The sequence below is a fragment of the Thalassotalea profundi genome (assembly GCF_014653195.1).
Lineage (GTDB): Bacteria > Pseudomonadota > Gammaproteobacteria > Enterobacterales > Alteromonadaceae > Thalassotalea_B > Thalassotalea_B profundi.
This window is the reverse complement of the sequence record NZ_BNAH01000003.1, coordinates 57,672-115,342: the sequence shown is the minus strand read 5'-3', so window position 1 is coordinate 115,342 and position 57,671 is coordinate 57,672. Positions and strand designations below refer to the sequence as shown.

Genomic DNA, 57,671 nt, shown 5'->3' with positions numbered 1-57,671 from the left:
AACAATACCGATGATATTTTTAAATCGGCACAAGCAGGTGTGGTTTTTAGTGATGGTGAATCTATAAAGCAATGGGCGCCTAGAATAAAAGCTCGAGTGATTGACGCCAAAGATATGCCATTTATGAATAAAACTAAAATGACAGATACAGAACGAAATACTTTAGCGCTTTGGTTAATTTCTCTAGATAACGACAAACAATAAAAATCATATACTTGTGCCATTTCTGTTACGGAGAATAGGAACGGCACATGTCAAATCAATTTATTAAATAAAGCACTTGTTAGGTAACCATTTTTTTAATATATCAATAACTTTTTGTGGATCTAAAGGCTTTGTTAAATAATCATTCATACCAGAGTCTAAACATTTTTTCCTATCGCCAATCATTGCATTAGCGGTAATAGCTATTATTGGCAGCTTAGTGTTATTGTTATCAAATGTTTTTAATCTAATTTGTTTTGTTGCTTCATAGCCGTCTAATACCGGCATTTGACAATCCATAAAAATCAAATCATAAGTATTGCCGTTTCCTAATGCACTTATGGCTTCTTTTCCATTACATGCAAGGTCAACAGTAATGCCTAAGCCAATAAGCAACCCTCTGATCACCAGTTGATTAACCCTATTATCTTCGGTTACTAAAATATGTGCGTTAAATTGTTGTTTTTTAATAGGAAGAGCATTTAGTGTTTGTGACGCTTGTCGTGTTTTAATTCCAGACACCTTTATTAGCTCATTTAATATTTCTAAATGTTTAAAAGGTTTTGTAATTTGTCCTTTGACACCTAACTCTTTAGTTTTATTATCGTCAAATCGCCGATTTTGAGATGATGAGATTATTAAATTAATTTGTTCCAATTGACTATAATTTAACTGTTTTTTGTTATTCATCTGCTTAGTTTCAAGCAGGCTATTATCTATGATAGCGATTGTGATTGGTTCATTTATATCTGAAGCTATTTTTAATTGATTTAATGCTGACTCTATTGAGTCTGCCGATTTATATTTTATCCCCCAAATCTGGTGTAATTTTTCCATAAAATTATGATTGTGCTTATTAGTATCAACAAAAATTACTTTTTCTTTTTTTAATTCATCGGGAATTGTTGTTACTTTATTTAATATTTCTGATTTTGAAAAAGGTAAAGTAAACCAAAAAGTCGAACCTTTTAAAAGTGTTTGTTCTATACCAATAGTTCCTCCCATTAGCTCAACAATTTTCTTACTAATTGATAGCCCTAATCCAGTTCCCCCATATTTTCTTGTTGTGGAGTTATCCGATTGTGAAAACTGTTCAAATAATTGACTCTGCTTTGATTGTTCAATGCCGATACCCGTATCAATAACTTCAAAATGAAAAACTTTTTTATCAGCAGTTTCTTCTATCTGTTTAACATATATTGCGATGTGTCCAGTATCAGTAAACTTAATCGCATTACCGATTAGATTGGTCAATATTTGCCTTATTCGCCCTGAGTCTCCTGTAATCCATTGATCAATCACTGGGTAGGCAGGACAGATAAGCTCTAAATGTTTATCTTGTGCTAGGAAACCCATTGTTGCACCAAGTTCTTCTAACATTTTTCCTAGATCAAAAGGCGTGAATTCGAGTGTTAATTTACCTGCATCTACTTTTGAAAAATCTAAAATGTCATTAATTATTGTTAGTAAACCAACAGCGGAGGATTTTATAATATTAGCGATTTTTAGCTGTTCAGCGTTGAGTTCATGCTCAATTAACAAATTGATCATGCCTATTACGCCATTCATTGGGGTACGTATTTCATGACTCATGTTTGCTAAAAAGTCGGCTTTAGATATATTAGCCACTTCAGCTTGCTCTTTGGCTAATGCAAGTTTAGCTATATTGTCTTTTTGCTGGGTTATATCAGTTCGAATCGATGTAAAGCCAATTACCTTTTTATCACTATCAAAATTAGGCACTATTGTGGTGTCTACCCAATAATAATGGCCATTTTTTGCTCTATTACGCACTTCATCATGCCAAACTTTACCGGAGAGTATAGTTTGATGCATTTTTTTCCAATAGGACTTAGGCTGATTATTAGAATTTAAAACATTATGCTTTTTACCTAAAAGTTCACTTTCATGATAACCACTAATATCAATAAATTTGTCATTTACATAGACAATAATGCCTTCTAAATCAGTGATTGATACAAGTGAGTGTTGGTCTAATGCAAATTTTGCGGATTCAGCTTGTTGTTTTGCAACGGAGAGATTGGTTGAATCTTTATTTTTTTTATTCATATGTTTATGCATCCGAGCCCACATATTGTATTTATTATCAAGGTAGGCTATTAGTTTAAGCAAGTATGAATACAACCAAAAATCAGCTGTATATAAAACAACCACACATAATTAGCTTAGTCTAGCTTTAGGTTATTTGATAGTTATTGTAGTAAAAGGCCTGTAAAACTTATTTAAAATAGCTATGTTCGGATATGAATAAAGAGAAACCATGTTATAAATATAAAAATAAACTAATGGATGCTATATTAATTATTCCAATTATTTATTAAGTGTTTATAGCATGAAGAATTATTTTGTTTTTTTGTTTTCTTTCGTTTTTACCTTCCAAGTTTTTGCCAACAGTTCAATTAAATATAATCAAGAGCTAGATGGATTCGCTTATCCGTTTGACGTAAAAACATTTGAACTTAGCTCTCAAAATAGAACTTTAAAAATGCGTTATATGGATGTTGGTGATACCAGTTCAGAAAAGACCATAGTGTTATTGCATGGTAAAAACTTTTCTGGCTATTACTGGGAACGAGTTGCTAACTATTTATTAAAAAACAGTTATAGGGTGATTATTCCGGATCAAATTGGGTTTGGTAAATCATCAAAACCTGATTATTACCAGTACAGTTTCGGACAACTCGCACTCAATACTAAATTATTATTAGATCACTTAGGCATAGAAAAGGCTGATATTGTAGGGCACTCTATGGGGGGAATGTTAGCAACAACTTTCACGGTTAATTACTCTAAAATTGTTAATAAATTAATTTTAATTAACCCCATTGGCCTAGAATATTACGGTAGATATACAGAATATAAAGATATTAACTTTTTTTATAACAATGAGCTCAATAAAACACTTGATAAAGCAAGAAACTATCAGAAGAAAAATTATTATGATGGCCAATGGTCTGATGAATATGAAAAACTTTTAATTCCGTTAAAAGGAATGCTTGCTGGTGATGATTGGCAAAGAGTTGCTTGGAATAATGCTTTAACTTATGGCCCCATTTTCTCTGAAAACATTGTTGATCGTTTATCACAAATTAAAAATGAGACGGTACTTATAATTGGTACGAGAGATAAAACAGGTCCTGGTAAAGGTTGGTTAAAAGAAGGGGAAACTCGGCAGTTAGGCAATTTTAAACAACTTGGAATTGATACTCAAAAACTGATAAAAGGCTCTACGTTAATAGAACTTGATGGATTAGGGCATGTACCACAATTTGAAGATTATGATGCATTCATAAAAGCATTCAAACAAGCAATAAGTCAATAAACGAGTTTAATTAAAATCTCCACAGTCAATAAGAGAGCTGAACTTATGGAACAAGGCACTATAAATAATAAAAACAAGGGTGAAAGTGTAGGCTTATTAGAGCGTTTATTTAAGCTTTCTGAACACAGAACAAACCTTAAAACTGAAATTATGGCAGGGTTCACTACCTTCGTTACCATGTCATATATTATGTTTTTAAATCCTATTATTATGTCTAATACAGGGATGCCATTTGATGGTTTATTCTTAGCTACTTGTCTTGGCGCAGCCATTGCCACTATTTTAATGGGGCTTTACGCTAATTGGCCGGTTGGACTGGCTCCAGGAATGGGGCTTAATGCTTTTTTTACTTTCTCAGTTGTAGGTTCTATGGGATATAGTTGGCAAATAGCATTAGGTACTGTTTTTCTTTCTGGGGTTTTGTTTGTATTCATGAGCGTTACAAAAATGCGTGAGTGGATGTTAGATAGTATTCCTTTAAGTTTAAGGCTTGCCATAACCGCTGGTGTAGGACTTTTTTTAGGGTTTCTAGGGCTCCGTTTTACGGGAATTGTTGTGCCTGATCCGGATAACGTGGTTGCTATTGCCGACTTAACGCATTTTGGTTTTGGAAATTATGGTGCTGAAGCGCCCGCATTGGGCTTTTTAAGTTTTTTACTAATCTCAATTTTAAGTTATAGAAAAGTTTTTGGTGCGGTAATTATTGGTATCGGTATTACCACGTTACTTGCCTTTGCTATGACTTGGGTGCTTCCAACAGAATTTTTTGTGGTAGCTGAAAGTGCTAAGTCTTTTGCACCGGCAACGGGCTTTGTTAGTTACAATGGTCTGTTAGCGGTGCCAAACTTTTCTGATCTTGAGCCTATTTTATTTAAAGCCGATATAATAGGTGCTTTTCAAGTCGCATTAATTCCAGTTATTGTAACGTTTCTATTCGTTAACATTTTCGATACTGCCGGTACTTTAATGGGAGTAGCTGAGCGTGCTAATCTTCAAGATAAAGATGGGAAAATTCGTGGCTTAAGTAAATCGTTAAAAGCCGATTCATTATCTTCTGTTATTGGTACAGCTTTTGGTTGTCCACCGGTAACGTCTTACGTAGAGTCTGCCGCAGGTGTTTCTGTAGGGGGGAGAACAGGGTTAACTGCTGTAACTATAGGCATGCTATTTATTGTGGGCGTTTTCTTTTTACCACTTGCAAAAATGCTTCCAGGCTTTGCCGTTAATGGTGCGCTAATTTATGTGGCAATGTTAATGATGAGTTCATTAAAAGGGTTAAATTGGGATGACTTAACTGAATATGCACCGGCCGTATGCACTACCGTTATGATGGCATTTACTTTTTCCATCGCTAACGGAATTGCTTTTGGCTTTATTACTTATACAGTATTAAAGGTAGGCACGAATAAAACTCAAGAAATATCGACAGGTGTTTGGGCATTAACAGTATTGTTTATCGCTAAGTTTATCTTTTTAAGTCATTAGTCAAATTTGAGAAATAACTAAAAGCAGGGCATTTATTAATAAACTAACCACTATAAATGTTCAAAATTTCAAAAGTGGTATCTTATTACTTGATACCACAGCCCTTTAAAATTATATATGTTAGCGTCTTGGCGATGTTTTCAAAGTCGGCATCAGTTAATGTATCTTTACCCATAGCCGCGGTGACTTGCGGTTCAAAATCGGCATAATGTTGGGTAGAACCCCAAATAGTAAAAAGTAAAAACAGGGGGTCTATATCATCCATTTTTCCTTGGTCGATCCACCCCTGAATAGTGCCTTTAACGTCATCTATCCACTTTTTAAAATGAGTGTTTAGATAAGATTGTAATCGAGGGGCTCCATGAATAAATTCACTAGCGAATATACGAGACGCTTCAGGATTTGTATGTGAATACATTACCTTAGCGTAGATGTAATCACCAAGTACCTTAGCAGGTTCGTTATTTGAAGTTAAAATTGACGAATCCCATAACTCGACAATTTCAGATAATATATCGGTGTAAATAGCTTCTTTATTTTTATAATAATAATGTACATTTGCCCGAGGTATACCGGCGCGTTCCGCAATACTTTTAATTGATGCCCCTTTAAAACCATAGGCTAAAAAGTCTTGGCTAGCCGCTTTTAGTATTAACGATTGGTTTTTCTTTCTTACACGACCTACAGATGTTGAAGCTTTAGTATTATTAACAGCGCTCATTATTCACTAGATATATTTACTTACATAAAGGAAATATAAGCTATTCGGCATGAAAAGTTAATACTGGTGTATAGTTACATAGGTAAATAATGAAAAGAGAAGAAGTTACTTAGTGAATATGTAACTTTACATATTGAATTTTATTAAATTAATTGATAAACACATACTTAATAGTATCGTAGATTATTAATATTTAGGTTTTTACATGGAATTTTCTATCAAAAATATTTTAATTGTCATTTTATCTCTATTTTTTGCTTTTACACTGTATTGGTTTGTTAAGTTTGGAACTATATTTTGGTTTCTTGGGTATATAAGTGAAGAAGCATCTAGAAAAAATGTTGAATATCAAAGACAAATACAACTTAAAAACGAAAACATAAAAATTCAAAAACAATTAACTGATCTAAAAAAACAAGAAGCGTATAAAAAGCGAATGTTTATTTCATCAGGTGATCATAGTAGAAAAATACCTATAAAAGAAAAACGATGTAATGAGGCTATTTTATTGGCAATGACAGACAAATCTAAAAAAGCTAAGGCAAATAAAGAAAATTTATGTAATGGTGTTTAACATTGCATATGAGAACACACTATTATTTAAGATACCTTACTAAGTCCAATACTGTTTAGTATTGGACTTAGTATTTTAGGTGTTTTATAATGCGTTATTGCTTAACTTTATGCTATTAATGAAAAATGTCATCAAATAAACCTTTTCCTTTATATCCATCATATATTGATCTACTTGAATTTGATTTTGAAGATTATCCAGAGCTTAAAACATTGTTTGCTGACAATTCACCCTGGTGGCTTGAATGTTTTCATTGGGGAAAGTTATTTCTTGAATACACAGGTAGAAATAAATCTGTTCATACTTATGATCGCTTTAGAAATGAAATTGAACGTTTTCTTCTATGGTCATTTTTAATTAAACAACAACCCATTGATCAATTACGTAAAACTGACATTTTAGAGTATGCGGATTTTTGCTGGCAACCACCAATCACTTGGATTGGTACATCTAATCAAGAACGTTTCAAATTAGCCAATGGTTATTCTTCAGCGAATGAATTTTGGTTTCCTTACAAAATTCAAGTACCTAAAAGCCAGAAAAACCAAACAATTATTGATAAGAAAAAATATCGACCATCACAACAAACATTAACGGCTATGTTTACAGCTATTGGTGTGTTTTATAATTATTTAATGTCTGAAGAATTTTGTTTAGGTAATCCTGCTTCTATTGCTAAAAAAGATTGTCGTCACTTTATTGCAGATGCTCAAGTTAAAGAAGTTAAACGCTTAACTGCTAGTCAATGGCAATACGTATTAGATACCGCAGTTAAAATGGCTGATGAAGATCCAATTTTTGAACGTAGTTTATTTATTATTGCAGCCCTTAAAACCTTATTCTTACGTATATCTGAATTATCTGAACGCACAAATTGGTCGCCTGTTATGGGACATTTTTGGCAAGATGAGGATGAAAATTGGTGGCTAAAAGTTTTCGGTAAAGGACGTAAATTAAGAGATATAACAGTCCCTCCTGATTTTTTACCCTTTTTAGAGCGTTATCGCTATTCCCGAGGGCTTTCTGGTTTACCTTTAAGTAGTGAAAATACAGTGTTGATTGAAAAAATTAGAGGTCAAGGCGGTATGACATCAAGACATTTAAGGCGCTTAGTACAACAAGTATTTGATCTAGCTTTTGAAAAAATGAGTATGACAGAAGGTAAAAATAAGGCTTTAAAACTCAAAGAAGCCTCTACTCACTGGCTTAGGCATACTGGTGCAAGTATGGAAATTGAACGCGGCCGCCCTCTTAAAGATGTATCTGAAGATTTAGGTCATGCAAGTATGGCTACCACAGATACAGTTTACGTACAGAGTGAGAACAAACAAAGAGCAGCAAGTGGACGAAAACGGAAAGTAAATTAAGGCTTTTTCTATGTATGAGTGTTGATTAGAGAGGTTAATCAACACCCTTTTAGTCACAACTTATGCCACTTAAGTTTTATTTATTCACAAGTAAACGTACATCATTACCTGTTGGTGATTCGTGCGTTCTGAGTGAAAACTCGGGTAATACAGCAAGAATATGATCAAAAATATCGGATTGTATTTCTTCATATTCTCCCCAATTAGTGGTGTTCGTAAAGGCATATATTTGCATTGGTAATCCCATATTGGTTGGTTCTAATTGTCTAACCATTAATGTCATTCCTTGATGAATGCGTGGATGTTGCTTCAATAATGCAATTAAATAATGTCTAAATGTGCCCACATTAGTTAACCGGCGACCATTTAACTTAACCGCCATATTGCTTTTCTTTGTTGAATTTTCTCTTTCAATATCAACAACTTTACTTGACAAATAGTCATGCAATAAATCAGCTTTGCTAAGTTCTTCAATTTGTTCTTTATTTAAAAAGCCAACACTACTCATTTCAAGGTAAATGCTCCTTTTTATTCTTCTACCGCCAGACTCAGACATTCCGCGCCAGTTTTTAAAGGAATCAGAGATGAGTGCATAAGTTGGTATTGTTGTAATTGTTTTATCCCAGTTTCTAACTTTTACTGTGGTTAAAGCAATATCGACTACATCACCGTCTGCACCATACTTTGGCATTTCAAGCCAATCGCCAACGGCTAGCATGTTATTAGCTGACAATTGAATACCTGCCACAAGCCCTAAAATAGGATCTTTAAATACTAATAACATAACCGCAGATAAAGCGCCTAAACCACTCAGTAATATTAGTGGAGATTTATCCATTAACAATGAAACGGCTAAGATCGTTGTTAATACACTTGCGATTAGTTTTATTGTTTGTAATAAGCCTCTTAAAGGGAAATGGCCTTGTTTAGTGCGTTTATCTGATATGGTTTGAAATATATCTAATAGTGTAAATAAAGAGAGTAATGAAAAGAGAATGATCCATTGATTGATAATTACTTCAACCAAGTGCAAAAAGATGGTGCCTTCAGCAATCCATAGTTTCGATTGAATAATAACGATCGCACCTTGTAAAACAAAAGATAAACGTTTTACAAGTTTAAATATTAAATCAGCCGTTGCTTGGCTAAATTTAATATTACGCTGTTCGAAGAAATTTTCTTTTAAAAACTTTGTTGCTACACGTCTTAAAATAAAATGTAAGACGATAGCAACTAAAGCTATCCAAGCTATCACTACCGTGTCGTACCATAAAAAAACACTTCCTGGCATATGCAGTTCAAACCATGCCAGTAAAAATTCTCTTAATTGTGCACGTACTTCACTCATTAATTTTAGTCCTTTGCATTCTAGGTAAATGTGTTCATAAGGTATTTATTTTGAAAACTTTGTTATACCTTCTACATTTTAACTGAGTAATTAGCGTATAATTTACCAAATTAATCATTACTCAACATTTAATTAAGATATTTTACATGGGCTTATTTAATATTACACGGTTAGTTCCACAATTAATGCTGGCAACATCGCTGTCTTTAACTTCAACAATTGTCAGTGCTGATCAAAAGGCACTGGAAGAATGTGTGATGGAAAAGTTTAATAATGCTGATGGCGATTTAACTTTAACTCAATTACGGACTATGTGTAGTAAAGATTTACTCTTTAAAGAAGAAATAGAGAAAATTAGTGTTGCTAATAAAAAAGATATAAAGCTTGGCGTAATTTCTCGCCGCATACTTAACGAGAAACAAACAAAATTTAAGCCTTATGTTATTACTCCTCATAAACTCAATTATATTTTACCTGCCTATACAACAAATGCGATTAATAAAAATGTATTTAGCTCTATTGAAAGCTATCAAGAAAACTTATCCGATTTAGAAACATTTTTTCAAATTAGTTTAAAAGTGCCGTTAAACCAACATAACTTATTTATTGAGGGCGACGGTTTATACCTTGGCTTTACATTACAAGCTTGGTGGCAGATTTACGCTAAAAATATATCTAAACCCTTTAGAGAAACCAATTATCAACCAGAGCTTTTTTATATAGCCCCATTTAATTGGCATCCTTTTGAAGGAAATACAGGCTTTATTTTGGGTGTTGAACATCAATCTAATGGTCGTTCAAATGAGTTTTCGAGAAGTTGGAATCGTGTATACGGTGGATTCTTATTTGAGAAAAACAACTTCGCTTTATCCTTTAAACCTTGGATACGATTATCCGAAGATGAGAAAAAATATCCTTTAGACCCTAGTGGCGATGATAATCCTGACATAAGTGATTATATGGGGCACTTTGAATTAGCAATGGCTCATAAATGGGATAATTTTGAGTTAAGCCTGATGACAAGGCAAAATTTTGATAAAAATAAAGGTGCTGCTCAATTAGGCTTTACCTTTCCGTTATGGGGGAATTTAAGGGGGTTTGCTACAATTTTTAGTGGCTACGGAGAGAGTTTAATTGATTATAATTATAAACAAACACGCTATGGTTTAGGTATTGCGCTAACGAATATATTGTAGGATTAGCATTAACCGTTTTAAGCTAGTGTTTTCCGTTAAAAATATATATAAAATTAGTTTTGAGCAAGTCCAGTGTTATTCGACTTAACAATATTATTCCACTCGGTAAGAATTTTATCGAGTGTACCATCAGCTTTTAATGAACGTATTGCCTTATTAATTTGAGGTATTAAGTTTCTATGTTGTGATTTTTTACTGACCATAATATGAATGTTATCGGCATAGATATTTAGCGAATGTTGCTCGAATTCATTATACATTTTGTATTTTTTTATAAAGGCTTGCATTGTAAATGGATCGACTAAAACACCATCTATGTGCCCTTTCATTAACAATTCAATATTTTGTTCTAAATCAATAACTTCAGTAATATGTGCTCGAAATTCTGTTGTTTTAATTAGCTGTTGGTATTCTTCTCCATAATAATAGCCTCCTTCTACTCCTATCATATAGTCACTTTCAGCCAAGTCTTTTAAGTGATTAAGCTCAATTTTTTTGTTTGTGTTATTATTCTTTTTAACAAACAATTTTACTGTTTCAAGGCGATAAGGTATTGAATATAAGGCATAGTCTCGACGTTCTTTGGTATAGGATGCTCCCATGGCAATATCCATTTCACCTGTTTTTATATAATTAAGGTGCCTTTTCCAAGGAAGTTCGGTGTAATTTACAGATAAATTCAATTTTTCTACAATGGCATTAAAAATATCAAGATCTAATCCCACAAGCTTTTGTTGCTCATTCCGATATTGATACGGATACCATAACTCCCAACCAACAGCTAACTCTTTATTAGTATCAGACAGAGCAGTTAATGGATGAAGTGTTAATAATAAACAAAAGCTAGTAATAATTTTTTTCACTAAAATATTTCCTTACTTTGTGAAAGTTTAATTAAATGGGGTTGTTTGCATAACTAACTCTGGGTCTAAACGTACGTCAAACCAGTTAACGCGCCAATCTAAATGTGGACCAGTCGCTCTTCCACTAGCCCCAACTTCAGCAATTTTGTCATGTTTTTCTACTTTATCACCAAGGTTTACATAAGACTTACTTAAATGCAAAAATGTAGAGTTAACACCATGTCCATGATCTATGATTAATGTACCACCTGAATAAAACATGTCAGGTACCCATAATGTGACTACCCCACTTGCAGGAGCTTTAACTGGCGCACCTACTTGTCCACGATAATCAACCCCAAAATGAGTGCTTTTTAATACGCCATTGAATAAGCGTTGGCTACCATAAACGCCTGTTACTTTAGTGTCTCTTGGAGCAATAAATCCTTGTGCAAAATAAGTAAAATCACTGTTATGAGTTCTAGCTTTTACCGTTTTTTTCCGATCTTCTTTAGAACGGGCAACATTAGCCGGATCTGGGTTCATTATTTTCTTAGCAATACCTTTGATATTACTCTTTTTGTATTCTCTCACTGTTGGAGTAAAAGACTTTTGTTCTATCTCACCATTTTCATCAGTGATAGTTAACGTATAATCATTCGTATCGTTCCAACTAAAACCAAAAACAAAGTCACCAGTTTCCGATACTTTAAGCGTACGCTGGTTAAGTTGTACTGTGTTACTCGGTAACGTTTTACCTATGATCATTCCACCTTGAGTAAAACTACCAGAAAGCTTTATTTCGGCATAACTATTTGCTGCCAATGAACTAGCTAAACTTAGAATTAACGCATGGATGGCTAGTTTGTTTTTAAACATTTGCTATCGCTCCTTTGGCGACTCCTTCGTAAGCAACCACACGATAATTATTACCTGGTTTTGCTTTCTTTAATTGTCGAGCAACATAATCTGCTAAAAGCTCTACCGTTGAATCACAATCAACAACTTCTAATTTATTACTAGGAACTGCAATATCGAATCGCCCTTGCGGTGCATGATAAGCAAAAAGTTGATGGTTCTTATCAAGGTTTTTCATCGCATTAGGAGATAATTCAACGGTTGCTAGGTCAACACGATCAGACTCACTTGCAATATAAATATCTTCCCAACGTTGACACCAAAAATGCTCTAGCGTTTCAGAACGCTTATCATTTTCAAATAATTTAATTTTTGATCTATGCCCATGAGCTATACGTTGGCAATTACCATCATGTAATTTTAAACCATGCGTATAATGATAATAATCACTTGGTATTGCTTCAGCGCGTAACTTTATTGTTAGTCCTTGAACATTATTTGGTAATTGGTCGAAAATAATTTTAGTAAGATGCTCAGTCACACTATTAATAGTAATTGTTTGAGCATTAATATGTGTGAATGCACATGCGGGTGAATGTAGAAAATAGTTACCTACCTTAGAGGTGATATCCACGTACTCATGCCCTGCTCTATGCGCTGATGCCGAAGAAATTACGCTGTCACTTAATATGGGTAACAGTAATTTATGGTCTACAGCTTCATCAATTATGGCTTTGATTTGTTTTTTGACGATACCAAAATCAAGCACCATACTTTGTTCATTTAAATCGCCATTTAATAAAACATCAACAATCCAGCTTTCACCAACTATTCCGCGCTTTGGGCATACATAAGAAAAATCTATAACAGTTAAATTATCTACAAAAAGTTGCATTATTTGTCCTTATACTACTTGCCAAGCAATGGTTTCATTTGCTCTTACAGGCACAACTTTGTCATTACCAAAGGCCATAGTTGCAGGTACTGGCCAAGATTTTTTAGTTAATGTGATTTTATCAACATTTATCGGTAATTGATAAAAAGTTGGGCCATTTATACTGGCAAAGGCTTCGAGCTGATCTAAGGCATCTTCCTTATCAAACACTTCTGCATATAATTCTATAGCAGCATGAGCAGTATAGGAGCCAGCGCAACCACAAGCGGATTCTTTAGCATGTTGCGGGTGTGGAGCAGAATCAGTTCCTAAAAAGAACTTACTATTACCACTTGTTGCTGCTTCGATTAGCGCTTGTTGATGAATGTTACGTTTCAAAATAGGTAAACAAAAATAGTGAGGTCGAATGCCGCCAACTAGCATATCGTTACGATTATATAATAAGTGATGAGCGGTAATAGTAGCAGCGACGTTATCCCCCGCGCTTCTTACAAAATCTACAGCTTGTTTTGTGGTGATGTGCTCTAAAACAATTTTAAGGTTTGTGAATTTTTCAACTAATGGCGCTAATATAGTTTCAATGAAAACTTGCTCTCGATCGAATATATCAATTTCTTTTGTGGTAACTTCACCATGAATTAATAAAGGCATTTCAACTTTTGCCATTGCTTCGAGAACAGGATAAATATTCTCTATTTTTGTAACACCTGAAGATGAGTTGGTTGTTGCTCCTGCTGGATATAATTTAGCCGCATAAACAACACCTGATGCTTTAGCATTTTCTATATCTTCAACTGTTGTGCTATCAGTTAAATAAATCACCATCAAAGGTTTAAAGTGAGCAGGTGGTGAATTTGCCATAATGCGTTGGTGGTATTGCTGAGCAAGTTCTGCATTGGTAACAGGGGGAACTAAATTAGGCATTACGACTACCCGACCAAAATAACGGCTGATATCGTTAACTGTAGTGGTGAGACCTTCACCATCTCTTAAATGCACATGCCAGTCGTCTGGACGAATTATGGAAATTGTTGTCATTGAAAAACCTTACTTATTTGCCGTATATAGTTATTAATTAATATTCAGTGTTATCTTGTTCATTTGATTCAAGTAGCGCTAACAATTGATCCTTTAAATTTGGTGGTACTTTATAAATTGTTAAACTATCATTTGCTTTATTATATACAATATCTTGACCAAAGTGACTGCGTTCGAAACTTATACTGATACCATTACCATAACCTGAATATTTCGTCACTTTATTAACAACAGCTTGGTCATGTGGAAATTGCTCTTCAATTGGGTAAGCTTGGTCTTGGCAAAATTGATAAAAGTCTTTGTCTTGATCACTTGATACAACATTCCCTACCTCTTTTAAAGAAACCTCCTGTGCTGATTCTTTTTGTTCTTTACAGTAATTTAACAGTTCTTTCCGCGTATGTTGTTTTTCTTGTGCATCAAATTGATTTACTGCAACAAAGTCTTCTACTGCTTGTACTAACACTTGTGTTTGAGCTTTAGAGTTTAAACCTTCTTCGCAACCTAAAAAATCTAAGAAAAAGTCTGATACTTTTCTTCCTGCTCTTCCTTTTATAAATGAAACGTAGCGGTTGCTTTGAGGGTTGTTTTGATAATCAAACAAGTCAAGGCGAACTGCTAATTGTAATTTACTTAAGTCTAAATGTTTTGCAGCTGAAATATTTAACTCTTGATCAACTGAATAATGTTCTGACACAGGAATAATTGCCACTAAAAGATAACGTCCTCCCATATATTCATAATGGGTCAGAACCAAATAGCCTGTTTCACCAAGATCATACTTAGTTAATTCACTTGCCAACCCTTTAGCTGCTTGTTGTGAGAAATCATTAAAAGAAAGCTGTTCATTTAAATAGTTTTCCATAATGTCCACAAAACGTGGGGTTTCACTCGGCTCCTCTTGTTCAGTAAAACGTCCATAGCCCTTACTTCCTTTGCTGTTATAAAGTAAGTGTAACCCATTTGTAAAATCTTCAATTTTAGGAGTAATAGCAATTGATTCAGGGCCAAATCTTAATTCAACTTCACCGGTTTCAGTTTTTTGTGATAAAAAATGTAGTGCAATATTAGAAATTATTAAGCTCATAGGTAATGGTCAGTATTATCTTGCGATGGCTTTTGGTAAACTTGCGTTTTTATTAAACCACCTATTAAAGTAAATTTATGCCTATTGTATCGAAGTATTCCAATGAACGTGTAGAAAAAATTATCCAAGAGCTATTAAATGTTCTAGTAGAGGAAAAAGTAACGCCTGATTTAGCGTTAATGTGTCTCGGAAATACTATTACCGATATTCTTAATAATGAAGTGCCAAAAGCTCAGCGTGAAACAATAGTAAACAACTTTACTAATGCATTAAAACAATCTATAAAATAGAATAAAATAATAAAAACAATAACTAATATCTTTTAATATCATGTATAACAATAGAGAATTATAATTAGCAATGGTATCTTTTAGCTCAACCTCCTATAGCAAACGACTGTTACACCTGATTAGTTGGGGGCATTGGTTTACCTTTTTCAATATCGTCGTTGCTATCATTTTATCATTAGCTTATTTAATTGCAGAGCCACTGCCTGAAACAACGTTAGGTAAATTATATTTATTTTTTACTTGGATCAGTCATATGGGCTTTTTAACCTTTGTTGGTTTCATGCTAATTATATTCCCGATCACCCTAATTTATCCAAAAACTCAAGTCATACGTGGTATATCAAGTGTTCTATTTACGACAGGCTTAGTATTTTTATTATTAGATGCTTATGTTTATAATCAGCTTGGTTATCATTTAAACGCATCTTCTAGTGCGCAAATTATCGAATTAATCAGTAACTTAATTAGTGATAATTCACGGTTGTTTTGGTTCGTTGCACTGATAACAACTATGGCACTTCTGAGTATTGAGCTTTTAGTTAGTAATTATGCTTGGAAACATTTGCGAGATTTACAAAATACAGTATTTGCTAAGTTTTTTATCTTTGTTTTAGTTTTAGGGTTCTTTTTTAGTCATATCACTCATATTTGGGCAGATGCAAATTTAGAATATGATATTTTAAGGCAGGACACTGTTTTACCTTTGTCATACCCTGCTACAGCAAAAACCTTGCTCACTAAATATGATTTATTTGACAGAGAAGATTACTTTGAACGTAAAAATAGTCCATTAACCTTTACAAAATTAGCACCTAAATACCCTGAAATGACACAACAGTGTCAGATGCAAAATAAGGAACGTTCTGTTTATATCGTATTGAATGAAGAGATGTTAACTGAACAACAAATTGCACAATTTAGCCAACGCTCACGAAAAAGCAAAGCTATTTTAGCGCACCATATTGATAACGCGTTACCGCATGATGCATTATTTAATATGGTTTACGGCTTACCAACTATATATAAAAATCAAATAGTTAACACAAAACAGCTGCCATTGTTGTTTCAAGCAGTAGAAGCTCAACAGTTCAATAGTTACCTACATGTAATTGAAGACAAAAATACACCTGCTCAACTGCCTAATTGGTTTAATGGGTTATTTAAAGAAAATGAAATTCATACCGACATCTCTACTTTTTTAAGTAATAAATCGTTTAATGATCATAATACAGGGTTGCATGTTTATTATTTTAAACAAAAAGACCGTTTTCAATTTGAGTTGTTTATTGATGCTTTATTACTTTCTCAAAAAGTAAATAACAGTGACGATATTATTTGGATTAGCTCTATCGGCAATCAGTTACCTATCAACCGTTTTGCAATTAAGCCAGCTCTTTTTATCAATCCTGAAATGAAGTCGAAAAACATTAATTATTTAACCAGCCAATTTGATGTTTCACCAACATTACTTAAAAACTGGGTGAATTGTGAATTAGATGTCAGTTCAACAATAAATGGTAACGATATCACTTCATTATCAAGTGATCGGATAATAGCGAATACGATTGATGAAGGTGTTATGGTGTTTAATAAAGATAAGTCAGTATTTATTGATCAAAATAGTAATTTTCAAAGTTACTCGAGACAACTACAGTCTCCTATTACCGTAAAACCTGATTTCCCGCTACTTATAGACGGCGTTAATTTTATTAAAAGGTTTAGTCAATACACCACAAATGATGAATAATTAGACGTTCAGTTACTTTTGGTGTTGTTTGTTATTGCAAAGTAACAATTATTCTTTATTATACTCTCGTGCTCGAAAGGGTATTAGAAAATGTCGGGATATAGCGCAGCCTGGTAGCGCGTGCGTCTGGGGGACGTGAGGTCGCAAGTTCGAATCTTGCTATTCCGACCATCTTTCTATTTTATATTTAATTAACGTTTAAGCCTTAAATTAGGGCTGTTTTTGATAAGAAATATATAATTATCTACTAATGATTCAATCATTGATTCTAAGCTGAAACTGTTATTTTCAGGTAAAAACAACCAATTGTTAATTAGCCCTGCAAAATATGCGTGCTTGATAATTGCTGCTTGCGGAACATCTAAGTCTTTAGGCAACTGCCCTTTATTAACGGCATTTTGTAAACTTCGTTCTATTCGATTTGTGCATTCAATAAATGACATTATTTGTCTTTTTTCTAAATCTTCAGCTTGTCCATTTTGTTCAAATTTATGAAATAAGATTGAAAACACGCGTTTTTTTCGAGCGTCTTGAGTAATTTCTTTTAAAAATAGAATTGAAAAACTTCTTAGCTTACCTAATGGATCAGGCTCGTTTTCATCGGCATATTCCTCTCCTAACATTTCTAATGGTAAACGAACGCGTTCAACCATAGCTTCAAATAAATCGACTTTATTTTTAAAATGCCAATAGATAGCGCCTCGAGTCATACCCACATGTTTGGCAACATCCATTAAGGTTGTTTGCGAATAACCTTTGTTAAAGAAAACAATTTCTGCCGCTTCTAACAATTGATTTCTTGTTTCAATTGCTTCTTCTTTCGTTTTTCTTACCATAACTCACTCAATATACTGCTCTATAAAATTGTACCCTATTGATTGCTTTTTAAAGTAGTAATCTAACAAGGTAAATTTCTAGGTATTTACTCAATCTAAATGCTTATAAGAGCACACAAAATGTAACTAATTAAAGGTTGATATTGTAGTTGGCATTACTTTAAAATACAAAACATTCACGAATGTATGTATATATTTTTACTTACTCGCAATGATATTTGTCTAAATATTTTATTATAAATGTAAGTACATCTAGCTTGTTTAAGCTATTAAATCAAAAGTTTGAGGTTTTGTATGAAATTAAAAATCAGCACATTAATGCTGTCATCAGCTCTTGCCATTTCATTATCGGCATGTGGGCCAAGTAATGCTGAGAAACAAGTTCCAGCACAAATAATGGCACAACAAGTTGATGTAATTACATTGAAAGAACAAAATGTATCTTTAATTGATGTATTACCTGCCCGAGCGGTAGCATCTAAAATAGCTGAAGTTCGCCCTCAAGTTACTGGTATTATTTTAGAACGCCATTTTACTGAAGGTGCTTTTGTTGAAGCAGGCCAAACCTTATACCAAGTTGATGATGTAATATATAAAGCTAATTTAGCTTCAGCTGAGGCTAAGGTGGCTCAAACTAATGCCAATTTAGTAACAGCTAAAGCCGAATTAACTCGCTATGAAAAACTCATTGCAAATAATGCAATCAGCCAACAAAACTTAGACCAAGCACGAGCACAATATAAAGCCTTACAAGCCGAATTATTAATGAATAAAGCGGCTCTTCATAAAGCACAAGTCGATTTAACTTATACTAAAGTGCTTGCCCCTATTTCAGGTCAAATTAGTAAATCAAATATTACGGAAGGTGCACTTGTTTCTGCAGGACAAAGTAATGCATTAACAACAATCACACAGCTAGATCCAATATATTTTGATATTAAGCAAGCGAGTGCGGAAATTAACAAATTACAACAACGCCTTGCTTCAGGTGAATTACAAGCAGTTGAAAATAGTGCTCAATTAACATTAGGGAATAAAACAATACAAGGAAAGTTATTGTTTAATGAAGTACAAGTTAATCCAAGTACCGATACCGTCACTATGCGAGCAGAGTTTAAAAATGTTGATAAAAACTTGATGCCAGGCATGTTTGCACGAATTGAGTTAATACAAGCACAACGTTTAAATAGCATTTTGGTTCCACAAAAAGCAGTATCATTTAATCGTAAAGGTGATAGTAGTGTTTATGTATTAACTGCCGATAATACAGTGGAAACCAAAGTAATCTCACTTGGTCGATCAATAGGACAAGATTGGCTTATACTTTCAGGCCTTAATGTTGGTGATCAAGTAATTACCTCAGGTTTGCAAAAAATTAGACCTGGAATGACGGTATCTCCTGTTCAATCAAATATAGAGGCAAAATAAAAGATGGCTAATACATTTATTGACCGCCCTATTCTCGCGTGGGTTATTGCAATAATGATAATGCTTGCAGGGGCATTATCTATTTTGCAATTGCCTATATCACAATACCCTGACGTTGCACCTCCTTCTGTATCAATATCAGCGAAGTATGCCGGTGCCTCTAGTGAAGTTGTACAAGATACAGTTGTGCAAGTTATAGAACAAAGCTTAACCGGTATTGATAATGTTCAGTACATTAATTCATCATCAGACTCTAGTGGTAATGCAAGTATTACCTTGACATTTAATGCAGGAACAAATCCAGATACGGCACAAGTACAAGTTCAAAACAAATTACAAACAGCTATGCCATTGCTACCCCAAACTGTACAGCAAAATGGTATACAGGTGGCAAAGTCGTCGTCGGGCTTTTTAATGGTTATTGCATTTTATTCACCTGATAATAGTTATAACCGAAATGATATTTCAGATTTTATTGCAGCTAATATTCGTGACCAAATAAGTCGGGTTAACGGTGTTGGTGATGTGCGCTTTTTTGGTTCTCAATATGCGATGCGAGTGTGGATAAATCCAGAAAAAATGACTCAATATAGTATTAGTAGTCAGGATATCACCGAAGCTATCTCTAATCAAAATGCACAAATTGCTGCGGGTGAATTAGGTGGTGCGCCATCAGTTCCTGGCCAGCAAATCAATGCCAGTATCATTGTTGAAACTGGTTTAAAAACCGCAGAAGAATTCGGCAATATATTAGTTAAAGTGAACAGCGATGGCTCTACGATACGCCTAAAAGATGTTGCTCGTATTGAGTTAGGTGGCGAAAATTATCAACTATTAACTGAATATAAAAACCAAACAGCTGCGGGTATGGGGATTTCTTTAGCCTCAGGAGCAAACGCACTTGATACAGCAGAAGCAATTCGCACACGTATAAACGAATTAAGTCCATTAATTCCTGAGGGTGTTGAAGTGGTGTATCCATATGATTCAACACCATTTGTTGAACTTTCAATTATGGGGGTTATTCAAACCTTAATTGAGGCCATTATATTAGTGTTTTTAGTCATGTATTTGTTCTTACAAAACTTTAGAGCAACGCTAATTCCCACTATTGCTGTTCCTGTAGTACTACTTGGTACATTTGCCATTTTATGGGCATTTGGTTTTTCTATAAATACACTGACTATGTTTGGTATGGTGCTTGCCATTGGTCTATTGGTTGATGACGCTATCGTTGTGGTTGAAAACGTTGAACGTGTGATGCACGAAGAAGGCTTATCACCTAAGGAAGCCACACGTAAATCAATGAAACAAATTACCAGTGCATTAATTGGTATTGCGTTGGTTCTGTCCGCTGTTTTTGTTCCAATGGCCTTTTTTGGTGGATCTACAGGGGTTATTTATCGTCAGTTTTCAATTACTGTTGTCTCGTCAATGGTGTTATCAGTTATTGTTGCTTTAATTCTTACCCCTGCCCTATGTGCCACTATGTTAAAGCCGGTTGAGCATAGTAAAAAACCTGAGAGTGGTTTTTTTGCATGGTTTAATCGATTAATAGACCGTTCAACCAAGCGCTATCAAACCTCTTTAGGAAAAATATTGAGTCAAACCGTTCGTTATATGCTTATTTATGGCTTGTTAGTCTTAGGGTTAATCTTTTTGTTTACACGTTTACCTACTTCATTTTTACCTGATGAAGATCAAGGTACTATGTTCACACAAATGGTTTTACCGCAAGGGGCTAGTCAAGAACGTTCAGCAGAAGTTATGAATAAAATTGAAAAGTTTTATTTAGAAGATGAGTCTGAAAATGTTGAAGCGATTTTTTCTGTAATAGGTTTTAGTTTTAGTGGGCAAGGACAAAATTCTGGTTTGGTTTTTGTCAAACTTAAAGACTGGAAAGAGCGCTCACGAGCTGATCAACATGTTAAAGCCATAGCAGGACGTGCAATGGCCCATTTTTCACAATTTAAAGAAGCCGCTGCATTTGCCTTTGTTCCCCCTGCTATTCGTGAACTAGGTAACTCTTCAGGTTTTGACTTCCAATTGCAGGACTTGTCCGGCCTTGGACATGAAGTTTTAATTAATTCACGAAATCAGCTATTAGGAATGGCTGCTCAAGATTCTCGTTTGATGGCCGTACGGCCAAATGGGCAAGAAGATACAGCCCAGTTTAAAATAGACATTGATCAACAAAAAGCGATGGCACTTGGTTTATCGCTATCTGATATTAATCAAACATTTTCTACCGCTTGGGCGTCAAACTATGTGAATGACTTTGTTGATAATGGACGTATTAAACGTGTGTATGTGCAAGCTGATGCTCCTTATCGAATGATGCCTGATGATCTTAAGTTTTGGTATGTACGAAACAATGAAGGAGAAATGGTACCATTTACTGCTTTTAGTTCTGCCCGTTGGATTTATGGGCCAGCAAAATTAGAACGTTATAATGGTGTGTCATCAGTTCAAATATTAGGCCAAGCTGCTCCTGGCTTAAGTACTGGTGATGCAATGATAGCTATGGAAGAAATTGCTTCATCACTACCACAAGGTATTGGTTTTGAATGGTCTGGTATGTCTTTACAAGAGAAGCAATCAGGCGCGCAAGCCCCAATGTTATATGCATTATCAATTTTAGTTGTATTTTTATGTTTAGCGGCACTTTATGAAAGCTGGAGTATTCCTTTTTCAGTTATGATGGTTGTACCGCTTGGTGTGTTAGGTGCTTTATCCTTTGCTTTAGCTAGAGGGTTATCTAATGATGTTTATTTTCAAGTAGGTTTATTAACAACTATTGGATTAGCGGCAAAAAATGCCATATTAATTATTGAGTTTGCTCGAACTTTATATGAAGAGAATAAAGGTGAAAAATCTTTAGTTGAGTCAACTATAGAAGCTGCACGTTTGCGTTTACGTCCAATAATTATGACATCATTAGCCTTTATGCTTGGCGTTACACCGTTAGTGCTAAGTTCAGGTGCAGGATCAGGTAGTCAAAATGCAATAGGTACAGGTGTTTTTGGTGGTATGTTTTCCGCAACGGTACTTGCAATTTTCTTTGTTCCATTATTCTTTGTTGTGGTTTATAAGATCTCTGAAAAGCTGACTAAAAAATCTCAGAAGCCCGTTTAATAATAGTATTGAAAAAACTAGTAAAAGCTCAGCAAATAATTGCTGAGCTTTTTTTATATGTTTTAACGTATATTCCTACCTATCTTTTATCAGTATTTATTTTCCTAACTTAAGTTATTTTAAACGCTCATACCTCTCTAATTAAGTTCACTAGACAAGAGCTTAAGAGTAAACCTAATTAATTTCGAAAGATAAATGCAACTCTAACAACTCTAGTAATTATAACTTGCGTTATTAATATTAATTTTATAACAGAATGTAAATTTTTACTTTTTATGCGTTTTCTCAAAATACCAAGACTGATTTTTAAGACCTCAAATCTATAGTGAACAATCACACACAAAGACAAAGGGTTATCAGGGTTGCTTTTATTTTTTTCTAACGGAGTTACTGGGGTTGTACATTGGTTTTTGTGTGGAGTTATCGGGGTTGTGTTTATATTGCTTTCAAGGGTTACTAGAGGTATAGTGTTATTCTTATTTTAAGAAGGAATATTTATGAAATATCCAGTAAAAATTATTAAAAAGAATCATGATGATCTTTATGAGTTGACGGTACCTGACCTACCAGGGTGTCAGCTAAAAGGAAAATCAATTGAAGTGGTAATGAATGGAATTACAGAGGTGATTGCAAATCATTTAAGTATTCTTGCTGAGTATGGAGAAAGCATTCCACATGCGTCTTTAATAGATGAATTAATTGCTAATCAACCAAATGTTATTTGGGCTGTTGTTGATTTTGATATCATTCCCTATTTAGGAAAAAGCCATAAAATAAATGTTACTCTACCTGAATTATTAATAACTAGAATTGATGATCGGGTAAATAAAAGCGAGGAGCACAAAACGCGTTCTGGTTTTATCGCGGCAGCGTGTATTGAATTACTTAACAAAAATAAAAGTAATTAGGTAAAATGTACTTTCCAAATAAAAATAAATGAATGGTTTCATATGACATCAAAGAAAGAACTATTACTCTTAAGTAGCTCGCGTGTTGGAAGTACAGATTACTTAGCACACGCTCTACCCATGATTAAATCACATTTAGCTGATATAGATACAGTTTTATTTATTCCTTATGCTGGCGTTACCATTAATAATGATCAATACACACAAATGGTCGAAAATGCCCTTTCTTCAATTAATGTAGCTGTTGAAGGTATTCATCAATATGATGATCAAGTTAATGCTATTGAGACGGCCCAAGCAATTATTATTGGTGGCGGAAATACATTTAGGTTGTTAGAGCAACTTTATAATCATGACCTTATACGTACTATTAAAGCAAAGGTAGAACAAGGCACGCCTTATATTGGTTGGAGTGCCGGTTCAAACGTTGCAGGGCTTTCAATTAAAACCACTAATGATATGCCAATTGTGGAACCTAAAAGCTTTAACGCATTGGCATTAGTTAATTTTCAGATAAATCCACATTACACTGATTATACCCCTCCAAATCATAATGGTGAAACGCGTGAACAGCGTTTACAAGAGTTCATGGTGTTGTCTCCTGATACATTAATTGTCGGTATTGTTGAAGGAACAGCGTTACAGTATAAAAATAGTACGATTACTTTACTGGGTAATAGTAAAGACTCAAATGGATATATATTTAAAGCGGGTAATAAACGAACGATTAAGATTGGCGATACAATACAGTCAACTTAGTCTGTTTTCGATTGGTTTGGATATATTAAAGAGACAGTAAAGTAAGATTTATTTTTTTTGCTGCTGTCTCGATACTTTCTTGTGGTTCAAAAGTTGCCAATAACGGCGCAGGTATCAATGTTGTTAACTCACTAATGTTGTCGTCTAAAAAGGGCATATCTTCTTGGCAATTAGCCACCCATCCTACGCAGTTAAGTTGATCATTAATAATTGCTTCATAAGTTAACAAAGCGTGATTTAAACAACCCAGTTTTATATTGACGACTAGAATAACTTGTTGATTAGTTTGCACAGCAAATGAAGATAAAAATTCGTTATTACCAAGTGGTAGACGCCAACCACCAGCACCTTCGGTAACAATAATATCAACATTATTTTTGGCAACGTTTTGATATCCTAATAAACAGTCTTTCACTGAAATTACAACATTTTGCTTTTTTGCAGCGATATGTGGAGCAATAGGTGCTTCGAAAGCAATGGGGTTAACCTGTTTTAGCGTTTGACCACTATTACTTTCGTTTAATAAAAAAAGAGCATCCTCATTAACAAGTTGTCCTTCTTTGAGGTAACACCCTGCAGATATTGGTTTGTATACGGCTACCTGTTGGCCTAAGGCTACTAAAGCGCGAATAAAAGCCCGTGAAAAATGCGTTTTACCTGCATCGGTATCTGTTGCTGTTATAAAATACTGATTCATAAGTAACCTAAAAATTGGAGTAAATAACGAGTAAATAAATAATGAGCTAGCTTGTTAATTTGATCATAACTGCTGAATAGACACTGTAAGTAGCAGGATAAATACCGCTAGGTTCTTGAAAGTCTTGGTAGTTTTTAGACATTTTTTTCCATTTGTCTTTACCCGCTAAACCTTTACTTAATTTTTTAGGTACTTGATTGGCACCAAGCCCTTTTAATTCAGTGGCTAAATGTAAAACGTTTTCATATTCTAAAACGATATCTTTTCGAAAGTGGTTAATTTTTTTAGCTGAGCCTGAATTAAAAATAGCATTAAGCTCTTTTTCTGAATGAAAGTCGATTACATGTTTATCGTCATCAACTTGGGCCCAAGAAGATTTTAGCTCGTGTAATGTTCCGTCTATTAAAGTTGAAACAACAAATATCCCCCCGGGTTTTATGACCCTCATTATTTCGGCCAAAGCTTTATCTATTGGTTCACACCATTGAATCATTAAATTGGAGTAAACAACATCAATACTTGCTGTTTGATAAGGTAGTTTAAAAGCATCCGCTTGAGTCCAATTTATATTGCCCGTACGATTCTTTTTAGCGTAATCTAACATTTTAAATGAAATATCCGCTCCTAAAACTTGATCATAACGAGTTGCTAATAACTCAGAAAAAAATCCCGTTCCGCAGCCTAAATCTAATACTATTAGATCTTTTTTTTCCGGCAACCAAGGCAGCATATGCTTGCCAGTAAAGCGTTGTAATCGCGCGCACACATCGTAAGACTCACTTGCATCACCAAATGAGCGGCCTATTTTAATTCTATTTCTCGTATGAGGCATTAAATTATCGCCTCATTTATACATTGAGCTAAGTATATGATATCTTTCTCTTTATGATTTGAATTTATGGTTACGCGTAACCTTGAGCTTTGCTTTGCAACGGTTGGCGGTCGAATAGGCGTTAACCAAATTCCTTTTGATTTTAATTTATTTGCTGTTATTAATGTTTTACCTGCATCTCCAATAACAATCGCGTGAATTGAAGATGTGGTAGGTAAAAGTTTAACCTTATCGTCAAGGTTTGCTGAAAAAATTTGACTAAGTTCTGTTATTTTTTCTCTACGCCAGTGCTCTTTTTTAATTAATTCGATACTTTTTATTGTAGCCCATGCAATTGCTGGTGACATAGCAGTAGAGTAAATATAATGGCGAGAAAAGTTAATTAGATAGTGAAACATTTCTTCATCACAAGTTATAAATGCTCCATTAGTCGCTACAGCTTTACCAAAGGTTGCCATAGTGATGTCATTTAAATGATAAAAACTGCTACCTTGACCTTCATTACCAATGACACCAATGGCATGAGCATCATCTATATAAGTTTTAGCCTGATATTTTTTTGCCAGCTGATTTAACTTTACTATATCAGCCCTATCACCATCCATGCTAAAAACTCCCTCACTAACAATAATTTGATCTAGATCCTGATGTTTTTCCAAAAGATCATCTAATTGTTGATAATTATTGTGGGCAAAGCGTTTAAATAGGTTTTTATCGTGAATCACACTATCAATCAATGAAGCATGGCTTAATTTATCTAAACAAAATTTAATATTGTTTTTCGCTAACGCTTGAATAACTCCAGTATTAGCAGCGAATCCGCTTGAAAATAATAAGCATCTAGGTTTATTTAACCATTCACATACCGTTTCTTCTAATGCCTGATGTGCATAGTTATAACCCGTAATTAAACTTGAAGCGCTAGCACACGTACCAAACCTATTCGCGCCCTCTTTTAAAGCATTATTAATATCGGGATGATTATTTAAACCTAAATAATCATTGGAGGAAAAATTAAGGTAGCTTTTTCCATCAATAATAATTTGATTATCAAACTGCTCTGAAATAACGGTACGTTGACGAAACAGCGAAATTTGTTGTTGCTGTTTCACACTATCGACTAAAAATTGGAAGCTCATTGAGCAATATTACTGAGCTGCGTTATAAAATAAATCGCTATGTTTATTATTAATTACCGCATGCGTTAATTGTTCTTCTTGCTGTGCGTCATCAATATCATTATTAATAGTTTCAGTATTAATACCAAGCTTTTTAAACAATAATACATCAGCATTAGTTTCAGGGTTAGCTGCGGTTAATAACTTACAACCAAAAAAGATTGAATTAGCTCCAGCTAAAAAACACATCGCTTGCATTTGCTCATTCATGGCTTCACGGCCAGCAGAAAGTCGTACATGACTTTTGGGCATCATAATCCGAGCAACGGCAATACAACGAATAAAGTCAAATGAATCTAGATCATCAACGTTAGCCAATGGTGTTCCATCAATTTTTACTAACATATTAATAGGGACACTTTCGGGATGCGGAGAAAGGTTAGCAAGTTGTGATAATAATGACGATCTATCTTCTGCTTTTTCACCTAAACCAACAATACCGCCAGAGCATACTTTCATGCCCGAATTTCTCACGTTATCAAGGGTATCAAGTCTGTCTTGAAAAGTACGAGTTGTGATAATTTGATTATAATGTTCAGGAGAGGTGTCTAAATTATGGTTATAATAATCTAAACCAGCGTCTTGTAACTGTTCAGCTTGATCTTTATCTAACATACCTAAGGTCATACAAGTTTCTAAACCTAAAGATTTAACCCCTTTTACCATCTCAAGTACATAAGGCATATCTCGCGCTTTCGGATTACGCCACCCTGCGCCCATACAAAAGCGTGTTGAACCTTGCTCTTTAGCTTTTTTCGCAGCTTCTAAAACTTTTTCGACTTCCATTAATCGTTCTTTATCTATGTCTGTTTTATAACGAGCACTTTGCGAGCAATATTTACAATCTTCAGGACATGCACCTGTTTTAATGGATAATAAAGTACTGACTTGTACTTCATTAGGGTTAAAGTTTTCGCGATGTGCGGTTTGCGCCTTAAACATTAAATCATTAAATGGTAGCGCAAATAATGCATTAACCTCTTGTTGAGTCCAGTTGTGACGGACCGGAAACTGTACACTATTCGAACTATTAGTACTTAAAGACATGTAAAACACCTAGAATTATGGAAATATAAAGCCAAACTTTAGCGCTAGTTTATGCGGCGCAGTATATATGTCAACAACAAGAACAAAACAAAGTTGACTAACGGGTGATTTTTAACCGCATAGTGTGTTAGATAGATAAAAAATTGTATTGGATTTATAAGTTTTTATTAATTTAGATATTTTTAAAACTTTTTTCAGCATTAACCCGACTTAATCGTTAATCAAACAAAGGGGTAAAATTATGAAAAATTCAATGATAAAACCATTAATGTCGGCGTGCTCTGCTTTAACTATGTGTTTAGCTTTTATGATAAATACGACAGTAAACGCAACTCAACATGTCAATGAAATTACAATTACTAAAGGGTCACCAATAGAAAATACTCTGTTTGTGGTTAATGGACGAAATTTATTATGGCAAGATTTGACATCGCAACAACAGCAATCTGTTAAGCAATATTTTCACAACGTAGATAATCTAGAAAATGAGTTACAAAATTCGACAAAAATGATTGATGATCAATCAGCTCTTATTGATCATAAAGTTGACCAGTTAGAGTTATTGTTAGGCTCATCAATTGATAAAGACTTACAAGATAAAATTCGTCAGCTAGAAAACGAGATTGCAGCAATTACTGCTACGTCTATAACTATTGATCAGTCAATAATCGATAATATTGAAAGTGAAGTCCTTAAAGTTGAGCAGTTACTGATTATTGCTAGTGGTAGTTTATCTAATAATTAGTGCTTAGAGCTTGTTTGTTGGAGCTGATATAACCGGCTTCAACAAACAAGGATTTACTGCTATAAATTGAATATCCTTAACTTTACAGGTAGTCTATGCCCAACAAAAACCTCATGTAATGTCACTTAAGTAAATTCTATCCATGAACAAAAATCAGCTAGAAGATCTAGACTTTGATCGCCAACATATATGGCACCCATACACTTCTATGAGTAACCCGTTACCTTCTTATCATGTAAAATCAGCTAGTGGTGTAAGAATTGAGTTATCTTCTGGTGAGTCACTTATTGACGGTATGTCGTCGTGGTGGTCTGTATTGCATGGATACAATCATCCATTATTAAACAAAGCCTTAGTGGAGCAAAGCCAACAGTTTTCACATGTAATGTTTGGGGGCTTAACCCATCAACCTGCAATTGATTTATGTAAAAAGCTTGTTGACATAACCCCTAAAATGTTAACAAAAGTATTTTTAAGTGACTCCGGCTCTGTTGCAGTAGAAGTTGCGATAAAAATGGCATTTCAATATTGGCAAAGTAGAGGAGTAACAAGTAAAAATCGTTTAATGACTGTTAAAAACGGTTATCACGGCGATACTTTTGCGGCAATGTCAGTATGCGATCCTGTAACAGGTATGCACCAAATATTTGAACAAGTATTAATGCAAAACCTATTTGCTCCTCAACCACGCTGCGATTTTTATCAACCTTGGAATGAAAGTTGTGTAAATGAGCTTTCACTTTTATTCGAAAGACATCATCAAGAAATTGCCGCTTTTATTATTGAACCTGTTGTTCAAGGTACTGGTGGGATGAACTTTTATCATCCTAAATATTTAAAGGCCTGTAGGCGTTTATGCGATCAATACGATGTGTTATTAATTTGTGATGAAATTGCCACAGGTTTAGGACGAACAGGTAAATTATTTGCCAGTAACTGGGCTGATATTACCCCCGATATTATGTGTTTAGGCAAGACGTTAACAGGTGGTTATTTAACACTCGCTGCTACAATAACTACAGCGCATATTGCTGAAACAATCAGTAATGGTGAAGCTGGATGTTTTATGCATGGCCCAACGTATATGGGAAATCCATTAGCTTGTGCAGTAGCTAATGCTAGTATAGATTTACTTATTTCAAGCAATTGGCAAACAAAGGTTAACCATATTGAACAGCAACTTAAAACCCATATTTTACCTTTGTCTAGAAATCAAAGAGTAAATTCAACGCGAGTATTAGGTACTATTGGTGTGGTAGAAGTAACCCAAAATGTTAATGTAGCAAATATTCAAAAACGTTTTGTTGAATTGGGTGTTTGGATCCGCCCTTTTGGCAAACTCATTTATATAATGCCGCCACTTATCATTAAAGAAAATGAGATAGCCCAATTAGTTAACGCTATTGCTGTAGTATTAGATGATGATGCTTGTTTTGATTGATGGGCAAAAGAATAAACGAAGCAATTTTTATCTTTAAGATGTCTTCATATAGACATCTTAAAAAGTTTAGTGAAATTTGTCTCATTTCGATCTTTAATTTAGTAACGAACTGCATTTGATAAAAATATGGACTAACTCAATTTTTGGCTATTTGCATTAATATGTAAACTAACCAAGCGACCGATATAATAAAGAGTAAAATTGAATTTAGATATTTATGATCTGTACTTCGGCGTGTTCGAAATTGATTTAAAATAATACTTAAATAACTTATTAAGGCACTTATCCATAAAAGAATGTATAAATAACCCGTAAGTGGTGTAAGCCAAAATTTACGAACTTCAATACCATGATAACGTAAAACACCATATTCATTATCAGGCGCTGCGTAGTAAGACATAATTAAAGCAAATGTAAAAACCAACCAGCTAATTATTGCTGACCACTTTAATAGAATTGTCCAAATATCACTCTGAATACGACGCTCTTTTTCCTGCATTACACTAACAATCCTTATTTTTAGCTTTTATCGCTGAATATCGTTAATTTTTACTTGTTATACACGGTAAGCAAGGTAACATAACATCCCCAAAATATAGAAGAATAATTAGTTAACTATATTTAAAATTTAACAGAAATATTAACAAAGCACATTAAATTAAAGAGGTTGATAAATGTCAGTTATAGCAATCACTGATGTATTAGCGGGTAAATACCCAGTTAATGAAGAAATTACCGTTCATGGCTGGATCAGAACTCGTCGTGATTCAAAAGCAGGAATTTCATTTTTAGCCATACATGATGGTTCTTGTTTTGATCCTATCCAAGCTATAGCACCAAGTGAATTAGACAATTATCAATCAGATATACTCAAGCTCACTACAGGGGCTGCTGTCGTTGTTACTGGCATATTAGTAGAATCGCCAGGTCAAGGACAATCATTTGAAATTCAAGCAACTAAAGTTGAAACATTAGGTTTAGTTGAAGATCCTGACACTTATCCTATGGCAGCTAAGCGTCATAGTATAGAGTTCTTACGTGAGCATGCTCATTTACGTCCTCGTACTAATTTAGGTGGTGCGGTAACCCGTGTTCGAAACTCTCTAGCACAAGCTATACATCGCTTTTTGCATGAAAAGGGATATTTATGGATAAGCACACCACTTATTACTGGTAGCGATTGTGAAGGTGCCGGTGAAATGTTTCGTGTTAGTACCCTTGATTTAGAAAATATTCCACGTACAGATAAAGGGGATATAGACTTTAAGCAAGACTTTTTTGGCAAGGAAACGTTTTTAACTGTATCTGGACAACTCAATGTTGAAACGTACTGTTGCGCCCTATCGAAGGTTTATACTTTTGGCCCTACTTTTAGAGCTGAAAACTCGAATACTAGCCGTCATTTAGCCGAATTTTGGATGGTAGAACCTGAAATCGCTTTTGCCGACTTATCAATGGCTGCTGATCTTGCTGAAGAAATGCTTAAATATGTGTTTAAAGCCGTACTTGAAGAACGAGCTGATGACTTAGCTTTTTTCCAACAACGGGTAGATAAAACGTTAATCGAGCGTTTAAATTCAGTTATAAACACAGACTTTGTACGTCTTGACTATACCGATGCTATAACTATTTTAGAAAATTGTGGCAAGAGCTTTGAAAACCCAGTTTCTTGGGGAGTTGACTTAAACTCAGAGCATGAGCGTTATTTAGCTGAAGAACACTTTAATGGTCCGGTTGTTTTACAAAACTACCCTAAAGATATTAAGTCATTTTATATGCGTTTAAATGACGATGGCAAAACTGTTGCTGCAATGGATATTTTAGCACCTGGCATTGGTGAAATTATTGGTGGTAGTCAACGTGAAGAACGTTTAGATGTTCTAGATAAGCGTTTAGCAGAAATGAATTTAAATGTTGAAGATTACAGTTGGTACAGAGATCTACGTAAGTACGGTACAGTACCACACTCAGGTTTTGGTTTAGGTTTTGAACGCTTAGTTGCGTATGCTACAGGTGTTTCAAACGTGAGAGATGTTATACCCTTTCCAAGAACACCTAATAACGCAGCATTTTAATTTTTCTAATGACTGCATAAGAAAAAACCGCGACTATCGCGGTTTTTTTTATATTTGGCAATTACAGATTAACTTAAGTGAAAATCATTAAAAATAGCTCACATGATCATCGGCAAGTTTTCTTGGCTTTGGCACTTGTTGCTTGATATGCGAACCTATATATAAAAAACCTACGATATCGTTATTCATTTCTACATTTAATGCGGATTTGACCACTGCACTTTCACTTAATTCCCCTGTCCGCCATACAGCACCATATCCTAATGCAACACATGCCATTTGCATTGCATGACAGGTACAGCCTGCGGCGATCAATTGTTCTTTTTCTGGTACTTTTTCATGTACTTGGTACTTTGTGCTAACAACAATAATTAATGGAGCTCTAAATGGCATTTTTGCGGTTTTTTCAAGTTTAGCTTCATCATGTGTGTTATTTTTTATCGCTTCAACAAAAACTTCACTTAACTTGTGCAATCCATCATCTTGTATCACTGTAAAATGCCAAGGAGTTAAGCATGCATGATCTGGTACACGCATACCAGCGTTAATAATAGTGCTAATTTCATCGCTATTAGGGGCTGGTGAGCATAGTCGTGGTGTAGATTGTCGAGTTAATAATAACGATAAACTGTCGTTCAAAATAAATTCCTATATCAGGGGGTTTTGTTCATTACTTTATGTAATAACTGAAGGAGATAACTTGGGTTTTATCCAGTAAGTATATAGGTAATGGTCTATACTAGTAAATCTCCCGGGGCCAATTAATAATAATGCAAGTAATAAAATAAAGTACGTTGTTGCGAACTCAATACCATTATTTAAAATCACAATATTTCCTTGCTGATATAGCCAGTCAACATTACCATTTTCTGCTAAAATATCTCGCATTCGTTCAAGTTTAACCCCTGCCAATTCACTGTTAGCTAAACTTTCTTTTCCTGAATCAAAACCCAACCATGTTGGTACATTCGCCACACTTGTTGCGCTATTAGTTGGTGTAATAGCAAACCAACCGTTATCAGCATGAACAGTAATGGCCGCTACAAGCATAGTAATCATTAATGGGAGCGATATTAAACGTGTTAACACTCCAAGTAATAGTAACCACCCCCCTAAAAATTCAGTCCACGCAGCTAAATTGGCTAAAAATTCAGGGAATGGTAAACCTAATCCCCACTGCGTATTACCAAACCATTGTACAATTTCATCGCTTGCAAATATCTGTGATATACCACTTATATTAGGATCAGATAAATTTAGTTTATTATATCCTGCCATTATAAATACAGGGCCTAAATATATTCGTATTAATAAAGCTGTAATGCCGTCAAGTAATATACATTTACTAAAAAACTCTTGGTAGTGTTTAATAAAGTTCATACGTTTACTTATAAAAAGTTGTTTATTAAAAGAACGATATTTAAGAAATATTCTTTCAATGGACTAAAAAAATTATTTATTTACAAAAGAAGCTACTATGCACCTTAATTTTTCAGTAGCATAGCAATTAAATGGACTCAAAAAGAAACGCTTATAAATATGAATGAACAATCTACTCGTTTAGGTCGACTAACGTCTTCAGTTTTTCGCTTGATAAATATTTTACGTAAAACCATAGTCAACATCGTGTTTTTTTCGATATTACTAATATTCATTGTTGCTATTTCAGCAGATGGTGATCAAATAATTGTGCCCAACCAAACAGCGCTTGTACTAGATATAAGTGGCGATATTGTTGAGCAAAAACATTTAATTGATCCTATGGATACATTCGTTAATGAAGCTTTTGATCAAAAGCCCGAAGCGCAAGAAGTATTATTATCCGACGTTACCGATGTGATCAGCAATGCTAAATTTGATGATCGGGTAAAAGTATTAGTACTTAAACTTGAAAAAATGGGAAGTGCAGGACTCACCAAGTTAGATATTATTGGTCAACAGCTTAACGACTTTAAAGAGTCAGGGAAAAAAATAATCGCTATTGGCGATCAATTCAATCAAGATCAATATTATTTAGCAAGTTTTGCCGATGAAATATGGTTAAACCCAAACGGCTACTTATTGCTCGATGGCTATGGACGCTATCAACTTTATTATAAATCTGCGCTAGATAAACTCGAAATTAGCCAACATATTTTTCGTGTTGGTACCTACAAGTCAGCAGTTGAACCTTATATGCGCGATGATATGTCAAGTGCGGCTAAAGAGGCTAACCAAGCTTGGTTAGACGAACTTTGGATGCACTATAAAAATAATGTTGCAACACAGCGTGGATTTACCATTGATAACTTTGATGAAAGTTTATCTGCCCTTATTACAAAGCTACAAGAAGTCGATGGTAAAATTGCCGATTATGCACTTAAAAACGATTGGGTGGATCATTTAAAGTCAAGAGAAACTGTACTCAATGATTTAACCCAGTTAGTAGGGAGCGATAAATATCAAAGAATTGGCTTTAATGACTATTTAAAAACAATTAAACCGGTGTTTCCTATTATTAATCCAACTAGTGATAAGGTTGCAATAGTGGTTGCTAAAGGAACTATTTTGGATGGCAAACAAAAACCAGGTACAATTGGTGGTGATAGTACCGCTGCTCTGCTTAAAAAAGCGCGTAAAAACGAACAAGTAAAAGCTGTGGTACTTAGAGTCGATAGCCCTGGAGGTAGTGCTTATGCCTCTGATATTATCAGACAAGAAATAGAATTATTAAAACAAAGTGGTAAGCCTGTTGTTGCCTCAATGGGTACTTATGCAGCATCTGGAGGATATTGGATTTCAGCTCCGGCTGACAAAATTATCGCAGCGCCAACTACAATTACTGGTTCTATCGGTATTTTTGGTTTTTTTATGACATTTGAAAATACGTTAAATAAGTTAGGTATTAATACTGATGGTGTAGGTACTACTGAGTTTGCAGGTTTAGGTTTAACTCGAGCCATTTCTCCACAAATGCATCAAATTTTTCAAATGGGTATAGAACGTGGCTATAAAGACTTTTTAACGTTAGTTGCTAATAATCGTAATATGACAATCAAACAAGTTGACGCTATTGCTCAAGGCCGAGTATGGACAGGTACAAAAGCGAAATCTTTAGGTTTAGTTGATGAGTTAGGAGATATTGATTATGCGATTACAGCAGCAGCTGACTTAGCTAAGATTAATAAATTTGACACTTTAATTGTTGAACAAGAGTTGTCGCCCAAAGATAAATTTTTAGAAAGCTTAGTTGGAAAAGCCGCAGTGTTTTTACCTCAATCACCAGATGCTGCGACCTATTCCGTTGGACCAATTAAAAAGTTACTCACTAAGTTAGCTAATGAATTTACTGCAATTGAACAATTAAATGACCCTCAAGGTCTTTATACCCTTTGTCTAACTTGCGAGATTTAAAGTGAAGAAACGCATTTATATCGCTTATACAGGTGGAACCATCGGCATGAAAGCTAGTAAAGATGGTTTTATACCAATTAAAGGACATTTAACTGAATCTATAATGAAGGTGCCAGACTTCCATCGAAGTGAAATGCCTGAGTTCACTATTAATGAATACTCTCCACTAATAGATTCGTCAGATATGACACCTAATGATTGGCAATTAATAGCGAATGATATTTATCAACATTACGATGAATATGACGGATTTGTCGTTTTGCATGGTACAGATACCATGGCGTATACCAGTTCGGCCTTGTCGTTTATGTTTGAACATTTAACTAAACCTATTATTGTTACTGGCTCACAAATTCCATTTAGTCAGTTACGATCTGACGGTCAAGAAAACTTACTTAATGCATTATATATTGCCGCAAATTATCCAATAAACGAAGTGGGTTTATTTTTCAATAATAAACTGTTTAGAGGAAATAGAAGTATAAAAGCCTATGCTGATGGTTTTGATGCTTTTGATTCACCAAATATGCCAGCATTACTCGAAGCAGGGATAAATATTAAGGTAAAAGCCGGAAAATTAAGTAATGGTGAAACAGGAAATCCTCAATTACATAAAATTACTCCACAACCTGTTGGTGTTGTTCACTTATATCCAGGAATAAGTGCAGAGCTAATTGAAAATGTGATCAAACAACCTGTAAAAGCGCTAATTTTAAAAAGTTATGGTGTTGGAAATGCACCACAAAACAAAGCAATTTTAGCGTGTTTAGCTAAAGCAAATGACAACGGGATTATTATTGTTAATTGTAGCCAATGTATTCGAGGTACTGTAAATATGGGGGGATATGCCACGGGTTCTGCATTAAGCCAATGCGGGGTAATTAGTGGTGGTGACATGACATTAGAAGCCGCCCTAACTAAGCTTCATTTTTTGTTAAGTAGTAATATGTCAAATGAACAGATTAAACAGCAAATGTGTAGTAATTTGCGTGGAGAGCTTAGCGATATTTAAGTAAGCAACTCACTTTACATGCGCTTATTAAATAGTTTAATTAACCTTTCAATAGTGAAATCATGCTGACTTTGTTGATTATAAACCAATGAATATTTTTTAAAATCGACTTGTGACCAGTCGATTTTTTTTGTTAAAAAATAATAGTTTGAAATATTTTCACTGGTTATCGCAGTAAGTTGATATGTAGAGGTGTTAGCGCCTTTAATAAAAGGAGCTGCATTATGATGGTGGTCGAATATCTTGATTAGCGCCCAAGCTGCTTGCATAAAGTGACCTCCAACTGATGCAGTAAGGTTACCATCACGCACTTCATTGATTGCTTCTATAGTCCAATCTATTCCACCAATAGTAAGTTTTTTCGTGATATTTTGTTCTCTTGCAACTTTTAAAATACCTAAAGCCATATCATCAGATGCCGCCCATGCTATATCAATATCACCATACCTTTGTAGTAACTGTGTAAAAACAACTTCACTGGTATCACGCATCCAAAAGGCAGGAACAGTTTGAAGTAATTGGGTATTTTTATGTTTAGCAATGCTTGTTTTAAACCCGTTAGATCTATGTTCAGACTCACCACCAAAAATACCCATAATACCAACCGCTGATAAGGTGTTTACTTTTCCTTGATTAATTTTAATAGCAGCCTCAATTAAAATATCTCCTAATAACTCCCCTGCTTTCTCATTATCATGGAATACTTCACCTAACCAGAATTTGTAATTTTCTTGTGGTAAACCTAATGTGAGTTGTTCATCTAATGGCAAGGTACGTTCGAGAGTTACAAAATGTATTTGGTTTTGCTCTAATAAATCGTATGTTGCTTTCGCATTACCACTATAAGACATGAAAATTACATAATCAGGTTTTGTTTCCCGCTTAACTATTTGTTCAATCGCTTGATAATTATGTAGTCTATTATCACTACCATAGACGACATCAACGTTAATGTTTAAGTCATGCGCAACATCTAAGAAAGCATTGGTTACCCTATCCCAAAATGCAGTACCAGATAATGAAGGATTAACGAAGGTAATATTTATCGCATGAGCACTGAAAGGATGTAATAAAATAAGGATTAATAAACTGATCTTCACGCTTAACCTAAATTTTACTTTAGTAGTAAATTAACTATAGCAGTATGAAAACATACTGCTACTGAAACAGGGATATTTTAGTGTATTTGTACAAATAAAGGTTTAATACGCTCAAGTAAAGGTAAATCATTGTGGGATAAAGAACCTAAACTAAGCCATTGCGTTAAAATATCTTCTGGTGTTACGGTGACTTTATTTGAAAGCTGCTGTTGCATTAAGCCTACTTGAATTTTCATGGTAATTTCTTTATCTGATTCAGGCGGAGTTGCACCACTAATTAACTCAAGCGCTATTGTTTTCTCTTTACGTTCTTCGCTACTCACTGATTGATTCGGTATTGCTTTTAATCTTTTTTTCCATTTATTTGGCAATTCATTATAGTTAGGTGCTGTTGTAAACTCGACACCTTGCTCAACAGAGCTTTGTAATACACCAAACAGTAATGACCAAGACTTATTTTTTTCTTCTTGAATTAAAACGCTTTGTTTTTGTTTTAAGAATTTATCAAATTCTACAAGTTGAGTTAATAATCCATTACTTCGAGGCTTTAAATGAACAAGTTGGTCATTAATTTCTGCACTTGCTTGAAGAAATTCTTTAATTTGATTAACTGAAATATTGCTAGGTACTTTATTAATTAGTTCATCAACATTTTGAGACAAATTATCAAGCTTTGTATTTTGTAGTTTGTTGTCAGCTTCTTGAGATTTTTTAAGTTTTGTAAAAACTTCATCATTATGGCCCCTAAACGTTTTCCATAATTTATTTTCAATTTTAGGACCACAATAACCGATAGCGCGCCATTGATGTTGTAAGGCTTTTATATCATGAGATGCCTGTACAATATCTTCTTGTAAGGTAATTTTTTCCGCTTGTTTAATTAGCGCATTTTTCTTATCTATATTATCTTGGTGAAAGGCAGAAATGGCATTTTTAACCGGCGTTAATGATAAATTAAACTGTTTATTTAATCGATGATAAAGCCCTTTATCAACTTCTCCAGCATTTCGCCATTTTTGAAGTATTTTGTTTAAATCGCTATCGAGCTTCTTCCAATCTACAGGGGGGTGTTCAATGGCATTTTTTAACCCTTCAGTCTCAATAATAAGCTGTTCTCGCACCTGTAAATTTTGCTTTCTAAGCTTTTCTTGTTCACTATAGAATTGTCGGCATGGTGCAAAAGCCTGTTCACAGGCAAGATTGAAAGCCTCATTTAATTCGCTGTCTATTTCTGGTTGCGCGTGACCAAGAGCATTCCATGTTTTACGGCTGTTTTTAACTTTCTGAGCTTGTTCGCTAGGATTTGCTAAAGGTTGTTGGGCTAAAGACTGAATTTCTAATAATAAGGCTTGTTTTTTAGGGGTAGCAATGTAATTTTCCCAATCACTTAATTCATTAATTTTTTCTTGGCACCATATATACTCTTTATATAAGCTTTGTTGTTGCTTCTCAGTCAATAATAAATAAGATCTTTCAGCTTTTTTGAAAACACCAAAAGAGACGTTAAATTTACCACTATTAATAAGTCTTTTTACATCTGAAAAGTTATTCTTTACTTGATAAAATTGTTCTTTAAGTGACTTTTCAAATGGTTTAATTATTTCTTGCCACTGCTTTGTAAGTAAACGGTATGAAGAAGTAATGCTCTCAGGTAGTAATTGGCATGAATTGGTTTGAACCTGTGTCCATTGCTTTTGCCAATCATGATAAAATGCTATTTTATCAACATATTGTTCAATGGATTGTGGTAGTGAAACCTGTGATAACTCAGAGATAAGATAGGTAGCTTGTGTTATTGACTCTGCAATTTCATCAAGTAGAGCTAATTTTTGACGCTCTTGGTTAAATAACGTAGTTAATTGTTGCTGAGTTTTAGCATCTAAAACCGATTGTGTGATCGCATTAAGTTGTTGTTCAATTTCTTGTTCAAAGTTATTTTTGTCTATAGGTGTATTTTCATAAATGGCTGTTGAAAGCCTTTGATTTATTTCATTAAATTTTGTATTAAATGATTCAAACTCTTGAGTTTTTTCTTGCTTTAATTTTTCTATAATTTGCTGTTGTTGGAATGCTTCAGCTTTAATAGCAAAAATTTTAGATAATTGAGTTTCTATCGATTGCCATTTTTCATTAAATATATTTTGTTGTTCTTTTGAAAGCAGATCAAAGTCAGTAGTAATTATTTGCCATTGCTCACAAATAGCCTCTTTTTTAGTTAACATTTCCTGATAATTAGAAACATCTTTTAAAGCAAGAAATTTGGCTAATATAAGTTGTGCTTGTTTAGTTAGCTTGATCGGCTTAGCTTGTTCTTCAGTGATCTCACTAATTTTTTGAGAAATAATATTGTTAACTTCAGAAAATTGCGTTTTCTTGAGCAATTTTTCTAATAAAGTAATGTCGTCACTTTGATCAACAATGTAGCTTTGAACTTTAGCATCATTACACTCATTGAATAGTTTTACCGCAAGTTGAGGCTTATTAATTAATTCAAAAAGTGTTATTTGTAGATTCGTATTTTTTTCATTAAAAAGCCACTTTTCAAGTAATTGCGCTTGAGGTTTTTGCTCAAGAAAAGAAAATTTTTCTTCTTTATTTAACGTAATATTGTCCAAACCTAACACAATATTTTCTATTTTTTGTTGGGCAAGTTGTCGAATATCGCTGTGGCTATTATTATTGCTGGCATTTAACCAGATAGAAAACTGATTTATCTTAGTTAACGCTCGACTTCTGACAGTTTTATCAGGGGCATTTTCAATAAGATCAATAAGGATACTTTTATCTGTAGTGTTATTTAAGTCAAGTTCTTCTACTGCTTGTAAACGTAACTCAACTTTTTTACTTTGCCATTTTTCTTTAAATAATTTAGAAAATATCATAAGTCGGTGAACCTAGCTATCGCGTCATCTGAGTTTGCAAAACTATCTTTTAATTCACGTTTTGTTTTGGTAACGATTTCACCGTTAGAACTAATCGTAAGAATGTCATCTGATTCAAGGTGTTTAGCTTGATAAGCCATTATTAACTGTAACGCTCGTTCTTGCTGCTCTTTACCTGCTTCAGTTCCTTCAGGCCACTTACCAGTTTCTGCTGCATGTTTTAAGCGAAAATACATGTCATAAGACATATTCTCAACAAAATTAATTAGATCCATACTATTTACTACTACGCTTTAGTAAGAACAATCGAATACGTGTTACCAGGTACAAGACGAAACCAACAACAGTACTCATGACAGCAACAGTATATTGCCAAGTGCCTAACTGTACTTCCTCTAAATAAAAGAATAAAAATCCACCGCAGAATAATAAAATAGCAATAAAAGAATGAATCATTAACTTTTGTGACTTATTAATAAGATTAATTTTATTAATGGTTTGAAATTTTTCTTCATCAAAATTTTGTAGATCAAGTTGGCAATGCGAACATGATTTTGCTTTGTCTGATATTTTCTTTTTACAACTTGGACAACTTATTACTGCCATAATGACCTCAATAAAAAAATGTTGTACTTATTCTACAAAAAAAAGCACCACAATGGGTGCTTTTTTAATAAATTAATTGAGAGAAATTTTACTTAAATGCCCCTTAATTTACTTTTTAAGTCTATCTTCCCAAAAGGTAGCATTTTTAATCCCTAACTTTTTAGGATCAAATGTATAAACTTCAACATTTTCTTTCTGTTGACGTTCATAATCTCGCAATGCCTTTATAGCAGGTTTAGACATAAAGAAAATAATTACAATACCAATAATATTGAGCCAAGCCATAATACCTACACCGACATCACCCATACCCCATGCAATATCTGCGGCTTTTATCGTGCCATAGAAAACCGCAATCATAATTAGCATTTTAAGCATAAATGTTAATGCTGGAATTTTAATTGTACGTTTTATGTAAGCAACATTATTTTCGGCGATAAAGTAGTAGGCAAGAATTGTCGTAAAAGCAAAGAAAAATAGAGCTAATGCAATAAATGGTTTACCAAAGCCTTCTAATACACTTTCTACTGCAATTTGAGTAAAAGCTGGACTATTTGCAGCAATATCACCTGCAATGTTTTGAACTATAAAGCTACTTTGACCTTCTAATTGTACATTGTAAGACTGAGTAATTAGAATCATGAAGGCGGTAGCTGAACAAACAAATAATGTATCTATGTATACAGAAAATGATTGTACTAACCCTTGCTGTGCTGGATGCTCAACTTCAGCAGCGGCTGCTGCATGTGGTCCAGTACCTTGTCCTGCCTCATTAGAATAAACACCGCGTTTAACACCCCAACCTATTGCAGCTCCAACACCAGCCATTGGCGAAAATGCATCATCGATAATTAACCAAAAGACATCTAGCAAGCGATCAAAATGAAGTGCAATAATCACACAAGCAATAATGATATATGCCAAAGCCATAAATGGAACAACAACTTGAGTAAAGTTGGCGATACGCTTAACACCACCAAAAATAATGAAACCTAAAATTAGTACAATAAATACTGCTGTATATAATTTAGTTAATGCTATTTCACCAAAGAATGTATCAATATAGTCACCTGTACCAAATACCATTACAACAGCTTCACCAATACTATTTGATTGTACTGTTGGTAATAAAGCACCACAGGCAATTATTGTAGCTATAGCAAATATCCAAGCGTACCATTTTTGCCCCATAGCTTTTTCTATATAATAAGCAGGACCACCACGATACACACCGCCATCTTTCTCTTTATAAATTTGAGCGTTTGTTGATTCAATATAGGCTGTAGCTGCACCGAAAAAAGCAACTACCCACATCCAAAATACCGCACCAGGGCCACCAAAACCAATAGCAGCGGCAACACCAGCGATATTACCGGTCCCTACTCTACCTGATAATGATACGGCTAAAGCTTGGAATGAAGAAATTCCGTGTTTTGAACTTTTTCCTGAAAGTAGCAGACGCCACATTTCTCTGAAATGTCGTATCTGTGCAAAACGGGTAACTATTGTGAAAAATAATCCCGCGCCTAAACATAAATAGATTAATGCTGGACTCCAAATAAAACCATTAAGTGTACTCACTAATTCTTGCACTATTTAACTCCTAATTATTCTTTTTATTATTGCTAATTTCTAAGTTTACTTATCTTAAGTCGTCGACTACGTGATATATTGCAGTCAAAAAGTCTCTTCCAAAAAGACTACTTCGATTATCAGACCAACCTACACTGTAGTCTGGTAACAATTCATTATCTTTAAACGGCATTTCAACGGTATAAGATAAACACTTAAATTGCTCACCTACCCAATTAGAAGCTAAAGTCAAATTAGCTTTACCTGGTTCATCTTTTTCATAACCTTTTTCATCTTGAAATTCTGGTGTAATTTGCAGCAATATTTTTTTAAATTGTTCTTCTAACGATTTTAGCTTGTCGTTATAAGATGGTATCCCTTCTGATCCTGCAACAAAGTTAACCGGTAAAGCTTCATCGCCGTGAATATCTAAAAACATATCTACGCCTGTTTCTAGCATTTTCTCTCGAACAAAGTAAACTTCAGGACTTTTCTCTAATGTCGGGTTATCCCACTCTCTATTGAGGTTTACACCAACAGCATTAGTTCTTAAATGTCCTCTAACTGATCCATCGGGATTCATGTTAGGCACAACATAAAAAACAGCTTTATTTAATAAAGCACGTGCCGCACCATCGTCTTCATCGAGTAATCGATCAAGAAAGCCTTCCATAAACCATTCAGCCATGGTTTCACCTGGGTGTTGACGTGCAGTTAACCAAATCGTTTTTTTACCTGCGCCTTCTTCACCAATTTTTAATAATGAAATATCACGGCCATCATGAGTTTGACCTAACACTTGTAATTGGCAATCAATATCAAGTTGCGCATTGTGAATTAAGTCTTGATGGCGTTCGTAGCTATAGGGGGCAAAGTAGGCGAAGTAAGTAGAGTCGTAATCAGGGGTAAATTTTATAATTAAGTTTTGTCCGTCAAATTCGGTCGGCACTCTAAACCAATGTTCTCTATCATAAGAAGCAACAGCTTGGTAACCAGGCCAGCCTTCTAAGTAAGCCGACTGTGCTGCATTAGTGATGCTAAGTGTATGTTCTATATGTTCGAGGTTATGTAATTTAAAGTGAAACCATTGGAAATATTCTGATTGATTATCTTTTTTTATTTCTAATTGGATATTATCTGCTTGTTCAGCAGCAACAACATGAATATTGCCACTATCAAAGTTTGACGTTATTTGCATGAAAAGACTTACTTGTTGTTTATTTGAAAATCTAAGTGTACACAATCGTGATTAAGATCAGAAGTATTAAAGTGATCTTAAATAAAGTCCAAACTCTGTAGAATAACCGACAGATTTCGATTTGATGGAATTATGTTCATCAATTACATAATAACTAGGGTAAGCAAATACTTTAAATGCTTGTTTTATTTTTTCATTCCCAAATACAATTGGAAATGTTAATTGGTGCTGTTGTGCAAAGTCTAGTACATCTTGTTTTTCAGTGAAATCTAAGGCAACAGCAATCACATCAAACTGTTCATTTTTTTCGTATAATTTTTGTAAATTATCAATACTTGCATGACAAACGCTACACCAAGGGGCAAAGAAATACAGTACAAGAGTTTTATTGTCAGCGGCTAGTGTTATTTCATCTTCCATCGTTGTTTGCACCATAAATGAAGTATTTATCGTGCTATCAGTAGCTAACATATCGGTAGTTTGAAACCACGACAACAATTGAAAGACTAAAAAAAAGAAAAGAACTTGAAGTGATAAATTTTTTAACAAAAGACTATCCTTGGAAACCTACATCAACTGATAAAGACCCATGAATGACAGAATAAATTCCAAATAAAATAAATGATAGCATCAGTGGCTAGGTAATATTTTCCCTAGCCACTATAGATAACTACTACGAAGCACTAATGTTGGTTAGACCTTTCATATAAGGTTGTAATGCTTTAGGGATATCAACACTACCATCAGCTTGTTGATAATTTTCTAAAATTGCCACTAAGGTACGTCCTACAGCTAAACCAGAACCATTTAATGTATGCAGTAACTCTGTTTGTTTGGTTTCAGCGTTACGATAGCGTGCTTGCATACGACGCGCTTGAAAGTCACCCATGTTAGAACATGAAGATATTTCACGATAAGTATCTTGTGCAGGTAACCACACTTCGATATCAAATGTTTTCGTTGCCCCAAATCCGATATCACCTGTACATAAAATGACTGTACGATATGGTAATTCCAATAATTCTAGTATTTTTTCAGCATGACTTGTTAACTCATCAAGAGCAGTAAAAGAATTCTCAGGTTTTACTACCTGAACCATTTCGACTTTGTCAAATTGATGTTGACGAATTAAACCGCGAATATCTCGACCTGAAGAACCAGCTTCACTACGAAAGCATGGTGTATGAGCACACATTTTGATGGGTAATTCACTTTCTTCAACAATTTCATCACGCAAAAGATTAGTCAAAGGCACTTCTGCTGTTGGAATTAATGAAAGCTGACGATTCGCAAGATCGGTGTGGAATAAATCTTCGCCAAACTTAGGTAACTGACCTGTTCCATATAGCGACTGATGATTAACTAAATAAGGGACATACATTTCTTGATAGCCATGTTGTTCACTATGAACATCAAGCATAAACTGTGAAAGAGCACGGTGGAGTTTAGCTATATGACCACGCATTACAGCAAATCGAGTGCCTGCTAATTTAGCGCCACTTTCAAAATCGATACCTTTATCCAGTGCTAATGCAACATCAACATGATCTTTTATTTCAAAATCAAAAACTCTAGGTGTTCCCCAACGTTTTACTTCAACATTATCGTCTTCTGATCCTCCTTTAGGTACCGATTCATGTAATAGATTAGGAACTGCACTTATAATCGCGTCAATTTTAGCAAGTACTTCATTTTGCTCTTCTTTAGCAGCTTCCAGATCACTGCCTAATTGATTGACTTCAGCAAGTAATGGGGCAATATCTTCACCACGAGCTTTAGCTTGGCCTATCGACTTAGATCGAGTATTACGCTGACTTTGCAATTCTTGGGTTTTTATTTGAATTACTTTACGTTGCTCTTCTAATTGATTGAAAGTATCAATATCTAATATAAAGCCACGTTGCGCTAAATTTTCTGCCACAGCGGCGATATCTGTTCTAAGTTGTTTTGGATCAAGCATGATGAATTATGGTTCTTATATAGTTACTTTTAAAAATTATGACGTATTGTACCAAGAGGTTTATAGCCATGTCACCTCAAGATATAAGTAAGTTACTTATTAAATAATGTCACTAGATACATTCCTATACCACAAGCAAATACACACAGGCTAACATTTAGTAATACGTTTAACATTGCTTTAAGTGACTCGCCTTGCTGCATTAAGAGCAAAGTGTCCATAGAAAATGTTGAAAATGTCGTAAAGGCTCCAAGAAAACCTATTCCTATTAAAGTTCGATAAACACTAACTTCAATTATTCCTTGTTCAATTAAACCATAAAGCGCCCCCATTATCAGAGAGCCAAAAACATTAACAGCCAAGGTGGCAAAAGGAAAACCTTTTCCTAACCAGTTAAAAATTAATTGGGAAAAAAAATACCTTAAACTTGCACCACAAGCTCCACCTATAGCAATTGATATATAAAGACTAAAATTACTTATAGCGTTGTTCATTACTTTGCCTGTTTAAATTAGCTAAATATTGTTGTTTTTCTTTTAATTGTTTCTCTAAACCGCGATCAGTTGGGTGATATAAATGTGTGTTGGCAATTTCTTGGGGGAAGTAACATTCGCCTGCAGCAAAAGCATTTACCTCATCATGAGCATAGCGATAACTTGTACCATGACCTAGCTCTTTAGTAATTTCACTGGTTGAATTTTTCAAGTGCTCTGGAACATCCAATTCACTTGTTTCTCTAGCAAGTGCTTTTGCTTGGTTGAAAGCAGTATATACAGCATTACTTTTAGGTGCTAATGCCATATAAACACAGGCTTGAGCAATTGCCCTTTCACCTTCACTCGGGCCAACACGTTGAAAAGTATCCCATGCATTAATGGCGAGTTGCATAGCTCTTGGATCCGCATTACCTATGTCTTCACTAGCAATAGCTAAAAGACGTCTAGCAACATAAAGCGCATCACCGCCAGAAGTAATAATTCGGGCATACCAATAAAGTGCAGCATCGGGATCAGAGCCCCTTACCGATTTATGAAAAGCACTAATCATGTCATAATAGGCATCTCCCCCTTTATCATATAAGGCGATTTTATTACCTGCAACTTGAGTAACTAGTTCAAGCGTGATGGTTTTGTTATTTTCAATATTTGGTACAACATCAATACAATTTTCCAACAAGTTAAGTAAGCGTCTAGCATCACCGTTTGCTCTTTTTAATAAGCTTTGTTGGGCATCTTTTTCAAGTGTTAAGTTAACTTGATGAAATGAACGTTGTTGCTCTATCGCTCTTAATAATACTTGAGTTAAGTCTTGATTAGTCAGCTTTTTTAATGTGTAAACTCTTGCTCGAGATAATAAAGCTTTATTAAGCTCAAAAGCAGGATTTTCTGTAGTAGCGCCAATAAAAATAATGCTGCCATCTTCTATATGCGGTAAAAAAGCATCTTGTTGGCTTTTATTGAAACGATGGACTTCATCTACAAATAATACAGTACGTCGATGGTTTAGTTTTAAGCGATGTTTTGCATTATCGATGGCCAGTCTTATTTCTTTAATACCTGAAGTTACAGCGGACACTCTTTCAATTTCGGCGTCTGCTTGGTTAGCGATTATTTCAGCTAATGTCGTTTTTCCAGTGCCGGGTGGCCCCCAAAAGATAACAGAATGACACTGCCCTTGCTCTATAGACACCCTTAAAGGCATTCCCTTTCCTAAAATATGTTGTTGACCAACATAATTATTAAGGTTTTCTGGTCGCATTTGAGCGGCAAGCGGGCTGGAAATTTTAGATGGATCTTTTTCTGAGGTTATAGATTCATATGAATCACCAAAATCTAATGAACCGTTAACGTTGGTCATCTAACATAACGCCTTCGGGTATGACAAAATCGAATAGTGAATTATCAGGTTTAGTGGTGAAATCAATATTTAACAAATGAATATGACTTATTTGGCCGGTACTGTCTAATATTGATAATTGACTTATCTTTTCATTTTCAAATGTTAAGGTTAATGATTTAATTTGGCTGTCTACTGTAAGAGATTTAATAAGGTATTGCCCTTCTTTATTTTGGCTAACTTGAAAGTTATTCCATAAAGACGGATCTTCACTCGTTAAAAGTAATACTGGGGTATTCGCAATTGATTTTACAAAAGAATATATACTCACCTGTTCAATAAATGGATCATAAAACCATAAGTTTTTACCATTAGACACGATTAACGTTTCATCAGGTTCAGTCGTGTGCCAATTAACCAAGTCAGGCTTGCTAATTGCAATTGTACCTTTACCTTTTTGTAAAGTTTCACCGAGATCACTAACAACAGTTTGAGAAAACTCTGCATTAATATATTGAATTTGGCTAAGTTTAGCCATTAAGTCTGCTTTTATATTGTGTGTTTGCCCACTTAACTTTACTTGAGATTCGATCTTAGTTTCTGCAATTGAACTTGGTATAAAACCCACTGAAAAAGTAGCCGAAAATATAAACGAGAATGTCAGTTTAGAAAAACTATTATTGCGACATAAAAAAGAATTGATCTTCATTTTATTCCTTAATTGGTGGTGGCGCGAGGACTTCCCTAGCGCCATTATTACCCGGTGTGGTTACGACACCTTGCATTTCCATTTGTTCAACAATACGAGCAGCACGATTATAACCAATACGAAATTTTCGTTGAATACTTGAAATTGAAACTCGTCTTGTTTCAGTGACAAACTGTAAAGCTTCATCATAAATAGTATCTAAATCGGAGTCTTCACCCTCAGCAGTTTCACCAGGTAATAAAATATCTTGATCATTTTCGCCTGAAAGAATTTCTTCTACGTAGTTTGGTTCGCCGCGAGACTTCCAATCCTTAACTACAGCATGCACTTCATGATCGTCGACAAAAGCACCATGAACACGAGTTGGTAAACCAGAACCCGGTGGTAAATAAAACATATCACCATAACCAAGAAGTTGTTCAGCACCTTGCTGATCTAAAATAGTACGAGAATCAATTCGAGAAGACACTTGAAGCGCCATTCTCGTTGGGATGTTTGCTTTAATTAATCCCGTTATTACATCAACTGATGGTCGTTGGGTTGCTAAAATGAGATGAATACCAGCAGCTCGGGCTTTTTGTGCAATACGAGCAATTAATTCTTCAACTTTTTTGCCAACAATCATCATCATATCAGCAAACTCATCAACAACAACAACAATGCTTGGGAGTTTTTCAAGTAATGGTGGAGTTTGATCTAAACCACTAGAAGGTTGCCACAATGGGTCAATAAGAGGCTCTCCATCGGCTATAGCATTAGCAATTTTGACATTATATCCTTTTAAGTTTCTTACCCCTAAAGCTGACATCACTTTATAGCGCCTTTCCATTTCACCAACACACCAACGTAGTGCATTAGAAGCTTCTTTCATGTCAGTGACAACTTCAGAAAGTAAATGCGGGATGCCTTCATACACAGATAGTTCTAACATTTTAGGGTCTATCATGATCATGCGGACATCTTCAGGGGTAGATTTGTAAAGCAAGCTTAAAATCATGGTATTAATAGCTACTGATTTACCCGAGCCAGTAGTACCAGCTACTAACAAATGTGGCATTTTAGCTAAATCAACAACGACAGGTTCACCTGCAATGTCCTGCCCTATTGCCATTGTCAGAGATGATGATGCTTGCTCAAATTTTTCACTGGCAAGTACATCTTTTAAATAAACGATTTCACGATGCTTATTTGGTAATTCTAGGCCGATCACAGACTTTCCAGGTATAACTTCAACTACTCTTACTGCTTTAGCAGATAATGAACGAGCTAAATCTTTTGAAAGGCCTGTAATTTTGCTCACTTTGATTCCGGGTGCAAGATCAAGTTCAAAACGAGTGATAACAGGGCCTGGATATACACCAACTACATCAGCTTGAACACCAAACTCAGCTAATTTAGCTTCAACTAAACGGCTAACTTGAGATAATTGCTCTTCATCAATTGGATGTTCCGCTTTATCTGGGCGGTCAAGTAAGTCGATTGAAGGCATTACAAACTCTTCATTTGTCTCTAGTTTAACTGCGGGCTTTTTACTCGGCGCTTGTACAACATCTATTTTTTCAACATGTTCAAAAGCGGCATTAATTTCATCGTCGCTAACATGTTCTTGTACATTAATAGCTAATGGCTCTCCCATTAAATCATCAATATTAATGAAAGGCTCAATATCATCATCTTTTTGAAATGGACTGTCATTTTTACTGGTGGATATAATATTACTATCTTGTTGTGGACTTAAGGATGAAAAAGCTTGATGAACATCTTGTTGGTCTACATCAGCAACTTTACCCGCTAATGGTGATGTTGAAAGTAGCTCTTTATTTATTTTAGATTGTTTACCTTGGTGCTCATCAATATTTGAATTTGAGCTCGGTCGACTATCGAATTTCGCTTTTATCCATTCTGGAAATTCGGCGGTTTTTAAAGCAAGGTTGATTGTTTTCTCGCCTAAACAGTCTATTAACTTTAATAAAGATATTCCTGTTACTAACACGAAACCAGATAAAACAAAGGTTAAGAACAGTAAGGTGCTACCTACAAATGAAAAGTACGGTACAACAGCATTACTTAATACATCACCTAAAATACCACCGGCTGAAAAATAAAAAATATCATCAAAATTCATACTTGAAATAGATGTTATTCCCATATAAAACATGATGAAGCCAATAAACTTCAAACCTAAGGTTAAATAATCAAGCTGTACTAATTTGTAATATTTTTGAAATAATAACCAACCTATCATTGCGATGACAAAAGGCAAGGTATAAGCCACTACTCCGAATATGTTAAGTAACATATCAGAAATATAAGCACCAACAGCACCACCTAAATTGCGTACGGGGGTTTGATAACCTGTTTGTGACCAACCGGGATCAGCGGCGTCAAAACTGAATAAAGCTAGCATTATATACATAGCTAAAACACATGAAACAAGAAGGCCTGCTTCAAGTAATCGCTGTACACCATTAAGTTTTATGGGAGAAGGAATATCAGACAAAGTGTCACCGAATATAAGTTTTTAATATAATTATGTGTAAAATACCAAACAATACCATGCAATTAAATGCTTTAACGTTTAATTGGTAATATATTTAACGATTTTACTTCTTCCATGACAACATACGTTCTACTTTCACTCACTGCAGGTAGTCGTAAAAGTGTATCACCAAGTAAATTTCGATAAGCGGCCATGTCAGCTACTCTAGTTTTTAATAAAAAATCAAAATCGCCTGAAACTAAATGGCATTCTTGAATCACTTCAAGATCGTGTACCGCCTTTGAAAAATCATCAAACACGTCAGGGCTGGTTTTAGTTAATGTTATTTCTACTATAACTAATAGCGCCGCATCAAGCAGCTCTGGGTTTAAAATAGCTTGGTAACCTAAGATATACTTGTCATGCTCGAGTCTTTTTACACGCTCTAAACAAGGTGTCGGACTAAGCCCTACTTTTTTAGATAACTGAACATTAGAAAGCTTCGCATTTTTTTGCAGTTCTACTAAAATATTACGATCGATCCGATCTAACTTTTTATTAGAATGACTACTCACTTTATAAAATACCGAATAAATAGGGTTATGCAGAATAATATATCGTAAATTTACAATATACGATAGGTTAATCCGTAAAAATTTAATTATACTAGCCGCAAATATTACAACAACAAATTAATAGAGATTATTTATGATTATTGGTGTACCTAAAGAAATTAAAAACCACGAATATCGCATAGGCTTAACCCCTGCAGGTGTTAAAGAATTAATTGTTAATGGCCATGAAGTTATTGTTGAAAATAATGGCGGTGCAGCTATTGGCTTTGATAATGAACAATATATCGCAGCTGGAGCTAAAATTATTGATACGGCTGCAGAAATTTTTGCAACTGCAGACATGATCATCAAAGTAAAAGAGCCTCAACCAAATGAATGTAAAATGCTTCGCCCAGGTCAAGTATTGTTCACATACTTACATTTGGCTCCTGATCCTAAGCAAACAGAATTATTGGTTGCTTCTGGTGCAACATGTATCGCTTACGAGACAGTCACTAGTGCTACAGGTGGTTTGCCATTATTAGCGCCTATGTCTGAAGTTGCCGGACGTATGTCGATACAAGCAGGAGCACACGCTTTAGAAAAAGCACAAGGTGGCCTAGGCGCATTATTAGGTGGTGTGCCTGGTGTTGCTCCAGCGAAGGTATTAATCGTTGGTGGTGGCGTTGTTGGAACTCAAGCCGCTAGAATGGCAGTTGGCATGGGTGCTGATGTTACTATTCTAGATCGTTCATTACCGCGTTTACGTCAATTAGACACTGAGTTTGATGGGCGTTTAAAAACAGTTTATTCAACGGCCGATGCAATGGACCAGTTAATTGTAGATGCAGACCTTGTCATTGGTGCGGTACTAATTCCTGGTGCAGCAGCACCAAAGTTAGTAACCAAAGAACATATCAAGATGATGAAGAAAGGTTCTGTTATTGTTGATGTTGCTATAGATCAAGGCGGTTGTTTTGAAACATCTAAAGCAACAACACACCAAGATCCTACGTATGTAGTTGATGATGTAGTGCACTATTGTGTTGCCAACATGCCAGGTGGTGTTGCAAGAACTTCAACACTTGCATTGACTAACGCTACAATGCCTTTTGCTGTAACACTTGCAAATAAAGGGGCTAAACAAGCAATGCTTGATGATGTGCATTTACTCAATGGTTTAAATGTTTTAGGTGGTAAAATTACCTATAAGCCAGTAGCTGATGTTTTAGGTTACGAATATATTGAACCATCTGCTGCAGTAGCAACTTTGTAATTCCTTAATATATTGCTTAAAGCCGTTGTCAGTGACAACGGCTTTTTTTATGGACTATTAAGCTTATTTTATATTTTCCCGTAAAAATATTTGTGCAAAATAAACATTTCATTGATCTTTTTAATTAAAAGTTATTTTACCCTCTTGAGTTTATTGCTTAGAATCCCAATCAAGTAGATATATACATTATCATTTTCTTACTTTGGAGTAATTCATGAGCGAAGCAAGACATTGCCCGTTACTCATTTTGGGCTCAGGCCCTGCTGGTTATACAGCAGCTGTATACGCAGCCCGCGCAAACTTATCACCTGTAATGATCACAGGCATGCAACAAGGTGGTCAGTTGACTACTACCACTGAAGTTGAAAACTGGCCTGGCGATGCAGATGATCTTACGGGTCCCGCTTTAATGGAACGCATGCAAAAGCATGCTGAAAAATTTGATACAGAAATAATTTTTGATCATATTGAATCTGTTGATTTCTCACAACGCCCATTCAAACTAAATGGTAGTAGTGAATACACCTGTGATGCATTAATTATTTGTACAGGAGCATCAGCACAATATATTGGCTTACCTTCCGAAGAAGCTTTCATGGGTAAAGGTGTTTCAGCCTGCGCAACGTGTGATGGGTTTTTCTATCGCAACCAAAAAGTAGCTGTTGTCGGTGGTGGCAATACTGCTGTTGAAGAAGCGCTTTATTTATCAAATATTGCTTCTGAAGTACATTTAATTCATCGTCGTGATACTTTCCGTAGTGAAAAAATATTAACGGATAGACTCATGGATAAAGTTGCTAATGGTAATATTATTCTGCATTTAGATCGTACATTAGATGAAGTACTTGGCGACAATATGGGAGTAACAGGCTTACGTTTAAAAGAAACCAACTCTGATGCTACAGAAGAGCTTGACGTTAGCGGTGTATTTATCGCAATCGGCCATAAACCTAATACTGACATATTTAAAGATCAACTTGATATGAAAGATGGTTATTTAACTATTCAAAGTGGTACTAATGGTAATGCGACACAAACAAGTGTTGAAGGTGTTTTTGCCGCAGGTGATGTTGCAGATCATATTTATCGTCAAGCGATTACCTCTGCTGGTGCTGGTTGCATGGCAGCATTAGATGCTGAGCGTTATTTAGACGCCAAAAAGTCTTAATATTTTATGACACAGACTGTCCAATGGTTACAACAGGAAAGTCTGGAATTCCCCTCTCATCATAGTGCGTTATCCGAACCCAACGGATTACTGGCTATCGGAGGGGATTTATCCCTTAAGAGACTCATCAAAGCATATTCTCTCGGTATTTTCCCTTGGTACAATGAAACGCAACCTATTTTGTGGTGGTGCCCAACGCCTCGAGCAATCATTCCAACTGATCAGTTTATTATTAATAAATCAACCAGGAAGTTTTTAAAAAAAACTGCTTTTTCTGTTTCAATTAATTGTGAATTTGAACAAGTTATTAATAATTGTGCTGCCGCCCCATTTAGAAAAGAAGGTACATGGATTAGTAAAGAAATGAAGCAAGCTTATATTAATTTGCATAATGCAGGCTATGCTCAATCGATTGAAATTTGGTCTGATAATACGCTAGTCGGCGGCTTGTATGGTATTGCAATTAATGGCTATTTTTCCGGTGAATCAATGTTTTATATAAAAGACAATGCTTCAAAATTAGCCTTGTTTTCATTGAATCAATTGCTAAAATCTAATGGTATTAAGTTTATAGATTGCCAAATTGAAAACCCTTTTCTTAATTCAATGGGTTGTATAGAAATACCCAGAACAACTTTTATCTCTATGAAAGACAATGCCATTTCAAGTGAAGTTCATAAGCATTTATGGCAGCCTAGACATTTAAACATTGATGAACTTGGCTATAACATCTAATTACTTTAAGAAGGTTAAACAAGCTAAAACGTTCACATGACAGAAAAAAATTATGAATTAGGTATAACTCAAAGCTTTCCTTGCAATTATTTACCTGAACAACAAGAACGTTTACTTGTTGCTACAGATCCTTTGCTGCAAAACAGTGAAAAGTATTCTTGGTTAATGACACAAGGTTTTCGCCGTAGTGGTGACCAAATATATAGACCTCATTGTTTAAGTTGCCAAGCGTGTATGTCATTAAGAGTGTTGGTTAATGATTTTGTAGCGTCTAAAAGTCAAAAGCGTGTATTAAAGAAAAATAAATTATTATCAACTAGGCTTTCTAACAAGCTACATGATGATTATTATCCGTTATTTGAGCAATATATTAATCAATTGCATAATGATGGCAGCATGTACCCCGCTAATTATCAACAGTTTAAAAGCTTCTTATCAAGTGACCTAACCGAACAATTATTTATAGAAATATACTATGAAGAACAATTAGTTGCTGTTGCAGTAACCGATGTTTTACTTGATTCACTTTCCGCTGTTTATACCTTTTATCACCCTGAGTTTTCATCATCAAGTCTTGGTGTTTTTGCAATTCTGACCCAAATTACAATTAGCCGTGAACTAGGCAAAAAATATTTGTATTTAGGCTATCAAATTAAAGAATGTAAAAAGATGAACTATAAAGATCGGTATTATCCTCACCAAATTTTGCAAGATAATTGTTGGCAAACAATAAATAAATAGCCTGATTACTTTACTTTAGCCGAACATTTGGGCATGATCTGCGCAGTTTTTATTTATGCACACTTATAGAGGTATAACGCCCAATGGCGAAAGAAGAAAATATTGAAATGCAAGGTACGGTTTTAGATACCTTACCAAATACTATGTTTCGTGTTGAATTAGAAAATGGACACGTTGTTACTGCTCATATTTCAGGTAAAATGCGAAAAAACTACATTCGTATATTAACCGGCGATAAAGTGACGGTTGAATTAACACCGTATGATTTATCCAAAGGCCGTATTATTTTCCGTGCTAGATAAAAAATTAACCTAAAATAAAAACCTGCTATTAAGCAGGTTTTTATATTTATAGAACATTATAATGTTAGTGTTCTACTAATTCCTTTTTATTTTCACATGTTAAAACAAGTTTATCCTTTTTAACTGATATTTTTGCTACGCCACCGTTTTTCAAATCACCAAAGAGCAATTCATTGGCTAAAGGTTTTTTCAATTGTTCTTGAATAAGTCTAGCCATTGGGCGAGCGCCCATAGCTTTATCATAGCCATTAGTGGCTAACCACTTCTTAGCATCTTTTGATAATTCTAAAGATACACCTTTCTCATCAAGAAGAACTTGCAATTCAACGATAAACTTATCAACGACTTGATGAATGACTTCATTACTTAAATGATTAAACCAAACAATGTTATCTAGGCGATTACGAAACTCTGGAGAAAAAACCTTATTAATTTCATCCATTGCATCACTACTATGATCTTGTTGTTTAAAACCAATAGATTGTCTAACGGTTTCAGTAACGCCCGCATTGGTAGTTAACACTAAAGTAATATTCCTAAAATCAGCCTTACGTCCATTATTATCAGTTAATGTGCCATGGTCCATAACCTGTAATAAGATGTTATATACATCAGGATGTGCTTTTTCTATTTCATCTAATAACACAACTGCATGAGGTTGTTTAATGACAGCATCGGTTAACAGGCCTCCTTGTTCATAGCCTACGTATCCAGGAGGAGCACCAATTAATCGACTAACCGCATGCTTTTCCATGTATTCAGACATATCAAAACGAAGTAATTCTACCCCTAACAATTTAGCCAATTGTTGAGTCAATTCTGTTTTACCTACCCCAGTTGGGCCTGCAAATAAAAACGAGCCAATCGGTTTTTGTTCATTTCCTAATCCAGCTCGTGATAAACGGATTACCGAAGAAAGTTCGTCGATTGCTTCATCCTGTCCAAAAACAACTAATTTCAAATTACGATCTAAGGTTTTTAAACTATCTATTTCAGAACTTGATACGGATTTTTCTGGTATACGTGCCATTTTAGCAACAATAGTTTCTATATCTGTATTGTTTATCACCTTTTTACGTTTAGAAGCAGCAACAAGCTGTTGTTTAGCACCTGCTTCGTCTATCACATCAATGGCTTTATCAGGTAAAAATCTCTCATTAATATATTTAGCTGATAGTTGAGCCGCAGCTCGTAATGCTTTATTCGTGTAACGAATACCATGATGTAATTCGTATTTGTCTTTCAAACCAATTAAGATTTTAGTGGTATCGTCAACACTAGGTTCAACAATATCTATCTTTTGAAAACGACGCGCTAATGCTCGGTCTTTTTCAAAAATACTTTGATATTCTTGATATGTAGTCGAACCAAGGCAACGAAGTTTACCTGATGATAATAACGGCTTAATTAAATTAGATGCATCCATCATCCCGCCAGAGGCTGCACCTGCCCCAATGATGGTATGAATCTCATCAATAAATAAAATAGCATTCCCTTCTTCCTCTAGCTCTTTTAATAACGCCTTAAAGCGTTTCTCAAAATCACCGCGATATTTGGTACCTGCAAGTAAGGCTCCCATATCTAACGAATATATAGTCGTATCAGCTAAAAACTCAGGGACTTTATCAGAGATAATTAAATTTGCTAACCCTTCTGCTATTGCAGTTTTACCTACACCAGCTTCCCCTACAAATAGTGGATTATTTTTTCTGCGACGGCTCAGCACTTGTAATGTTCTTTCTAATTCCTCATCTCGGCCGATAAGCGGATCAATTTTGCCTTTTATTGCCTCTTCATTAAGATTAGTGGCAAAATTTTCAACTGTACGAGGTTCCTCTTCTACTTGTGGTGAAACATCGTCATGTGTTGCGCCGTCTTGACGTTCAATTTTAGCAATGCCATGAGAAATATAATTAACTATATCCAATCGACTGATATCTGATTTTTTCAAAAAGTAGGCAGCCTGTGATTCTTGCTCACTAAAGATAGCCACTAAGACATTAGCACCATTGACTTCATTTTTGCCGGATGATTGAACATGAAATACAGCGCGCTGTAATACCCTTTGAAAA

General features: G+C 34.8%; 52 protein-coding genes and 1 tRNA gene (2 of these 53 cut by a window edge). 23 read left to right on the top strand and 30 right to left on the bottom strand.

The window, feature by feature from the left end; genetic code table 11:
• Positions 1-204: the final stretch of a urate hydroxylase PuuD gene (locus IE155_RS04535; RefSeq protein WP_189376919.1), read on the top strand. It extends 999 nt beyond the left edge of the window; 204 of the gene's 1,203 nt are visible here — the last part of the coding sequence; its start codon lies beyond the left edge, outside the window; it ends in the stop codon at positions 202-204.
• Between the two features lie 63 nt (positions 205-267).
• Here the strand turns inward: IE155_RS04535 and IE155_RS04530 are convergent, their stop codons facing one another.
• Positions 268-2,274, bottom strand: coding sequence for a PAS domain-containing hybrid sensor histidine kinase/response regulator (locus IE155_RS04530; RefSeq protein WP_189376918.1), 2,007 nt, complete (start codon positions 2,272-2,274; stop codon positions 268-270).
• 283 nt (positions 2,275-2,557) lie between these two features.
• On the opposite strand from IE155_RS04530, the gene IE155_RS04525 reads away from it, so the two are divergent.
• The gene (locus IE155_RS04525; RefSeq protein ID WP_189376917.1) at positions 2,558-3,547 is read left to right on the top strand and encodes an alpha/beta fold hydrolase; all 990 of its coding nucleotides are present in this window, start codon (positions 2,558-2,560) and stop codon (positions 3,545-3,547) included.
• A 45-nt stretch (positions 3,548-3,592) separates the two neighbouring features.
• A complete protein-coding gene (locus tag IE155_RS04520; protein WP_189376916.1) occupies positions 3,593-5,032 on the top strand; it encodes an NCS2 family permease in 1,440 nt (479 codons plus the stop codon).
• Between the two features lie 85 nt (positions 5,033-5,117).
• Here the strand turns inward: IE155_RS04520 and IE155_RS04515 are convergent, their stop codons facing one another.
• On the bottom strand, positions 5,118-5,753 hold the full coding sequence (locus tag IE155_RS04515; RefSeq protein WP_189376915.1) for a TetR/AcrR family transcriptional regulator: 636 nt from the start codon (positions 5,751-5,753) through the stop codon (positions 5,118-5,120).
• A gap of 205 nt (positions 5,754-5,958) precedes the next feature.
• Here IE155_RS04515 and IE155_RS04510 point away from each other — a divergent pair, with 205 nt between their 5' ends.
• Together IE155_RS04510 and IE155_RS04505 are read left to right on the top strand one after the other, a co-directional pair.
• On the top strand, positions 5,959-6,327 hold the full coding sequence (locus IE155_RS04510; RefSeq protein WP_189376914.1) for a hypothetical protein: 369 nt from the start codon (positions 5,959-5,961) through the stop codon (positions 6,325-6,327).
• A 125-nt stretch (positions 6,328-6,452) separates the two neighbouring features.
• Positions 6,453-7,694, top strand: a complete 1,242-nt coding sequence (locus tag IE155_RS04505) for a tyrosine-type recombinase/integrase (RefSeq protein WP_189376913.1) — start codon at positions 6,453-6,455, stop codon at positions 7,692-7,694.
• A 76-nt stretch (positions 7,695-7,770) separates the two neighbouring features.
• Here IE155_RS04505 and IE155_RS04500 read toward each other — a convergent pair whose 3' ends face one another.
• A complete protein-coding gene (locus IE155_RS04500) occupies positions 7,771-9,042 on the bottom strand; it encodes a mechanosensitive ion channel family protein (protein ID WP_189376912.1) in 1,272 nt (423 codons plus the stop codon).
• A gap of 146 nt (positions 9,043-9,188) precedes the next feature.
• On the opposite strand from IE155_RS04500, the gene IE155_RS04495 reads away from it, so the two are divergent.
• Positions 9,189-10,238, top strand: coding sequence for a phospholipase A (locus tag IE155_RS04495; protein WP_229817029.1), 1,050 nt, complete (start codon positions 9,189-9,191; stop codon positions 10,236-10,238).
• A 53-nt stretch (positions 10,239-10,291) separates the two neighbouring features.
• On the opposite strand, the gene IE155_RS04490 is transcribed toward IE155_RS04495, so the two are convergent.
• Genes IE155_RS04490 through yejK form a run of 5 tightly spaced genes read right to left on the bottom strand, consistent with a single transcriptional unit; the run spans position 10,292 to position 14,958 of the window.
• Positions 10,292-11,101 carry a substrate-binding periplasmic protein gene (locus IE155_RS04490; RefSeq protein ID WP_189376911.1) on the bottom strand — a complete coding sequence of 270 codons (810 nt, stop codon included), beginning with the start codon at positions 11,099-11,101 and terminating at the stop codon, positions 10,292-10,294.
• Between the two features lie 27 nt (positions 11,102-11,128).
• A complete protein-coding gene (locus IE155_RS04485) occupies positions 11,129-11,959 on the bottom strand; it encodes a M23 family metallopeptidase (protein ID WP_189376910.1) in 831 nt (276 codons plus the stop codon).
• Entirely contained in the window at positions 11,952-12,833 is an 882-nt protein-coding gene (locus IE155_RS04480; protein WP_189376909.1) for a 6-carboxytetrahydropterin synthase, read from the bottom strand. The genes IE155_RS04485 and IE155_RS04480 overlap by 8 nt, the downstream gene beginning before the upstream one ends.
• 9 nt (positions 12,834-12,842) lie before the next feature.
• Positions 12,843-13,871, bottom strand: coding sequence for a dihydroorotase (pyrC, locus tag IE155_RS04475; protein ID WP_189376908.1), 1,029 nt, complete (start codon positions 13,869-13,871; stop codon positions 12,843-12,845).
• Positions 13,872-13,908: 37 nt separating this feature from the next.
• A complete protein-coding gene (yejK, locus tag IE155_RS04470; RefSeq protein ID WP_189376907.1) occupies positions 13,909-14,958 on the bottom strand; it encodes a nucleoid-associated protein YejK in 1,050 nt (349 codons plus the stop codon).
• A gap of 77 nt (positions 14,959-15,035) precedes the next feature.
• Between yejK and IE155_RS04465 the strand changes: the two genes are divergently transcribed.
• The 3 genes from IE155_RS04465 (at position 15,036) to IE155_RS04455 (ending at position 17,166) form a co-directional block, all read left to right on the top strand.
• Positions 15,036-15,248: a YejL family protein gene (locus IE155_RS04465; RefSeq protein ID WP_189376906.1), complete on the top strand. Its 213-nt coding sequence runs from the start codon at positions 15,036-15,038 to the stop codon at positions 15,246-15,248.
• A gap of 70 nt (positions 15,249-15,318) precedes the next feature.
• Positions 15,319-16,995 (top strand): DUF3413 domain-containing protein, encoded by a 1,677-nt coding sequence (locus IE155_RS04460; RefSeq protein ID WP_189376905.1) that lies wholly within the window; start codon positions 15,319-15,321, stop codon positions 16,993-16,995.
• 94 nt (positions 16,996-17,089) lie between these two features.
• A tRNA-Pro gene (locus IE155_RS04455) sits at positions 17,090-17,166 on the top strand.
• A gap of 20 nt (positions 17,167-17,186) precedes the next feature.
• On the opposite strand, the gene IE155_RS04450 is transcribed toward IE155_RS04455, so the two are convergent.
• Entirely contained in the window at positions 17,187-17,831 is a 645-nt protein-coding gene (locus IE155_RS04450) for a TetR family transcriptional regulator (RefSeq protein ID WP_189376904.1), read from the bottom strand.
• 294 nt (positions 17,832-18,125) lie between these two features.
• On the opposite strand from IE155_RS04450, the gene IE155_RS04445 reads away from it, so the two are divergent.
• The 4 genes from IE155_RS04445 (at position 18,126) to pepE (ending at position 24,061) form a co-directional block, all read left to right on the top strand.
• Positions 18,126-19,259 carry an efflux RND transporter periplasmic adaptor subunit gene (locus tag IE155_RS04445; protein ID WP_189376903.1) on the top strand — a complete coding sequence of 378 codons (1,134 nt, stop codon included), beginning with the start codon at positions 18,126-18,128 and terminating at the stop codon, positions 19,257-19,259.
• 3 nt (positions 19,260-19,262) lie between these two features.
• A complete protein-coding gene (locus IE155_RS04440; RefSeq protein WP_189376902.1) occupies positions 19,263-22,394 on the top strand; it encodes an efflux RND transporter permease subunit in 3,132 nt (1,043 codons plus the stop codon).
• Between the two features lie 497 nt (positions 22,395-22,891).
• Positions 22,892-23,302, top strand: a complete 411-nt coding sequence (locus tag IE155_RS04435) for a type II toxin-antitoxin system HicB family antitoxin (protein ID WP_189376901.1) — start codon at positions 22,892-22,894, stop codon at positions 23,300-23,302.
• 42 nt (positions 23,303-23,344) lie between these two features.
• Entirely contained in the window at positions 23,345-24,061 is a 717-nt protein-coding gene (gene pepE, locus IE155_RS04430) for a dipeptidase PepE (RefSeq protein ID WP_189376900.1), read from the top strand.
• Between the two features lie 25 nt (positions 24,062-24,086).
• On the opposite strand, the gene bioD is transcribed toward pepE, so the two are convergent.
• The 4 genes from bioD to bioB are packed head-to-tail and all read right to left on the bottom strand — an operon-like array spanning position 24,087 to position 27,815.
• Positions 24,087-24,758, bottom strand: a complete 672-nt coding sequence (bioD, locus tag IE155_RS04425; RefSeq protein WP_189376899.1) for a dethiobiotin synthase — start codon at positions 24,756-24,758, stop codon at positions 24,087-24,089.
• Positions 24,759-24,804: 46 nt separating this feature from the next.
• Positions 24,805-25,590 (bottom strand): malonyl-ACP O-methyltransferase BioC, encoded by a 786-nt coding sequence (gene bioC, locus IE155_RS04420; RefSeq protein ID WP_189376898.1) that lies wholly within the window; start codon positions 25,588-25,590, stop codon positions 24,805-24,807.
• Positions 25,590-26,729: an aminotransferase class I/II-fold pyridoxal phosphate-dependent enzyme gene (locus IE155_RS04415; RefSeq protein ID WP_189376897.1), complete on the bottom strand. Its 1,140-nt coding sequence runs from the start codon at positions 26,727-26,729 to the stop codon at positions 25,590-25,592. The genes bioC and IE155_RS04415 overlap by 1 nt, the downstream gene beginning before the upstream one ends.
• 9 nt (positions 26,730-26,738) lie before the next feature.
• Positions 26,739-27,815: a biotin synthase BioB gene (gene bioB, locus IE155_RS04410; protein ID WP_189376896.1), complete on the bottom strand. Its 1,077-nt coding sequence runs from the start codon at positions 27,813-27,815 to the stop codon at positions 26,739-26,741.
• A 241-nt stretch (positions 27,816-28,056) separates the two neighbouring features.
• On the opposite strand from bioB, the gene IE155_RS04405 reads away from it, so the two are divergent.
• On the top strand, positions 28,057-28,560 hold the full coding sequence (locus tag IE155_RS04405; protein ID WP_189376895.1) for a hypothetical protein: 504 nt from the start codon (positions 28,057-28,059) through the stop codon (positions 28,558-28,560).
• A 142-nt stretch (positions 28,561-28,702) separates the two neighbouring features.
• Entirely contained in the window at positions 28,703-30,001 is a 1,299-nt protein-coding gene (bioA, locus tag IE155_RS04400; protein ID WP_189376894.1) for an adenosylmethionine--8-amino-7-oxononanoate transaminase, read from the top strand.
• 136 nt (positions 30,002-30,137) lie between these two features.
• Here bioA and IE155_RS04395 read toward each other — a convergent pair whose 3' ends face one another.
• Positions 30,138-30,500, bottom strand: coding sequence for a hypothetical protein (locus IE155_RS04395; protein WP_189376893.1), 363 nt, complete (start codon positions 30,498-30,500; stop codon positions 30,138-30,140).
• 175 nt (positions 30,501-30,675) lie between these two features.
• Between IE155_RS04395 and asnS the strand changes: the two genes are divergently transcribed.
• Positions 30,676-32,076, top strand: coding sequence for an asparagine--tRNA ligase (asnS, locus tag IE155_RS04390; protein ID WP_189376892.1), 1,401 nt, complete (start codon positions 30,676-30,678; stop codon positions 32,074-32,076).
• Between the two features lie 87 nt (positions 32,077-32,163).
• Here the strand turns inward: asnS and IE155_RS04385 are convergent, their stop codons facing one another.
• The gene (locus IE155_RS04385; protein WP_189376891.1) at positions 32,164-32,715 is read right to left on the bottom strand and encodes an NAD(P)H nitroreductase; all 552 of its coding nucleotides are present in this window, start codon (positions 32,713-32,715) and stop codon (positions 32,164-32,166) included.
• A 36-nt stretch (positions 32,716-32,751) separates the two neighbouring features.
• Positions 32,752-33,456, bottom strand: coding sequence for an HvfX family Cu-binding RiPP maturation protein (locus tag IE155_RS04380; RefSeq protein ID WP_189376890.1), 705 nt, complete (start codon positions 33,454-33,456; stop codon positions 32,752-32,754).
• A 159-nt stretch (positions 33,457-33,615) separates the two neighbouring features.
• On the opposite strand from IE155_RS04380, the gene sppA reads away from it, so the two are divergent.
• Both sppA and ansA read left to right on the top strand, forming a co-directional pair.
• The gene (gene sppA, locus IE155_RS04375; protein ID WP_189376889.1) at positions 33,616-35,469 is read left to right on the top strand and encodes a signal peptide peptidase SppA; all 1,854 of its coding nucleotides are present in this window, start codon (positions 33,616-33,618) and stop codon (positions 35,467-35,469) included.
• Position 35,470: 1 nt separating this feature from the next.
• A complete protein-coding gene (gene ansA / locus IE155_RS04370) occupies positions 35,471-36,481 on the top strand; it encodes an asparaginase (protein WP_189376888.1) in 1,011 nt (336 codons plus the stop codon).
• A 14-nt stretch (positions 36,482-36,495) separates the two neighbouring features.
• Here the strand turns inward: ansA and IE155_RS04365 are convergent, their stop codons facing one another.
• From IE155_RS04365 to lrp, 13 genes are all read right to left on the bottom strand, one after another.
• The gene (locus IE155_RS04365) at positions 36,496-37,581 is read right to left on the bottom strand and encodes an ABC transporter substrate-binding protein (RefSeq protein ID WP_189376887.1); all 1,086 of its coding nucleotides are present in this window, start codon (positions 37,579-37,581) and stop codon (positions 36,496-36,498) included.
• A 77-nt stretch (positions 37,582-37,658) separates the two neighbouring features.
• Positions 37,659-40,463, bottom strand: a complete 2,805-nt coding sequence (locus IE155_RS04360) for a DUF349 domain-containing protein (protein ID WP_189376886.1) — start codon at positions 40,461-40,463, stop codon at positions 37,659-37,661.
• Positions 40,460-40,738, bottom strand: a complete 279-nt coding sequence (locus IE155_RS04355; RefSeq protein WP_189376885.1) for a YeaC family protein — start codon at positions 40,736-40,738, stop codon at positions 40,460-40,462. Before IE155_RS04355 ends, IE155_RS04360 begins: the two co-directional genes overlap by 4 nt.
• Before the next feature lies 1 nt (position 40,739).
• The gene (locus IE155_RS04350; protein WP_189376884.1) at positions 40,740-41,069 is read right to left on the bottom strand and encodes a zinc ribbon domain-containing protein; all 330 of its coding nucleotides are present in this window, start codon (positions 41,067-41,069) and stop codon (positions 40,740-40,742) included.
• Between the two features lie 108 nt (positions 41,070-41,177).
• Entirely contained in the window at positions 41,178-42,662 is a 1,485-nt protein-coding gene (locus IE155_RS04345; RefSeq protein ID WP_189376883.1) for an alanine/glycine:cation symporter family protein, read from the bottom strand.
• 49 nt (positions 42,663-42,711) lie between these two features.
• Positions 42,712-43,839, bottom strand: a complete 1,128-nt coding sequence (locus tag IE155_RS04340; RefSeq protein WP_189376882.1) for a M14 family metallopeptidase — start codon at positions 43,837-43,839, stop codon at positions 42,712-42,714.
• Positions 43,840-43,905: 66 nt separating this feature from the next.
• On the bottom strand, positions 43,906-44,337 hold the full coding sequence (locus IE155_RS04335; RefSeq protein WP_229817027.1) for a TlpA family protein disulfide reductase: 432 nt from the start codon (positions 44,335-44,337) through the stop codon (positions 43,906-43,908).
• Positions 44,338-44,512: 175 nt separating this feature from the next.
• Positions 44,513-45,799: a serine--tRNA ligase gene (gene serS / locus IE155_RS04330; RefSeq protein ID WP_189376881.1), complete on the bottom strand. Its 1,287-nt coding sequence runs from the start codon at positions 45,797-45,799 to the stop codon at positions 44,513-44,515.
• Between the two features lie 92 nt (positions 45,800-45,891).
• Positions 45,892-46,293 (bottom strand): fluoride efflux transporter CrcB, encoded by a 402-nt coding sequence (crcB, locus tag IE155_RS04325; protein WP_189376880.1) that lies wholly within the window; start codon positions 46,291-46,293, stop codon positions 45,892-45,894.
• Complete coding sequence (locus IE155_RS04320; protein ID WP_189376879.1) at positions 46,274-47,656, bottom strand: replication-associated recombination protein A; 1,383 nt, start codon at positions 47,654-47,656, stop codon at positions 46,274-46,276. The genes crcB and IE155_RS04320 overlap by 20 nt, the downstream gene beginning before the upstream one ends.
• Entirely contained in the window at positions 47,643-48,344 is a 702-nt protein-coding gene (gene lolA / locus IE155_RS04315) for an outer membrane lipoprotein periplasmic chaperone LolA (protein WP_189376878.1), read from the bottom strand. Before lolA ends, IE155_RS04320 begins: the two co-directional genes overlap by 14 nt.
• Before the next feature lies 1 nt (position 48,345).
• Positions 48,346-50,844 carry a DNA translocase FtsK gene (locus tag IE155_RS04310; RefSeq protein ID WP_268245237.1) on the bottom strand — a complete coding sequence of 833 codons (2,499 nt, stop codon included), beginning with the start codon at positions 50,842-50,844 and terminating at the stop codon, positions 48,346-48,348.
• A gap of 71 nt (positions 50,845-50,915) precedes the next feature.
• A complete protein-coding gene (gene lrp, locus IE155_RS04305; protein WP_189376877.1) occupies positions 50,916-51,398 on the bottom strand; it encodes a leucine-responsive transcriptional regulator Lrp in 483 nt (160 codons plus the stop codon).
• Positions 51,399-51,531: 133 nt separating this feature from the next.
• Here lrp and ald point away from each other — a divergent pair, with 133 nt between their 5' ends.
• The 5 genes from ald (at position 51,532) to infA (ending at position 55,599) form a co-directional block, all read left to right on the top strand.
• Complete coding sequence (gene ald, locus IE155_RS04300) at positions 51,532-52,653, top strand: alanine dehydrogenase (protein WP_189376876.1); 1,122 nt, start codon at positions 51,532-51,534, stop codon at positions 52,651-52,653.
• Positions 52,654-52,867: 214 nt separating this feature from the next.
• On the top strand, positions 52,868-53,821 hold the full coding sequence (gene trxB, locus IE155_RS04295; RefSeq protein ID WP_189376875.1) for a thioredoxin-disulfide reductase: 954 nt from the start codon (positions 52,868-52,870) through the stop codon (positions 53,819-53,821).
• A 6-nt stretch (positions 53,822-53,827) separates the two neighbouring features.
• Positions 53,828-54,556, top strand: a complete 729-nt coding sequence (gene aat, locus IE155_RS04290) for a leucyl/phenylalanyl-tRNA--protein transferase (protein WP_189376874.1) — start codon at positions 53,828-53,830, stop codon at positions 54,554-54,556.
• A gap of 36 nt (positions 54,557-54,592) precedes the next feature.
• Positions 54,593-55,297, top strand: a complete 705-nt coding sequence (locus tag IE155_RS04285; protein WP_189376873.1) for an arginyltransferase — start codon at positions 54,593-54,595, stop codon at positions 55,295-55,297.
• An 83-nt stretch (positions 55,298-55,380) separates the two neighbouring features.
• Positions 55,381-55,599 (top strand): translation initiation factor IF-1, encoded by a 219-nt coding sequence (gene infA, locus IE155_RS04280; protein ID WP_011043571.1) that lies wholly within the window; start codon positions 55,381-55,383, stop codon positions 55,597-55,599.
• Between the two features lie 64 nt (positions 55,600-55,663).
• Here infA and clpA read toward each other — a convergent pair whose 3' ends face one another.
• Positions 55,664-57,671 carry the 3' portion of an ATP-dependent Clp protease ATP-binding subunit ClpA gene (clpA, locus tag IE155_RS04275; protein WP_189376872.1) on the bottom strand. The gene runs 248 nt beyond the window's last position, so 2,008 of the gene's 2,256 nt are visible here — the last part of the coding sequence; its start codon lies off the right edge, out of view; it ends in the stop codon at positions 55,664-55,666.

Coding starts and splice junctions, on each gene's coding strand:
- IE155_RS04320 (WP_189376879.1), bottom strand. CDS start 47,656: ATGACCAACGTTAACGGTTCATTAGATTTTGGTGATTCATATGAATCT.
- IE155_RS04495 (WP_229817029.1), top strand. CDS start 9,189: ATGGGCTTATTTAATATTACACGGTTAGTTCCACAATTAATGCTGGCA.
- IE155_RS04405 (WP_189376895.1), top strand. CDS start 28,057: ATGAAAAATTCAATGATAAAACCATTAATGTCGGCGTGCTCTGCTTTA.
- bioA (WP_189376894.1), top strand. CDS start 28,703: ATGAACAAAAATCAGCTAGAAGATCTAGACTTTGATCGCCAACATATA.
- IE155_RS04520 (WP_189376916.1), top strand. CDS start 3,593: ATGGAACAAGGCACTATAAATAATAAAAACAAGGGTGAAAGTGTAGGC.
- serS (WP_189376881.1), bottom strand. CDS start 45,799: ATGCTTGATCCAAAACAACTTAGAACAGATATCGCCGCTGTGGCAGAA.
- IE155_RS04380 (WP_189376890.1), bottom strand. CDS start 33,456: ATGAACTTTATTAAACACTACCAAGAGTTTTTTAGTAAATGTATATTA.
- IE155_RS04340 (WP_189376882.1), bottom strand. CDS start 43,839: ATGCAAATAACGTCAAACTTTGATAGTGGCAATATTCATGTTGTTGCT.
- bioC (WP_189376898.1), bottom strand. CDS start 25,590: ATGCCTCATACGAGAAATAGAATTAAAATAGGCCGCTCATTTGGTGAT.
- IE155_RS04460 (WP_189376905.1), top strand. CDS start 15,319: ATGGTATCTTTTAGCTCAACCTCCTATAGCAAACGACTGTTACACCTG.
- pepE (WP_189376900.1), top strand. CDS start 23,345: ATGACATCAAAGAAAGAACTATTACTCTTAAGTAGCTCGCGTGTTGGA.
- crcB (WP_189376880.1), bottom strand. CDS start 46,293: ATGAACAACGCTATAAGTAATTTTAGTCTTTATATATCAATTGCTATA.
- IE155_RS04395 (WP_189376893.1), bottom strand. CDS start 30,500: ATGCAGGAAAAAGAGCGTCGTATTCAGAGTGATATTTGGACAATTCTA.
- IE155_RS04445 (WP_189376903.1), top strand. CDS start 18,126: ATGAAATTAAAAATCAGCACATTAATGCTGTCATCAGCTCTTGCCATT.
- pyrC (WP_189376908.1), bottom strand. CDS start 13,871: ATGACAACAATTTCCATAATTCGTCCAGACGACTGGCATGTGCATTTA.
- IE155_RS04525 (WP_189376917.1), top strand. CDS start 2,558: ATGAAGAATTATTTTGTTTTTTTGTTTTCTTTCGTTTTTACCTTCCAA.
- sppA (WP_189376889.1), top strand. CDS start 33,616: ATGAATGAACAATCTACTCGTTTAGGTCGACTAACGTCTTCAGTTTTT.
- IE155_RS04505 (WP_189376913.1), top strand. CDS start 6,453: ATGTCATCAAATAAACCTTTTCCTTTATATCCATCATATATTGATCTA.
- IE155_RS04485 (WP_189376910.1), bottom strand. CDS start 11,959: ATGTTTAAAAACAAACTAGCCATCCATGCGTTAATTCTAAGTTTAGCT.
- IE155_RS04440 (WP_189376902.1), top strand. CDS start 19,263: ATGGCTAATACATTTATTGACCGCCCTATTCTCGCGTGGGTTATTGCA.
- IE155_RS04415 (WP_189376897.1), bottom strand. CDS start 26,729: ATGAGCTTCCAATTTTTAGTCGATAGTGTGAAACAGCAACAACAAATT.
- IE155_RS04480 (WP_189376909.1), bottom strand. CDS start 12,833: ATGCAACTTTTTGTAGATAATTTAACTGTTATAGATTTTTCTTATGTA.
- IE155_RS04285 (WP_189376873.1), top strand. CDS start 54,593: ATGACAGAAAAAAATTATGAATTAGGTATAACTCAAAGCTTTCCTTGC.
- IE155_RS04510 (WP_189376914.1), top strand. CDS start 5,959: ATGGAATTTTCTATCAAAAATATTTTAATTGTCATTTTATCTCTATTT.
- bioD (WP_189376899.1), bottom strand. CDS start 24,758: ATGAATCAGTATTTTATAACAGCAACAGATACCGATGCAGGTAAAACG.
- IE155_RS04465 (WP_189376906.1), top strand. CDS start 15,036: ATGCCTATTGTATCGAAGTATTCCAATGAACGTGTAGAAAAAATTATC.
- IE155_RS04500 (WP_189376912.1), bottom strand. CDS start 9,042: ATGAGTGAAGTACGTGCACAATTAAGAGAATTTTTACTGGCATGGTTT.
- IE155_RS04515 (WP_189376915.1), bottom strand. CDS start 5,753: ATGAGCGCTGTTAATAATACTAAAGCTTCAACATCTGTAGGTCGTGTA.
- yejK (WP_189376907.1), bottom strand. CDS start 14,958: ATGAGCTTAATAATTTCTAATATTGCACTACATTTTTTATCACAAAAA.
- IE155_RS04360 (WP_189376886.1), bottom strand. CDS start 40,463: ATGATATTTTCTAAATTATTTAAAGAAAAATGGCAAAGTAAAAAAGTT.
- bioB (WP_189376896.1), bottom strand. CDS start 27,815: ATGTCTTTAAGTACTAATAGTTCGAATAGTGTACAGTTTCCGGTCCGT.
- IE155_RS04355 (WP_189376885.1), bottom strand. CDS start 40,738: ATGGATCTAATTAATTTTGTTGAGAATATGTCTTATGACATGTATTTT.
- IE155_RS04350 (WP_189376884.1), bottom strand. CDS start 41,069: ATGGCAGTAATAAGTTGTCCAAGTTGTAAAAAGAAAATATCAGACAAA.
- trxB (WP_189376875.1), top strand. CDS start 52,868: ATGAGCGAAGCAAGACATTGCCCGTTACTCATTTTGGGCTCAGGCCCT.
- ald (WP_189376876.1), top strand. CDS start 51,532: ATGATTATTGGTGTACCTAAAGAAATTAAAAACCACGAATATCGCATA.
- infA (WP_011043571.1), top strand. CDS start 55,381: ATGGCGAAAGAAGAAAATATTGAAATGCAAGGTACGGTTTTAGATACC.
- aat (WP_189376874.1), top strand. CDS start 53,828: ATGACACAGACTGTCCAATGGTTACAACAGGAAAGTCTGGAATTCCCC.
- IE155_RS04450 (WP_189376904.1), bottom strand. CDS start 17,831: ATGGTAAGAAAAACGAAAGAAGAAGCAATTGAAACAAGAAATCAATTG.
- IE155_RS04435 (WP_189376901.1), top strand. CDS start 22,892: ATGAAATATCCAGTAAAAATTATTAAAAAGAATCATGATGATCTTTAT.
- IE155_RS04530 (WP_189376918.1), bottom strand. CDS start 2,274: ATGAATAAAAAAAATAAAGATTCAACCAATCTCTCCGTTGCAAAACAA.
- asnS (WP_189376892.1), top strand. CDS start 30,676: ATGTCAGTTATAGCAATCACTGATGTATTAGCGGGTAAATACCCAGTT.
- lolA (WP_189376878.1), bottom strand. CDS start 48,344: ATGAAGATCAATTCTTTTTTATGTCGCAATAATAGTTTTTCTAAACTG.